The sequence below is a fragment of the Flavobacterium oncorhynchi genome (genome assembly GCF_002217355.1).
GTDB lineage: Bacteria > Bacteroidota > Bacteroidia > Flavobacteriales > Flavobacteriaceae > Flavobacterium > Flavobacterium oncorhynchi.
The window spans coordinates 131443-189113 of the sequence record NZ_MUHA01000006.1; the positions used below are offsets into that span (position 1 = coordinate 131443).

A 57671-nucleotide genomic window follows, 5' to 3' on the forward strand; every position below is an offset into this window, starting at 1 on the left:
TCTAAAATGAACTTATATGAATAAAAAAAAGCATGATAATTACATCATGCTTTTTGGTTGGTTATTATATTTGGTTGGTGTATTATCGAATTTCGTCAAATGTATTTCCCTGTTTAATATCGCCGGTTCTAAAACCTTTTTTAAACCAGTACATTCTTTGTTCTGATGTACCGTGTGTAAATGAATCAGGAACTACCTGACCTTGCATTTTGCTCTGTATTGCATCATCTCCAACAGCATTAGCGGCGCTTAAGGCTTCTTCGATATCTCCTTCGTCCAGCGTTTCCTGATTATCATGTGCCCATACTCCGGCATAAAAATCAGCTTGAAGTTCTAGGGCTACCGAAAGTTTATTGGCTTCGGCTTGACTTTTACCTTCTTGTGCCTGATGCATTTTTTCAGAGGTTCCTAGTAATGTTTGCACGTGATGGCCAATTTCATGCGCTATAACATACGCAATTGCAAAATCACCGCCCTCAGCACCAAATTTGGATTTTAGTTCTTCAAAGAAGCCTAAATCCATATATACTTTTTGATCGCCTGGACAATAAAATGGTCCGGATGCTGATGAAGCTCCGCCGCAAGCAGTATTTACAGAGCCTTTAAAAAGCACTAATTTTGGGTTTTTATAAGTCATACCATTTTCGGCAAATATTTTGCCCCAGGAATCTTCAGTTTTAGCCAAGACAGATCTAACAAAATGTCCCATTTCTTCATCTTCCTTACTTAATGGAGCGGCTGCTTCAGTTTGTGTCTGTTGTCCGCCTTGCATTTGTTCTAAAACCGGAGTGATAAACTGCGCATTTTCACCGCCAAAAACATTTACTAACAAAATAATGATACCGATAATTCCGCCTCCAACGGCTACCTTTCCGCCAGAAATTGATCTTCTGTCTTCAACGTTATCACTTTCTCTGCTTCCTTTCCATTTCATACTTTGCTGTTTTTTAAAAAGTTATGTTTGTTGTACGAATTTATATATTTTTTGGGAATTACATGTTATTGGAGGTAATTTACTTTTTTTATTTCAACCATTTTGCCAAAATTTCTTCTACAATACCTTTCATAATAGGCTTTGAGATATAGTCGTTCATTCCTGCTGTTATGCATTTATTTCGTTCTTCTTTTTCGGCGCCTGCCGTTACGGCAATTATGGGGGTATGCTCTCCCGTTATTGTGCTTCTTATAGCTTTGGTGGTTTCATATCCATTCATAATTGGCATTTGAATGTCCATAAAAACAAGTGTCGGATTAATGCTTTCGAATTGTTTTACAGCTTCGTAGCCATTTTCACATTCGTAAATAATAGAATTGCTGTATAAATTTGAAATGATGGTTTTTAGCAGCAGCATATTAACTTTGTTGTCCTCAACGATTAAAAATTTAATTTTCTCATTGTTTGAACTATTATTAATTTGGTCGTACTCTGAGTTTAAAGTTTTGAGTTTAGTGTTATTTTTTTCTGCCCCGCTTTGATTTCGGGTTTTTAGATTTAAATCGAAGAAAAAATTACTTCCTTCGCCAATTTTACTTTCCAGCTGCAGTCGGCTGTCCATTAAAGCTAATAGCTGATTGGATATCGTTAATCCCAATCCGGTTCCTCCAAATTTTCTAGTTGTGGAGCTGTCTGCTTGCGAAAAAGCTTTAAATATTTTTTTCTGATTTTTTTCAAGAATCCCAATTCCTGTATCTATAACAGAGAAACGCATAATACAATTGTTGTTCTTTGTTTTTTTAACAACAGAAACATTTAGTCTAATAGAGCCTTCATTGGTGAATTTTACGGCGTTTGAAAGCAGATTAATTAATATCTGTTTTAATCGGACAATATCTGTCCAGATGTATTTAGGAACTTCTGGATCGATATTTAATTCAAGTTGAAGATTCTTTTGATTAGATTCAAAAATAATTAAATCAAAAACTTGTCCCAATACTTTTTTAATGTCGTATAAGTCGATAAAAAGTTCAAGTTTTCCGGCTTCAATTTTAGAAAAATCTAGTATGTCGTTTATGATTTCTAATAAGGAATGGGCAGATTGATTAATAGTTGTGGTATATTTTTCTTGAATTCCTTCGAGTTCAGTTTGCATCAATAAATGCGTAAAACCAATTATACCATTTAGAGGTGTTCTGATTTCATGTGATATATTAGCAAGAAAATCTGATTTTGATTTGTTTGCAGCTTCAGCCAGTTGTTTTGCTTTTATGGCATCTTCAGTGACTTTTTTGTTTGTAATGTCAAAATAAATACCTCCTACAAATTCTATTTCGTCTCCTTTTTTTATTACATCACCAAATTCTTCGATCCAAATATATTCGCCGGTTTTTCTTTTAATTCGGTAAACATTATGAAGCGGAATTCCGTTTTGAAGATTGTGAATTTGATTTTTAATTACTTTTTCACGATCGTTGTGGTGAATAAGTGATAAAAAAGATAAGTTGTTTTCTATAAATTCAGCTTTAGAATAACCTGTTAAGTTTTTTATTTCGTCGTTTAGGAAGATTTTGGTAGATATTGCGTCAAATTTTGACAAGTAAACTGTTCCTGGAATATTGTTGGCAATTAACTTAAATTTCTCTTCGCTTTCTAGGATTTTGGCCTCATTTTGATTTCGCTCGAGAGCTGATGAAATATTATTAGCCAGAACTTGAAAGATGTAAATTTCTTCTTCAGACCATTTTCGTTCAGAAGTGCAGTCGTCAAAGCCTATAAAGCCAGTAAAAACATCATTAATATACAAGGGCAGAATCAGAATTGATTTTATTTGATTGTCAAGTAAAAGTTGTTTAAAAAAGGTTTTTTTGAGCTTACGTGTGTACGTTTTCAAAATACTTTTGTTAAGTACAGCTTTATGAATTTCTTTTAAATTGTCTTCTGTTAATTGTTTTAATGGTGTTATTTGATGTTCTACACCGTTTCTTGACCACTTGTATTTTTGAGTAAAAGTATTGGTCAGAAAATCTTTTTCATAATAAAACATATGATCTGCTTTTGAGGCTTTTCCTATTAGATCATATGTTTCCTGAAACATTTCTTCGGTAGATTTGCTAAGTAAAAATTTCTCTGTACAAAGAGAAAGTGCTGAAAGCAGCTGACTTTTGAATTCTAATTTACGCTCTGCATCTAATCTCATTTGCGATGAAATTGCAAGTGAAATTACATCTGAAATGGTTTTAGCGTAGTTAATGTCTTCATTGTCCCAATCTCTTTTTTCTTCTGTGCTTTCAAAACAAACTACACCAACCAGTTTTCCGTTCAAGAAAATAGGAACGTCCAGCATTGATTTGATGTTGTTTTTTGTAAAGTACAGTCTCTGAAATTCTGATGTTTCTAATTTATTAAAAACATCTGGAGCGTTTATGACAACTTTATTTTTTAGCGTTTCAAAATAGATTGGATAAGATTCCTGATCTAATATGTTTTTGTCACTTGGACTTTGATTGTCGCCGCTGAATAAGTTTTTGCAAGTAATTAAGTCTTTTCGGTATTTCCAGAAGCTGACTCTGTTTGATTTGCTTACTATCGATGCTTCTTTGATAATGTAGTCAAGAACTGTGTTTAAATTGTGGTATTTGCTAAAGTCAGCAGTTGATAGTTTTTTTGTAGAGTTATTGTATGCTTCAATTTTTTCGAGACGTCTTTTTTTCTCGTTTTCAGCATTTTTAGTTTCGGTAATATCTCTTGCAATTCCGGCATAACCAGTTGTTTGACCTAAATCATTTTTACGGATAATAATATTTTGAGAAATCCATATTTCTTGCCCGTTTTTCTTTAGAATAGGAATCTCGATTGTAGGGAATTTGTTTTCGTTGACTACAATATTTTCATAAAAATCTACGGCGGTTATTGAGTGGCTTTCGTGAATAAAATTTGAATAATGGTGTTTTAATATTTCATTTTCGGTGTAGCCTAGAAGTGTGTAAGCAAATTCATTTATGAATGTAAAATTACCGTCGGCATCAATTTCAAAAATAATATCTCTTGCTGTCTGAATTAGGTTTTTGTATTGGTCTTGTACGTTAAATTGTTCAGTAACGTCCTGTCCGATACTTATAATTAGATCTTCAGTAAATTTTTTATCTTTCCATTGAATGTGTTTGTATTCGCCGTTTTTACTTTTCAGCTTCCATGTATAAGTTTTGTTTTCTTCCCGATCAAGTATCGGTTCTTTTTCATTTTGCTGGTTTTCTTTTGCAAAGTGCCAAAAATTTAAGCCAATAACTTCTTCTGGCTGATATCCCAAAATAGAAGAAATGGTCTCGCTGCAAAATAGTATTTTGCCTTTTTGGTTTGTTGCAATTGTTAAAGAACTTCCTTTTTGAACAATTTCATTTGCAAATCTATAGTTGTCATCATTGTTTGATAAAACGGCATATTTTACATGATTAACAATGAAAATTAAAATGCAAAAATTAATTAATAGAACAGAAGATTTTATTGGAATTAAATGAAAAGAAACGGTCGCAAGAAGAAATATAAACGTTAGGCCTACAAAAAACCAATATATTTTTATTGGTTTTAAAATGTTGTACGAGAAGAAAAAGGAAATTAAAAAAACAATAACAGGAACAACATCGGTACTGAGGCGAACAATATTATAACATACATAGCTTATGTATATAAAAAAGCAAGTAATAAATATGTTTTGAATTTTGTCGCGCAGCCATTTTATTTTGTCTACCAGCAGATAAATGAATAAAACGAAGAATCCAATCGAAACATTTGTTACTAATAAGCTTTTCGGGCGGATTTTGAAAATCTCATTAATGATCTCGATTACAATAACCGCAATTCCAAAAAATAAAATGTAAAGCTGATATTCTTTTTTAGCTGTTTCGGCTTCTTTTGTTTTTTCAATAAAATACCCAATTTTAGTTTTAATTTTAAAAAACTGGTAGATTAATAATGCTAAAAAAGCAGCTAATGAAAGTCCGAGTATAATAAGTTTTGGACTATTGAAAAAAATAAGATCTAAACTGAGAGCGTATGATTTTGTCATGATTGATTTCAGAGAATTACCAAAAGTGGTAATTCCTGAAATCAGTACATTGAAAAAACTATAGCTTTCTGTCATAGATTTTGAGAGAGTTAGTTTTCGTAAACAACATTTTAAAAAATTCAAATAAAAAGACCTGTTTGAACTCTTTTTATTTGAATTTTTTGTTTTTTATTCGAAATCTGATTGTCCTATAGAATCAATTGAATCTTGCTCTTCTTCTTCGCTGAAAATTGAAAAATAAGTCGCATAGGTAATTGATGTATTAAAAACAGCTGTAAAAATAACACCAACACAACAAGCTACAAGACCTACTAATGATCCAAGAAATCCAATTATAAATAGGCAAAATATTATAACAGGGTTTTTAGTTACCAAGATTATACTTGATTTAATAGCATCTATGGCTTTTAAATTTCCAAAAATGATTAGTGGAATTGTAAAAAAGGTGAAAAAATTGATGAATAAAGAAACTCCTGTTCCTAAATATCCTAAGCCTAAGCTTTCTGTAGAGTAAGAGATTCCATTAGTAACAAGCCCTATAATAAAAGCAACTGCAAACAATTGAAGAAAATAAGGAGCTCTATAATAAGTGAAAATTGTTGAAACATTAAATTCTTCATCTTTATCTGCACAATCAGCCATTTTTAAGAATCCTGCGCCCAAAGGAGCAAATACAGCTGTAACTGCAGCAAGTGAAACAGCAGTTACTACTTGTTGAATGTAGCTTAAGTTTTGAATTTGAAAATTTTCTAAGAAATTCTCAGATAAGCTTTTAACGCCATAAAAAGTTACAGCTAATCCCATAATTACAATTACTACTACGACTGAAAATACTAGAATTATAAGCCCGGAATACAATGCAATTTTTTTGAAATTTTCAAGGGCATAGTTGAAAATAGTCGAAAAATCTATTGAATAGCCATTTTTTTTGATGTCTTCAATTTGGTCAAGTGTAGCTTTCATTTTAAGAGTAAAATTGTTAAATATAGTTTGTGTTTGGTACCATAATAGTCAATGGTAAATATAGTATATTTAATCAATTTCGTCTAAAAATCCTAAAATTGTTTTTGCTTCTTAAATCCAGCTTAATACCCTTTTTATTGAAGCTAATTTGTCTTTGTATGGAGCGTAGCGCATAGGTAAATCAAGCCAGTTTGCTTTTTTTACAATTGCTTTATGATGAGAGAAAGTATCAAAACTCATTTGACCATGATAAGCCCCGATGCCGCTGTGCCCGACACCGCCAAAAGGAAGTCTTTTGTTCGAAAAATGAATTACAGTGTCGTTGATGCATCCGCCTCCAAAAGAATAGCTTGTGATCATTTTTTTTGCAAAAGATTTATCGTCGCTAAAAACATAAAATGCGAGAGGTTTTTCGTAACGACTGATTACGTTATGAATGTCGTCTTCAGTCTCATAAACAAGAATTGGCAAAATTGGACCAAAAATTTCTTCGCTCATTACTGGGCTGTCTAAACTTGGTTCTTCAATTAGGGTAGGAGATATGTAAAGCTTGTCGGCATTAGTTTCACCTCCAAAAATTACTTTATCACGTTCAATCATTTGATCTAAGCGAACCCAGTTTTTTGTATTAATAATACGTGCAAAATCTGGAGATTTGTCCATTTTTTTACCGTAAGCTTTTATGATTTCTTCCATTAAGAAAGTAATGAAATTTACTTTCATGTTTTTTTGAATCAAAATATAATCTGGTGCAATACAAGTTTGTCCCGCATTAATGAATTTTCCCCAGACAATTCGCTTTGCTGCAAGTTTTAGATTGGCAGTTTCATCAATAATACAAGGGTTTTTCCCACCCAGTTCAAGAGTTACGGGAGTAAGATTTTCGGCTGCAGCCTTGGCAATAACTTTTCCAACAGTAACGCTGCCGGTAAAGAAAATATAATCCCAGCGTTTTGCTAGTAATTTATTAGAAACTTCTATACCGCCCTCAAAAACTTCGACATGATTAATATGGAAAGTCTTTTCAATAAGTTTTGCAATTATTGCAGAAGTATGCGGAGTAAGTTCTGATGGTTTTAAAACAACTCTGTTTCCTGCTGCAACGGCAGCAATAAGCGGACATAAAGCTAATTGAAAGGGATAATTCCAAGGAGCAATAACCAGTACATTTCCGTAAGGTTCTTTATAGATATAATCTGTAGAAGGAAAATTAAGCAGAGAAGGAAAAACTCGTTTTGGTTCTGCCCAAGTATTAATATTTTTGATCGTATCTTTTAGTTCTGAAATGACATAATTTGTCTCTGTCAGGACAGCTTCAAATTCCGGCTTTTTAAAGTCATCGTACAAAGCTTGTACAATTAAATCTTCGCTTTTTTGAATGTTATACAATAACTTTTTGAGCGTTTCTTTTCTGTACCCGATGTCGTTTTTATAGTCCATTTTATGATCAGCTTATTTTTCTCTATGCAAGTTAATCGATAAAATTTAAAAAATTAACAATTATATCATAAAAATCAAATGGCATTCCAAACCGTTTCGTCAGGTGTTGGCGCTATGATAGTTATGTTTTCTTTTGATACAGGATGAATAAAAACCAATTTTCTGGCATGAAGATGAATACCTCCGTCAGGATTACTTCGGTCAAAACCATATTTTAAATCACCTTTTATTGGAGATCCAATTGCGGATAATTGTGCACGAATTTGATGATGACGTCCTGTATGAAGATTAATTTCCAGCGCCGTATAATTTTGAAGTTCTTTGATTATTTTATAATCTAAACTAGCCAGTTTGCTGTCTGAAACTTCTTTTAAATGGGCTTTTGAAGTGTTATTTTTTTCGTTTCTTTTTAAATAATGAACCAATTTAGCAGACGCTTCTTGAGGTTTGTTTTTTACAACTGCCCAATACGTTTTTTGAGTTTCACGATTACTGAACAATTCGTTCATTCGAGACAATGCTTTACTGGTTCTCGCAAAAACAACAATACCAGTTGTGGGACGATCTAAACGATGAATCACACCCAAAAAAACATCTCCAGGTTTATTGTATTTGTCTTTTATGTATTCTTTTACAATATCAGATAATGGTTTATCTCCCGTTTTATCGCCTTGAACAATATCGCCTACGCGCTTATTAACTACAATAATGTGATTGTCTTCGTGAAGAACTTGGAGATTGTTTTTATCTGAAATAATTTTCATAATTAGACTGGCTTAGACTGCTTAGATTTTTAGACTGACTTAGATTTCTTAGACTTTAGATTGACTTGGACTTCTTAAATTTTAGTTTTTTTTACAATAAAGTTGCTCTAAACCTAGAAGTCATTTTAGTGATTTCTTCTAGCATATTAATTAGTTCTGTTGTGTTTTCTTCATTTAGAAAGCCTAAATCAGATGAAATCAAAAGTTGAGTTTCAACTTCATAAGCAGATCCAATTGCAATTTCTAAAAATCTAGCAAAATCTTTATTCGAATTTCTCGAAGAACCTTCAGCTATATTTGAAGGAATGGATACAGCTGCTCTTCTTAATTGATTAATTATTCCAAACTTTTCATCATTAGGAAAAGTTGATGTTATTGAATATATTTTAGAACAAAATAATCTACTTTTTTTCCAAATCAAAAGTTCTTTGAATTGATGCATAATTTTAGATTTATATATTTCTAGACTTCTTAGATTTTTAAAAGAATGAAAATTTCTAAGAAGTCTAGAATCTAAGAAGTCTAAGATAGTCTAGACTTAATATTGTTCATTAGAATTTGGGAAATCACTAGACTTAACATCGGCTGCATATTGACCAATAGCTGTTGTCATTTCTTCGTATAAATTTAAGTAACGACGTAAAAAGCGCGGACTAAATTCGTTGTTCATTCCTAACATATCGTGGATAACTAAAACTTGTCCGTCAACACCTCCTCCAGCACCAATTCCTATAACTGGAATTGAAATACTTTCAGCTACTTTTTTAGCTAAATCGGCTGGGATTTTCTCCAGAACAACTCCAAAACAACCAATTCTCTCCAGCATTTTAGCATCTTCAATTAATTTTTCTGCTTCAGCATCTTCTTTTGCGCGAACGCTGTAAGTTCCAAATTTATAAATTGACTGAGGAGTTAAACCCAAATGTCCCATAACTGGAATACCTGCGTTAAGTATTTTTTTAATTGATTCTTTAATTTCTTTTCCGCCTTCAAGTTTTACTGCATGTCCTCCGCTTTCTTTCATAATTCTGATAGAAGAACGTAAAGCTTCTTTTGGGTCAGATTGGTAGCTTCCAAAAGGTAAATCTACTACAACCAAAGCTCTTTCGACAGCACGAACTACAGACGAAGCATGATAGATCATTTGGTCTAAAGTAATTGGCAAAGTCGTTTCGTGACCCGCCATAACGTTTGATGCAGAATCACCCACTAAAATCACATCGACTCCTGCGGTATCAACAATTTTAGCCATTGTATAATCATAAGCAGTAAGCATAGAGATTTTTTCTCCGTTGCTTTTCATTTCTATTAACGACTTTGTTGTGATTCTTTTATAATCTTTTTTTGCTACTGACATTTTATTTTTTTTTGATGATGTAAAAGTATTGAATAATTGTAAATTGAGAATCAGCAATAAAAGAATATTTCGATGCTGTATAGTTTCCCGTCTTTAAATTCTATTCTAAATTGGCTGTCTTCCATTAGTATAGAATAGATATGAGGCCATTTTAGCGAAGCTTCAATATAAGTTCCATATTTTTCAATGAAAGCTTTTTCGGACATGGTATGGTCTAAAACCGAATTTGGGTTTATAATAAGTTTATTGTTTTCATTGATAAAAACCTTAACGATTTCGGCTTGATTTTGTTTTTCATCTACAGATGAGTGTAAGTCTGGGTAATAATAAAACAAGTCACTTAAATAAATACCGCATTCATCGCCTACGCTCGCTTTTTTTGCTGGTTCTCCAAATATTTTTAATAAGTCTTTTTGAGTTAAGAAAAGTGATTTTGTTTTGACTCCTTTCAATGAAAATTCGGCTTTTTTGACAAATGCACTAATTTGTTCTGGCAGCTTATGTTTGGTCAAGCCTTTTGCAAGTGCCATATTCAATTCGGTATCAGCGATTAATTTAGGATCATTTAACTGTTTGACAACTTCATAATAGCGTTGATAGGCTGGAGTTAATTTGTCATATTCACTATTCCAAGCTAATTCAACAAGTCGCTCGCTTATCGTTTTTCGTTCGGTTACAGCATTAACATCAAGTTTGTCGAAGTCTTTTAATAAAGTTTCAAAGTTTGGTCTTACACCAAGGAATTTTCTTAAGGTAAATTTTGCATATTCTTCGTCAAAATTACCATTAATGTTAACCCATTCTTCTGAATTTTTAGGAAGATAATTTACTGGTACCGGATCTCCTGTAAACAAAATTTCTCTGATTTTTGAATTTTTGTCAGGTAAAGCTCTGGCTTTTAAACCTGCCGCTAAAACAAATAAATGATTACCGCCATAATAAGCGTCGCCGCCTTCTAGAATTGGGTTTTCATTATCTTTAATCTTAACATCTCTGGCGTTTAAACTTTTTGCTACGAATTTATCAGGAACATAACCTTCGTTAAAATTATCGGCTTGTACTTTATACCAGCCATTTTTACTTTCTGATAATAATCGAACTTCGGCTCCATATTTAAAATAACCTAAAAACTCAGCAGCAGTATTCGTTGTAGTATAAAGTCTTGTATCTGAGTTAAGAAAATAGCGCTGTTGCGAATGCATTAAAACAGAGCAGAATAGGGCAATTATGAAGTTGAGCTTTTTCATGAAGTTTTTTTGTTTGCAACGAATTTCACCAATTTACACGAATTGTTTTTAACCAAGAAGGATAGAAATCAGTATAAATTGGTGAAATTCGCGGCAGACTTTATAAAATTTAACAATCAGCCATATTTACAGCAACAGCCAATCCACCTTCAGAGGTTTCTTTGTATTTTGAATTCATATCTTTTGCCGTCTGCCACATAGTATTAATAACTTTATCTAAAGGCACTTTTGCATTTTTAGAATCTGTTTCAAGTGCTAACTCGGCTGCATTTATAGCTTTTATGGCACCCATTGTATTTCTTTCAATACACGGAATTTGAACTAATCCGCCAATAGGATCACAGGTTAAACCTAAATGATGTTCCATAGCGATTTCAGCAGCCATTAAAACCTGAGCAGGGGTTCCGCCCATTAATTCGCATAATGCTGCCGCTGCCATTGATGACGAAACGCCAATTTCGGCTTGACAACCGCCCATTGCAGCAGAAATAGTAGAACCTTTTTTGAAAATACTTCCAATTTCGCCAGCAACCATCAAAAACTGCTTTATTTCTTTTTCGCCGGCTTTATGGTTTTCAATTACTAAATAGTACATCAAAACAGCTGGAATTACGCCGGCGCTTCCATTAGTTGGAGCTGTAACAACACGTCCCAACGACGCATTTACTTCATTTACAGCAAGTGCAAAACAGCTTACCCATTTTAAGATTTGACGAAATTTTACTTCCGTTTTTCTTATTTCTTCAAGCCACGATTGCGGATCGTTATAGTTGGATAAACCAATTAAATTTTGATGCATATCAAAAGCTCTTCGACGCACATGTAATCCGCCAGGAAGAATTCCTCCTGTATGACAGCCTATATACATACATTCAAGCATAGTATTCCAAATACGCATAAGTTCTGAGTGAATTTCATCTTCAGAACGCATGGATTTTTCGTTTTCATAAACAATCTCCGAGATTGATTTTTGCTCTGTAACAGTATAGTTTAAAAGCTCAACGGCATTTTGTATTGGAAACGGAAAGGCACATTTTATTACCTCTTTAATTTTGGCATTTTCGCGCTCTTCTTTTACAACAAAACCGCCGCCAATAGAGTAAAATGTAGATTCGTACTCAGAATCATCAGCTTTATAAGCTGTAAATTTCAGTCCATTTGCATGAAAAGGAAGAAACTCTTTATTGAAAACAATATCTTGAAGAAAATAAAAAGGAACTTTATATTGATCTGCGAGAATGATCTCGTTTGTATCTTCAATGTTTTTTATAATTCCAGCAATGTTTTCTACTGGAATATATTCAGGATCTTGACCGCTTAAACCCAGCATTACTGATAAATCAGTAGCGTGTCCTTTACCGGTTAAAGAAAGTGATCCATACAAATCGACTTTTACTCGAGTAACTTGATCTAAAAGCGATTCGTTTTTTAACTCTTCTAAGAAGCGTTCGGCGGCTCTCCAAGGCCCCAAAGTGTGTGAGCTCGAAGGGCCGACACCAATTTTAAGCATATCAAAAACAGAGATACATTCTTCCATTGTTCAATTTTTGTTATGACAAAGATAATTGAATAATGCAATGAAGTTTTACTTTCAATTAGAAATCTTGCGATTTTGTTAAAAAAGATATTAAATTTTAATAATTTGACAAGGAACTAAATTTAATTGGTTAATATAAGGCTTTAGTAAAGAGTTTAGTAATTTTTTTTAGGTATTTTTGTAATAGATGCAAGTGCAAAAACAATATGTTTAGACTTTCGCAAAAACAAATTTAATTATATCTTCAGATAAAAAATATTCTAATTTAAGACACCATTTTGAGAGAAAATTAAAATACCACAATGAAGATTAAAATTACACTATGATAGAATTTTTCAAGCATTTTTTACAAGAATTCGAATTACCGTTAAGCAACCCAGTATTGATTTTTTCGTTAATACTTTTTATTATCTTGTTGTCTCCCATTTTACTTAAAAAAATAAATATTCCAGGTATTATAGGTCTTATCATTTCTGGAGTAATCATTGGTCCGCATGGACTTAACATACTTGCCAAGAACTCAGCAATCGATTTGTTTTCGACCATAGGACTTTTGTATATAATGTTTATTGCGGGTTTAGAATTGGATATGAACGAGTTCAAAGCCAATCGTAATAAGAGTTTATTGTTTGGTTTTTTTACATTTATTCTGCCGCTCTCTGTTGGTTTTCCCGTTTGTTTTTATCTTTTAAAATATGATTTTAATGCGAGTTTTTTAACAGCGAGTATGTTTGCAACACACACTTTGGTGGCATATCCTATTGTGAGTAAACTTGGTATTGCAAAAAATCAAGCAGTTGCTATAACAGTAGGAGGAACAATTTTAACAGATACTGCCGTTTTGATTATTCTAGCGGTAATTATGGGAAGCGCTCAAGGAAGTCTAAATCAGGCTTTTTGGATAAAACTTGGAGTTTCACTTGCCATTTTTTCGGCTATTATGTTTTTAGTGATTCCAAGAATTGCAAAATGGTTTTTTAAAAAATTAGAAAGTGAAAAACACGCGCATTATATTTTTGTGCTGTCAGTAGTTTTCTTTGCGGCGTTTTTGGCAGAAGTAGCAGGAGTGGAGCCTATTATTGGTGCTTTCGTTGCGGGTTTGGCATTGAATCCTTTAATTCCGCATTCGTCAGCTTTAATGAATAGAATTGAGTTTATTGGAAACTCATTATTTATTCCGTTTTTCTTGATTTCTGTGGGAATGCTTGTTGATATAAGTGTAATTTTAAGCGGACCAACGGCTTTAATTGTAGCAGCAACTTTGAGTGTTGTGGCTATTTTTGGAAAATGGATTGCCGCCTTTTTTACTCAAATTGTTTTTAAATATACAAAGACTGAAAGACAACTTATTTTTGGCTTAAGCAGTGCACACGCTGCTGCAACTCTAGCTGTAATTTTAGTGGGTTTTAAAGCTAAAATTCTTGATGAAAATATTTTAAACGGAACTATTATTCTGATTCTGATTACTTGTATTGTGGCTTCATTTGCAACTGAAAAAGCAGCTAAAAAAATCGCCATTTGCGAAGAGGAAGTTTCTACTGAAGATGCAGATAAAGATCAAATATTAGACGAACATATTTTGATTCCGCTGGCTAAAACTTCGGCGACAGCCAGTTTATTAGATTTTGCACTTTTAATAAAAGACAAAAAATCAGCTAATCCGGTTACGCTTTTAACCATTGTGCCTAATAATGATCAAGCCGAAAAGAATATTTTAAAGTACCGAAAAGCAGTCGATAAATTTGTAATTCAAGGTTCAGCTTCTGAAGTTAAGATTAATACAATTGCCAGAATTGACCATAATCCTGCAAGCGGTATTGCAAGAACTTCTAAAGAAATCATGTCGGATATTGTGATTGTGGGCTGGCCGAGAAAAACAGGATTTTTAGATAAAATTTTTGGAGAAAATGTAGATTCGATTATTAATAATGTTGATAAAAGTTTATTCATTTGCCGTTTTCAAAAAACATTTATAGAAGATAAAAGACTGGTATTTATTTGTCCGCCATTTTCGGAAAGAGGCGTAGGTTTTCAGCTTTTACTGCAGAAAATTTCAAGATTATCACAAGAATTAAGTATTCCGATTGTAATTTATGCGGAGTATAAAACACATCAAACTATTCAGCAGATTGCCAATAGTTTGAAGCTAAATGCTAAATTCGGCTTTAAAAGCATTTTAGATTGGGATAACTTTGAAGCTATTTCAGATGAAATAAAACCAAATGATTTAATTGTTTTTAATTTATCTAGAAAAGGTTCTGTGTCTTATCAATCTATTTTTGAGAGACTTCCTCAGAAATTCGAGAAATTCTTCGGAGACAATAACATTATTTTAGTTTATCCGCAAGATGATCGAAAAGAAAGTTCTATGGATGCTTACGAAGATTTTACGGCAACGCCGCTAACCAAAAGTTTAGAAGCAATTGAGCAGATTGGACGTGGTTTGGGAAGTATTTTGAAGAAAGGTTAGGCAATTTTTAAAGTTATAAACCGCATAGATGACACGAAATTTTCTATTAATTATAATGATATGTTTTACTTACACGTTAAGTGCACAGAACAAAATGAAAAAAGCAGAAGAACTTATAGATAAAGCTGATCCGGGATGGCCGGTTGTTGAAGATTGGATTAAAACGGCAAAAAATAAGGTTGAGGTTTTACCTGTTGATGCGGTAAAAGCTAAAGAAGTCTTATATAAAACTCAGGTAACTACACGTTCAACTATGGGAGCGGTTGTTTTTATGACCGGCGGTATTTTAGTCGACAATGGCTGGATTCGAATTTTGGGTTCTGGAAATTCAAGATTTAATAGAACTTTACCTGATTGGAATAAAGGAAAATCGTTTAATGAGTTTGGCGAAACACCTTCTTTTTTATTAATTGCTGATGATGCAATTGGCGGTTTTTATTTATTGAATGGCGGCGGATTAGGAAATGATTTAGGGAAGATTTACTATTTTTCGCCTGATAATTTAGAATATGAACCGCTTGATATTACTTATTCTGAGTTTCTAGGTTTTTGTTTTAATAATGATTTGGATAAGTTCTATGAAGGAAACAGATGGAATGGATGGCGTGATGAGGTTTCGAAATTAAAAGGCGACGAGGTCTTTAATTTTTATCCTTTTCTTTGGACGGCTGAAGGAAGTGATATTAATAAAAGCACACGAAAAATTATTCCAATTCAAGAACAATACAGCTTGAATTTAGAATTGAGAAAACAGCTGGGTTTTCAGTAGTTAAAAACGTTATAAGTCAAAGTTTTTCAAATGAATTGTATTTTCTTTCCTTTGATACCAGTCATTAAAGACTAGTTCTAATTTATCCACTTTAAAAAATCCAAAATTGTAATCACGAAACTCTTCTGTAATTTCAATTAGTTTCTCGGCGGGATTTACAAGTTTTTCTGTAAAACGCATTACTGTTGAATGCGCTGTAGAAATGGAATATCGGCTGTCGATACTTTGCTCTAAAGCTGAATTTTTGAAGTTTTCTCGAAGCTTATTTCTTAAGTTATTCAAAGATTCATCTGTGGGGAAGCCTTGAATCATTATCGCTGAATTTGAGGCAGTAACACCTCGAAATTCGATCGTGATTTCGTCTAGATCTATTAAGCTTTTCTGAATCGTATTTATATATTCTTCAACAGCAATTTTATCTAAGTTAAAACCTTGGTAACATGAAATAATAGAGAGTACGGTAATATGAATATCTGAGTTTGGATAATAATACTGAGACGGTTCAACGGCTTTTAATTTCTCTAAAAACAGCTGAATTTCGGTATTAGCTTTTTCGTTTGGACGAGCAAGAAGTGTAATTCCAAATCTAGAATCTGAACTATCATTAATATAAGGATCTAAATTATATTTTTCGTTTAAAATAGCTTCAGAAGCACTTTTGTAAAGTTGATTATAATGTTCTGTTAAATTCATTTAGACTTATTTCTTTTTCGCTTTTTCCAGGTTTTCTTTTACTCTAAATTTTACAATTTTAGTAATCAAGTCGTAGGGGATTTTTTCTTTTAAAGGAAACTGAACAGAACCTTTTCCGGATTTATATTTTGAGAGTTCCTCAGCAAAAGCTTCGTGACCGCTTGGCAAAGCATACAAACCTATATGATTTTTAAAAGCAGCAAAATAAACCACGATTCCATTTTGTTCAAAAGCAGGCATCGAATAACTAATTCTTTCTTTGGCTTCTGGCGCAGCTCGCTGAATTGTCATTCGAACTTTCTCTAAAATTTCTTGAATGTCATTTGGAAATGCGCCAATATATTCGTCGATATTTTCTGGTTTTTTTGTTTCCATTGAAATGAAATTAATTTAAAGTTGTTTTCTTTTTAATCTCGCAATCCCAATAGTTATCGGGAGCGAAGCCGCAAATATTTTCTCATTTTATGTCATTTCGACTGAAAGGAGAAATCACACAAGAAATTCCGTTCCAAATATTCACCAATCGTTGTCGAGTTTCGAGTGTGATTTCTCCTTTCAGTCGAAATGACATAACTGGACGTTATTTTTTTCGTTTATAAATTTTGCCTAAACCTTTGCGTGCTTTGTGGTAAAAATAAAGTTTTATGCCAATCCTTTCGGAAAACGATCTAAAACTAAATTCAATTGTAAATTATGCTCTAAATACGCTTTTGCTCCTGCTAAAACCAAAGTAAAACCTTCGGTTGAATTGCGAACTTGATCGATTATTTTATCAGTATCTCCCTTAAAACCTGAATTTGTAATACTCACAAAAGTTTCATTTTCATTTAATGGTGCAAAAATCCATTCAACTAAAGTTGTTTCTCCTGTATTTCCCCACTCAATAACGATTTTTTTATTCTCTTGTAAAACAATGGTTGTAACCGAAAGTGTAAAACCATACATTTCCCAAGTCCATTCTGTTTTTTGGTTTTCTTCTAATTTTCCTGACCCTTTTGTAAACCAAAATTTACTTGTTATTTGAGGATCAATAAAAGCTTGAAAAACTTCTGAAACAGGTTTTCGAATCAGCATTTCGGCTTTTGCAAATTTGTTGTTTTCCGTTTTCATTTTTTCTCGAAGTTATATGTTGTTTGTTAGAAGCAGGATTGATTCGTAAATGTAACTCTAATTTTTTACTTGTAACTCCAAATATCTAACTCATAATTCTTTTTTATCAATCCATTTTCCTACAGTTGGAGCGACATAATTTTTCATTTGATAAAGTAAATCATCAATAGTATCACTAACCAAAAGCATTTTTTGATTGACTTCTTTCAGTAATCCTTTTTCTGTCATTGTTTGCAGTAATGCTATCAGTGCATCATAAAAACCATTTACGTTTAAAATGGCAATTGGTTTTTTATGTAATCCTAATTGTGCCCAAGTCAGCATTTCGAACAATTCTTCCAGAGTTCCAAAACCACCCGGAAGTGCAATTACACCATCGCATAAATCATTCATTTTTGTTTTTCGCTCATGCATGCTTTCTACCAAAATTAATTCGGTTAAACCTAAATGAGCGATTTCTTTAGACCTTAAAAAATTAGGAAGCACACCAATTACTTTTCCTCCTGCGTTTAAAGCTCCATCTGCAACAGCGCCCATTAAACCTGCATTTGCGCCGCCATAAACTAATTCTATATTTTGTTCGGCTAAAGTTTTTCCTAAAGCAATTGCTTGTTCTTCGTAAATTTTTTCGATGCCAAAACTTGAAGCGCAGAAAACAGTTATTCTTTTCATTGTTTTTTTTTGATGTGAGTCTTAAAGATGCAGGAAGCAAAATAAAAGACTGCCATTTTGTAATTTACTTTTTCTTCAATTCATATTCAAAATACGGCACTTCAATACCATTAATGTTAAATATGATATCATTTATTTTTTCTGACCCTAATTTTAAAACCGCTTTTTGAGAACGAAAATTTTCTGCTCCAACATGAAAAAGGATCGAATTAACGTGTTGAAAAGCATAATCTATCAGTAATTTTTTAATTGAACTATTGTAAGGACCACCCCAGTATTTTCTTGTAATAAAAGTGTAGCCAATTCCAACGTTGGATTTTTCGGGATTGAAATCATAGAAACTTGTGGTTCCCATTATTTCATTGGTTTTTTTATCTAGAATTAAGAACGGATTTTTTGTACTTATGATTTCAAAATAGGTTTTAAAACCTTCTCTTTCATGTCGGTTTTTTACAGGATTCTGCTCCCAAATCAGCGGGTCAGATGCTGCTTGAAATAATGCTTCAAAATGATTTTCTTCTAGCGGAATCAATTTTGTGATCTCATTTTCTAAGAAATCGGGTTGTAAATTAAAATTTGATGTTGTCATTTTTAGTGTTTTTTTGCAACAAATTAATTAAGTTGGATTATAGGTAATCTAAAGCCAAATACAGCCAATTCTCCCTGCATAAAATCTAGATCTTCAGATCTTTTAAAGCCAATGTTTTCATACATCTTCCAAGCCGTTTTCATGGCTACAGTAGAATGAATTATAAGCTGTTTTCGGTTGTTTTCGGCTGCTTTTCTAATGCATTCCTGTGTCAACAATTTTCCAATTCCTTTTCCGCGTGCCTTATTGTCAACGCCTAATAAACGAAATCCTGCCGAGTTTTGTTCTTTAGTAGCAATTCCGCCAGAGCCGTAATATTGCATATCATTAAAGTAAACAACAGCTCCTAGAATTGTATTTTTTTCATCAACAGCCACAAGAAGTTCCGTTTCTGGGTGTTTTGTAAAATCGCCAATATTTGCCAGCATTTTATAATAATTGGGCTGTTCATTTTCTTTCGGAAAACCTTCTAGTTGTGAATAAACCTGAATTAATAGTTGTCCAATTTTTTCAAATTCTAAAGGAAGAGCGTTTCGAATTATATAGTTTGAGGTATTCATGTTTTTTTTAAGTAATACTAATTTAATTTATTCCGTTCCACCATTGTTTAAATTCTTGTTTTTCGTTTTTTAATTCCACTATTTCTCCAATTAAAGGCGTAATTAATGGAAGTGGTTTTTCATGTAAACGATTCAATTCGGTTACTTTTTTCAAAGGCTCGTCCCAAGCGTGAAGTGCCAATGCAAATTTTGAAGAATGAACAGGGAAAACTCTTTTTGCTTTTAAATCGTGCATTGCTTTTATAACATCTTCGGGCATATTATGAATGTATTTCCAGTTTTTATTGTATTGACCGTTGTCGATTAAAGCAATGTCAAAAGGACCAAATTTTTGACCAATTTCAGCAAAATGAGAATCGTAACCACTGTCGCCGCCCAGATATATTTTGAAATCGTTGGTTTCAAGAACAAAAGAAGTCCAAAGAGTATTGCAGCGTGTAAAACTTCGACCAGAAAAATGTCGAGATGGCGTGGTGTGAAGTATTAAGTTCTCATCAAGTTCTATTTTTTCATACCAGTCTTTCTCAATAATATTTTCTTTCTCAAATCCCCAAAATTCAAAATGCGAACCTACGCCAAGTGCTGTAATTACTTTTCTTGTTTTTGCTTTTAATTTTAGAATGGTTTCGTAGTCTAAATGATCGTAATGATCGTGCGTAATCAATAAATAATCAATTTCCGGCAGATCGTCAACAGTATAAACATCTGTTCCTTTAAAAGCTTTTGTTGTGCCCGAAATAGGAGAGGCGTTTCCGCTGAAAACGGGATCTATTAAAAAACGTTTTCCTTCTAATTGAATAAAATAGGAGGAATGTCCAAACCATGCTAATACATCTTGATTAACTGGAATTTCGTGCAAATTAGTCTTAATAGAAGGAATTAAATCAGCAGGGATTTTTCGTTCTACTTTTTTGAAGAAGAATTCATAAGAAACTGAAAAGTAATTTGCTCCTTCGGCTAGATCCGGCGTAAAGTTTTGATTTTCGAATTTTCCATTTTTATATTGTGGAGATTTCTGTATTAAAGCCAGTCTTTCGCCCGAAGGCTTTTTTCCAAATTTTGGATGCCGTAAAAAATTATAGGCTATAAGTACTAGTACGAAAAGTAAAATTAGGAATGTAACCATTTTTTAAGAATTGTGGTATTTGTTGGTTAGGAAATAAATTTATGATAGAATCTTCATTATATAGTTAAAAACTAAGGTTATGGCAATAATAAATACTAACAATAAACTTGAATAAAGTCTGATATTTGGAAAACCATTATAATCTTTCGATTCCTTGAGATGCAGGTATATTTTTTTTCGTCTATAAAAACAATAAACAAAAGTTATAATAATAAATACAAAAACGATACTCTCAAATACAAAACGATCATTGAGATGCTGCGAGCTATTTTCGGGTAAAACGGGACTCATTTTTTATTTTGCTGGATATAAATTCTGTACTTCTTTAATCGAAAGTAAAATTATTTTTTTTAAGATTTCAACATCAATATCACTTAGTTTTTTGATGTAAATACAAGCTTTTGATGATTTATGTTTTCCTAGTTTTGCAAGTTCCTTTTCGGTGCTTTCAGATAAATAGAAGTAAACTGTGGTTGCAGCTTTTCTTGGAGAAAAAGCAGCCAAAGGAGCATCGCCTTCATGTCCGCTCGCATATTTATAATGATATGATCCAAACCCAATTATACTTGGTCCCCACATTTTAGGTTCAAAACCGGTTATTTCCTTCATTATTTTAATAAGCTCAAAAGCATCATTTCTTTTTGCTTCATCTTCGACCGTGTTTATAAAATCAGTAACGCTGCTTTGAGTTTCTGTAGTTTTATTTTTTGCCATTGTTTTTTTTTTTGAATTCTATTTTCAGTATCAGTTTAATGATTTACTTAAAACTGCAACTGTAAGCGAGTTAAAACATTCCATTTTCGTTAATTGTTTCTGTGGGAATTGATTGACCTAAATCCCATAATTCTATAATTTTATCAGCTTTGAATTTTAAAATATGAACTACTGCGAAACCTATGTCTATTGGGGTTTGTTTTAAATGTGAATGTACTGCAACTAACTTTTCGTCTTCTAAAATATGATGAATTTTAAAAATTTTGTTAGGGTTTGTCCTTGCCGATTCTTCCATTGCCAGCATTAAAGTGTCGGCATCACCTTTGAAATAAGCATTGTGATGTTTAAATTTTTTGCCCACATAAAGCCGAAATGCTTCGTGTGAGTGACCGCCAGCCGCAAGTTTTAAAAAATTTTGCGCAATTTCTTTCCTAGTCATGATATTGTGATTAACAGCTAACTAAGTTATGAAATTTAGAAGGATTTAAAGAAAATAGAAACGGAATTTAGAGAGTGTACTATAATTTTTCAGGTTTTATCTGGCTGAGGTCGATGTCTAGTTTTGTAAATTCGGTTAAGCCCAAATCTGTAATATAGAAATGTTTATCAGCTGGATTCTTTTTTGCAATCCAGCCTTTTTCTGCAAAAGTTACGGCAAGCAGCTGACCAAGTTTTCCGCCAATATGTTCGTAGCACATTTTGGCGGGTTTTGTTTGAGTTGATTTCTCATCCATTTTTTTCAAATTTAGGATTTCTTTGCAACTAACTTTAATGCCAAATAGGTCATTGGGATATAAGCAAAAACTAAATCGACAATTGTAAACCATATTGGAGACGGTAAAGAACAAACGCTTACAATTCCTCCTAATAAAAAGAAACCTCCTATAACTAAGGCTAGTTTTGTTTTATGATTCGCAGCGATTAAGGCTGTTGTTAATGCACCGGCAAACGTTCCGAGAGCGTGCGCCAGGAAAGGAAATAGAAAATGTTTGGGTTCAAATAAATGCATGGTGGCTTGCAAACCTTCCATTGTTGTATTGTCTGCTCCATTTGGAGGCGGAATTATGGAACCGCTGACTAAAATAATACTCATATTAACAACACTTCCAACAAAAAGGCCGGCAATAACGGCAAGTATATTTCTTAAGATAGGATTCATAGATTCTGGTTTTGTATCACGAATTTATGAAATTTATTTAGATGATAGTTTCTTTTCGTTTTCGGTTTGTGGTTTTCCAGCTGCATTGGGTTCGCCTTTGCCTGTTATGATTAACTTTTTTAAGCTGTTTTGTATATAATTTGTCCAAGCATCTTGGCAGATTTCAAAACATTCGTATTCTGGAACTAAACCAAAATGGGTAAAACGGAGTTCTGTTTTTCCATTTTTTTCTGAAATTTCAAAAGTAGGTTTTGTGTTTGTCCATTCCGTTTTATCTTCTGTGAATTTAAAGTAGTTTTTCTCAATCAGCCAAACTATTTTTTGATTTGGAATAACTTCAATTAATTTTACTTTGCAGCGATGAATATCTTCAAAATGATAATCAAATTCATCATTTAATTGTGCTGTGTTTCCTTCAATTTCCTGCGACCACCAATTGCGAACGTTGGTAACGGCATTAAAAACTTCTTCTGGAGATTGATCGACTGCTATTGTTGTGGTAAAATCTGCTGCACTCATAATTATTAATTTTTAAAAAGTTGAACATCAAAGTTATTGTTTAAAAATCAATATGTTAGGGTGTTTAAAAGACATTTTTAAGGGGTGTTTCAGACAGAGAGGATCTCGATTTTAGATTTTGGTGTTTTAGATTTTTGAAAGTATTTCTGTTTGCTTTTTTCTAATCAGCCCAATTAATAAGTTGATAATGTATATGGGTATTCCAATAAAAGTAATTACTAATAATTCCAGAACTAAAGTCGAGTTTATTAATTGATAATCACTCAAGAATGTAGGGAATTCAGATTTTTGCAGAAAGATCATACTATAAATTAAAGCAAGCCAGTAAATTACAAAACTCCCAATAAAAATTAGGGAATGAAGTATAGTTAAAGATTTTACAAGCTGTTTTTTAAATACTTTTTGAACAAGCCAATAGCCAAATCCCATTGTAAAGTAGCAAATAAATAAAAAGATAGTACTGTCAAAATTACGTACTACGTAATAAGTATCGTGAATATTGATATCTAGATTAGCCGTTGGATCATCGTTATTCTGAATGAATCCGATAATTAAAATGAGCAGTGCAACGATCCAAAATATATGATAGACTTTTATTTTATTGAGATTCATGGTTCTTGGTTGATAGTTTTTTGCTAATATTTTGTTGTTAATGATTTATTTAACTCAAATAAAATATAAGTTCCGTTTTCAGATTGTCCCTTTCTTTTTTCGATGAAGCCTTTTCTTTTATAAAAGTCAACGGCTTTTAGATTATTTTCTAAACACTTTAAAGCGAGCGGGAAATTGGTTTTGGAAACTGCGGCTTCTAATAGTTTAGTGGCGATACCTTTATTTTGATATTTATGGTGAATGTATAAATGATGCACAAAATTAGTAGGTGTCCAGATTGAAATAAAACCAATGGGAATATCTTCCTGCAGAGCCGTTAAAATTAATTCGCCTTGTGTATATTTTTCGAAATCGTCTAATTGAAAATCCGATGTGTTAAGCCATGTGAACGTTAGTTTTCTTTCTTCTAAAAATAGAATTTTTAATGCTTTATAATCTTTATTTCGAGCTTCTATTATTTTCATTCAATTATAAAATTATGCTTTTACCTCAAAACTTTAGATTCATTTTCGAGCATTTTTTCGATATTAAAATAGATGCCGTCAACTTGATATTTGCCTTTCTCGAAGCTTAAATAATCACAATGATCTACTAAAGATTGTGATTTACTTTCTAGTTCGAAAACATTAAGCAGTACATATTCATGCTCAACAAGAAGAACATGAAATCCTGTCTCACATTGTTTTCCGTCGCCCGAAGATAAAATAGCATTCATAATATTGTGAAATTTAAAAGAAGCGATTTTTGAATTTACTTCATCGCCTTTTAAGTGATAAGTATAAGCTAGAAGATTGAGCTGTCTGAGATCAAATGGAAATTCGCTTAAACTATTGTTGATTAGTTTGATAATTTCATCGTAATCTTTGTTTTCCAGTTTTTCTTTACCATAAATTTCATTTAGTTTTTTTTCATTTGGCGATTTCCAAAAAGCATTGTATTTGGGCTGAAAAACGTAACCAAAATACAAATGGTTGAAATCGTCGTGTGTTAGTAAAGTATCGTTTTTTACTAATCGCTCTATTAATTGAGGATAATAAAATGTTGATTTTTTATCTTGAATTTCTTTTTCAATTGTCTTGTAATCTGGAATTTTGAAACCTTGATCTTGAGCAGCAGCTTTTGTTCCTAATACTAAAACGGCAAATAAAATTAATTTTTTTATCATGATTTGAGATTTAGATTTCATTATTTAATTTGATCTTTTCAAGGTTGAGTATAGATTGCGTGTTTTGGTTTTTTATTTCAATGCTTTTTATAAAAATAAATAGATTTGGAAGGCAATTCTTAAAAATCAAATAAAAGAAAAAAACGGTAGATAAGCCGAATATATCCTAAAAAAATCTGATCTGTTTACACGGATCAGATTTTGACCTTAGAATATTTTAGTTTTCGTTATTTAACTTTTTCTAAATCAGTTAATTTCCAGCTTTGATCACCTAAGGCAGGTGTTGGGCCGTAAAAACGTGCTAATATTTCGAACTTGCCTTTAGGATCTGTTGGCACCCAATTTGATTCACCGCTTGCAGGCGGAGCTGGACCAAAGTATAAATCGACAGAACCGTCACTATTCGTTTTTAATCCTGGACTTTGCGACGAACGTCCTGCACGTTTTTGGTTTCGAATAAAGGTGTGCGTGTCTCTATTATAAACTGTCATTGACCAGTATTGTTTTACAGGAACATTGGCAGGAACATTTACTTTGTAAGTGCTATTGCCATCAAGTGGATTGCCATCTTTGTCTACAATCTGCATTAAGTAAAATTGTGATTCACCAAGATGTTTAGCGCTAAAAAAAGCGATCATGTAACAAACGGCTCTATTGTCGATAGGATAAATTTCTGAGATTGAGTATTGGCTTTTTACGCTTTTAATATTGTCTTCATCTGCAGGAAAAAACCAATGTGTGTCTTTGTAAAAAGGAGGCGTTATTTCGTAATTATATAAAAGCCATTCTTTAGCTGTTTTTACGGCTTGTGTTAGAATTTCTTTAGTGCGGGCGTCAGGAGCAAAAGATTTCCCTCTTTGAATACCTAATGTTTTTAAAGGATCAATCATTACACGATCTCTTGTAAGCCAAGGTTCTGTTTGTACAATTGAATTTAATGTTTCATAAAAAGTATGGTCATACCGAATGTTTGAGTCGTACACATTATTACTCGCATCGATAAAAACAGTTGTTGGATTTTTTGAAGCTTCGCTGAGCGGATAAACTTTAATGCGTTTGGAGTAAGCTACTGCCGCAGCAACATCGGCAGCACTGCCGCTTTTTAATACAGAGCGCAAAAGGGCATAGCCTCTGTAAGTATCAGATTGCAAAGGGATATAACCTGCTGGTATTTTGCTTTTATCATAACCAGGAGGTAAAAATAGATATTTTCCGCCCTTTCCTTTATCAACTCCTCCGGGACCAACATCTTCAATTGCATTTTGCCAGTAGGTCATTACGCTGCCATTAAAAACGCCATTGTCTGCTGGTGGAATTTCTAATACAACAGGACCTACTTTTTCTGTATTGAAAAAAGGCATTAAATAAATTACATCAGGATTTGGGGTAAGAGTTTGATTTTTCCAATCTAACAGTTTTGGCCAAATAGCAACTTGATTGTAATTACCGTTTATCTTTGCAAGAGCATCGTACATCAATTGAAAATTAACTGCCGGCATTCCCCATACTGCAGCTTCAACTGCGCGTTGATACAAAATTTGTTCTTTAATATTTGCAGGTTTAAATTCAGTTCCAGCTGTATTTGAATTGTCGCTTTTATCTGCATTATTGGTTTGATTATTATTGCAGGCTGTCAGGAGAAATACTGACAAAAAAGAAAGAAGGATTTTTTTCATAACATTAATTTATTTAGTGGATATAAATTTTATTATTTTAATTTTTCAACATCCTGTAGATTATTCTTTGCCAAAACCGACTCTAAAAAAACTTAGAAGTTGAAAATAATCTTTCTGCTTAATATTTATAAGAAATCTATATTTCTTATGAAAGGGTAATTTATTAATCTAATGAGCGCATTATTTGTTTCGAGGCTTTTTTGAATTAAATTTAGTGTTAAAATTATGAAAAAAAAGTATAGATAAGTGATTTTCTTAAATAATGATGCTAAAAATCAACTGTTTATGTTTGAGGGCTGCTGCTGAGTAGTGATTGTAAGCAGATCTAGTTTCTAATAAAAAATCCGATTGGTTTATACCAATCGGATTTTAGATGTTTTTTATTATAATAAAGGAATTAAATGTTCCCAGTTCAGTTGTTTTGCAAAATCAAGCGGGGTTTTGCCGTTGTTGGTTTTGGCTGTAGTATCTGCTCCAGATTTTAGCAAAACTTCAACTGAGGTTTTATTTCCTGCAATTGTTTCGAGATGAAGAAAAGTATAACCTAATTCATCCTTTGAGGTAAGTTCTTTGGGATTGTTTTTTAGAAAATCAACAAGACTGTCTTTCATGTTTTTGCTCATCGGATGTTCTATAAGATTTTCGGGTTTTTCTTTTTGATCTGAAACAACTTGAATATCGTCGAAATCTCCAAATTCTAAGCCCCAAGCTTTGTCGTGTTCTTTTCTTTCTTCTTCATCCATTTCTGAACGCATTGCGTGTATCGTAAAGGCTCCGTAGGTTTTACCTTGAATAGCAAATAACCAATCGCTTATTTGATTGACTGGTATTTGTACTTCGTCTCCGTTGTTTACATTAGTTAACTCATCAGGTTGATTTACTAAAACGCCATAAATAGTATCGCCGTCAAAATTGATATCGTTAATCCACATATGTTCGACTAGAATTTCACCATCTATTTCCTGAGTAAAAGCCAATTTTACACAAGCAACATCAAGTCCGGGAACTATTCGACGGTATTCCCACGATAATTCTCTCCAGAAATATTTAAACGTTTCTTGTGCTTTTTTGTGTGCTTCGATCATTCTTGGATTTTCTCCGTCGGCAAAGAATATTGGTGTATTTTCCATTCTGTATTATTTTAATTTTAATTGCAGGCTGTATTTATATTTTAACTCCAAGATAAAAAAAATCTTATAAACGGCTTAAATTTTAACAATAAAAAAATCCGATTTGCTTTCACAAACCGGACTTTTTTAAATTGAAAATAATATGTAACCGAAGAGATGCAAATGCGTCTCTGGTTATTGTTACAAGTGAATTACTTCGCCGTATGCATCAGCAACAGCTTCCATAACTGCCTCGCTCATTGTTGGGTGAGGGTGGATAGATTTAAGGATTTCATGACCTGTAGTTTCTAGTTTACGAGCTACAACTGCCTCAGCAATCATATCAGTAACACCAGCACCAATCATGTGACATCCTAACCATTCTCCGTATTTAGCATCAAAGATTACTTTTACGAATCCGTCAGCAGCACCAGCAGCTTTTGCTTTTCCTGAAGCTGAGAATGGGAATTTACCAATTTTTAATTCGTAACCTTTTTCTTTTGCTTGTTTTTCGGTTAAACCTACAGAAGCGATTTCTGGAGTTGCATAAGTACAACCAGGAACGTTTCCGTAATCGATTGGATCTACATGTAAACCTGCGATTTTTTCCACACAGTTAATTCCTTCAGCAGAAGCTACGTGAGCTAACGCCTGCCCAGGAGTAACGTCTCCAATCGCATAGTAACCAGGAATGTTAGTTGCGTTGTAAGCGTTTACTAAGATTTTATCTCTGTCAACAGCGATTCCAACTTCTTCTAAACCAATATTTTCGATGTTTGTTTTAATTCCAACTGCCGAAAGTACGATGTCAGCTTCAAGAATTTCTTCTCCTTTTGCTGTTTTTACAGTTGCTTTAACTCCATTTCCTGTAGTATCAATTTTTTCTACAGAAGAGTTAGTCATAATTTTTACACCTGCTTTTTTCATAGAACGTTCCATTTGTTTAGAAACATCTTCGTCTTCAACAGGAACAATGTTTGGCATAAATTCTACGATCGTAACTTCAGTTCCCATAGAGTTATAGAAGTGAGCGAACTCAACTCCAATTGCTCCAGAACCTACGATAATCATAGATTTTGGCTGAGTTGGCAACGTCATTGCTTGACGGTATCCAATTACTTTTACACCATCTTGAGGTAAGTTTGGAAGCTCACGAGAACGAGCTCCAGTTGCGATGATAATATGATCAGCGCTGTATTCAGTAACTTTATTGTCTTTATCTGTAACGTCAAGTTTTTTTCCTGGTTTTAGTTTTCCAAAACCTTCGATAACGTCAATTTTGTTTTTCTTCATTAAGAATTGAACTCCTTTGCTCATTCCTTCAGCAACACCACGGCTTCTTTGAACAACAGCAGGGAAATCTTTATCAAATTCAGAAACTTTCAATCCGTAATCAGAAGCGTGCTTTAAGTAATCAAAAACCTGAGCTGATTTCAATAATGCTTTAGTTGGGATACATCCCCAGTTTAAACATACACCACCAAGATTTTCTTTTTCAACTACAGCTACTTTAAAGCCTAATTGTGATGCTCTAATTGCTGTAACATATCCGCCAGGACCACTTCCTAAAACAATAACGTCGTATTTCATTTTTTTGGTTTTTAGTATTTATTATCGAAAAGGAGGTTTATAATTCCGAAACTCACTTGCCGATTTTTTCTTTTGTTATTTGTGATTGCGAATTTAAGGAATTATTTTAAAAAACGCTTGAAATTTTATTTTTACCCCTGCTGATTTTGACCTTTTCACAGAAATTGAATGAATTGTGAATTGTAAATTGTGAATTATGAATTGAAAATTCAGATTTAGAAGTTTAAATCGAAATTACACCCTTTACCAATAATAAGCAAAGTCGAAGTCCTTTCTTGTAGAAATGGGCTTCGACTTCGCTCAGAGTGACATCAGTGCTGAATTAATAATTTACAATTTATAATTATACTTTGACGTGTCCCCAATTTTCACCGCTTGCAATTCTACGTATCTGCATTTCGCTTACGCCAAATTGTTTGGCGATCATTTTTAGACGTGTTTTTTGTTCTGGTCTTGCTAATATTTTCTTGATTAACATGACTTTTGTTGTAGTCAATTTTCTTCCGTCGGCTTTTAAGTTGTGCTCGATCAGGTTTTTCTTGGCTTGAATTACTTTCGGACTTTTACGGCTGTGCGCCATCATTTCGGCTTTTGTTGCCCAGCATAAATTGCGTACATCATCATTGCTTCGATTGTAGTCTAAGTGAAGTACATAAGTTTGTTCTTCTGATTCTTTAGGAATAAAATAATGGGCAACTAATTTGTATAAAAAAAGGTATTTGTTAACGATTTGATCGTCTTTTTTTACCTTAAATCTAAAAGTAGGATATCCATCGCTTAAACCGCCTTTTAAAAGACGTCCGTTTTCAATTTCATCAGTGAAGCTTATTAATCGGCCTCTGTTTGAAATGGCGTATTTAAGTTGTAATGAGGCATTTATTTCTATTTCTTTGAATTTTTCGTCAGGGTAAAATCTGTGTTGTGGCATTTTCGTTTACATTTGATTTTTGAATCTCAAAGATAAAGAATTGATCAAAAATGATCGCTATCGTGCTGGTTATGAAGCATCAGTTTTATGATTCTTATAACGCTAATTTAACGTTTTCTAAATTTTTTTGGCAATTTGTAAAGTCCTTCTCTATCAAAAAATGCGAATGATACACTTTTTTGATTTTTGATATTCTAATAAAACCACATTTTAGAACTCAAAAAAGGATCTGAATTTTATTGATCGAGCCAGTTTTTGAAATTATTGATTTCTTTTTTGCTTATGATTATTGGGTCATTTTCAACAGAAGGAACAGTAAGAATCAATTCGATTTTTTGATTAGAGTGTTTCAAGACTTCTTTTATAGTACTTCGATTTACAATGTATTTACGATTTATTTTAAAAAATGTAAATGGATCGAGGTTGTTAATAATATCGGTCAAGGTGCTATTGTATAAAAAACTGTTTCCAGAATTGACATATATAAACAAATGTTTTCCAGATGCGGCAAAATAGGTAATTTCGGCTTCGTTTATAGAGATAAGCTTATAACCGTGGTTTACTAAAAAATGACGCTGTATTTTGCTTGTTTCGGGGTTTTCGATTGCAACTAATGATTGCAGTGTTGCATCGCTGTTAAAAGTTTCTTTTATTTTTTTGAATTTGATTAGGGCTTCAAATAATTCTTGTTCTTCAAAAGGTTTTAAAAGATAATCAATTGTAAAGTGTTTAAAAACTGAAATGGCGTAGGAATCGTAAGCGGTAACAAAAATGACAGGGCAGGAGATCGTTGTTTTTTCAAAAATTTCAAGACTTTTTCCGTCGCCTAAATGAATATCCATAAAAGCCAAGTCGACATTGTTTTCAGAAAAAAAGGCCACAGCTTCTTTTACAGATTTTAAAACTGCAATTTCGGCTATTTGCAAAATGTCCTGCTGTTCTAAAATAGATTTTAGATAGCTTGAAGCAAGATATTCGTCTTCAACAATGGCAATTTTCATTTTTAAAGCTTCATTTATAGAACCAGAATTCTAAAGTTGATTTTGCAAAGATAGTTGACTCTGTTTTTAAATGCAAAAAGGCCCAGTTTTTTGAACTGGACCTTTTTTCTGATTTTGAACGAACTTATAAATTCGGATTATTTAATCTTGCGTCTGCTGGATAAATAATAGTGTAACGCGGATCGTTTTGTAGTAAAGTGTACTCTATGTTCATGAATTTATGAACAATTTGTTTTTGAGTACTTCTTCTTAAATCGAACCAGCGGTGTCCTTCTACAGGAAATTCTCTGCGTCTTTCTTCAAAAATGAAGTTGGTTAGATCAGTCGCATTCATTGTATTGATACTGCTTGCAAGCTGATCGTATCCTGCTGGTGTGTATCTGTTTTTAATAAAAGTTAAAACAGTTGCTTTTGCATCGTTAATATTATCCAACTTCAACAAAGTTTCGGCTTTTGTTAAATACAGTTCTGAAGATCTGAATGATGATTTTTGATCGTCGTTTCCACCTTTTAAAATTCTAAAACGGCTTCCGCTTGCTGCAAAATAAAGCGGGAAACGCAAGTCAGTTGTTTTATTGTAAGCCGCAATTAAGTCTGCAGATGCATAAGAAGCTCTTTTTAGACCAACGATATAACCATCTTCAAGCGCTAAAATAGATTCTTTTCCATCATATTTTGTAGCCAAAACCGGCGTTGCTTTTAAATCAATTAAAGTGTTTTTTAATTCTAAAGCTTTATTGGCAGCATCAAGTGATTTTTGCCATTGCTGTTGATACAAATACAAACGGCTTTCTAAACTGTATAGCGCCACTTTTGAGAAACGGTAATTTAAACCTTTTGGCTGCGTACTTAATTTAATTAATTTTTCAGCTTCTTTAGTATCAGAAATAACTTGATTGTAAATAACGTCTACGCTCTGCGGAATAAATACTTGCTCCAAATCAATCTCTAAAGCTAATGGAACTCCTTTGTCTGAAGCTGCAGTTGCAGGATTATAAGGTTTTCCAAAAAGATTTATTAAATCAAAATTTGCCATTGCTCTCAAAGCATAAGCTTCTCCAATTAATTGATCTCTTTCTTCAGATGCTGCTACTTTATTAGACGCTTCGTTGATAATTACGTTTGTATAAAAAATTACAGTATATAAATCTTGATAATGAAAATTTAGTGTATTTCGATCCGGATTTAGATCTTTCCAGATATGTACATCTTTGTAAATAGCAGTTTCACTGTTATCTTCATTCAGTATTAGTTCGTCTGTACGAGCGGCGCTCAATGATTTGTGTTCTGGGTAAACTGAATATGCTGTTGTTAAAACCGCACGAAACTCATTTAGTGATTCTGGAATTACTTTTCCCACTGGAGTAATATCCAAATAGTCATCGCAGCTGCTAAGTGCAATAGCAGCGACGAAAAGTGTTATATATTTTGAGAATTTTTTCATCTTTTTTAATTTTTAGAAAGTTACATTAAATCCTAAAGTCAACGATCTAGGAACTGGCTGTGCGTAAATGTTTCCGAAAGTTTCTGGGTCAAAATAACCTTTGTAATCTGAGCTGATTACGAACAAGTTTCTTGCTTCAATATTTACTCTAATACTTTGAATGTCGATTTTGTCTAGGAACGTTTTTGGGAAAGTATATCCAAAACGAACACTGCTTAATCTCATATAACTCATTTCGCTGACCCATGTGTCTAAATAGTTGTAAGTAATAATTGGGTTACCGCCAGAGAACCAATTGTAAGCCATCCAAGAATCTCCCGTACCAGAATCTTTACTTGTAATTCCTGGTAAGTTTGATGAAGTATTAGTTGGCGACCAAGCATTTAAAATATCAGTCGTATAGTTTTGTCCTCTATCTACAAGTGTTCCGTTGTATGGAGGAGTTCTTGTAACGGTTTGTTTGATGTTAAATGACGCTGCTATGGTAAGATCAAAGTTACTTACTTTAAAAGTATTGATTAAACCTCCTGTAAATTTTGGATCTCTATCTCCCAAATAAGTAAATAAGTCTCTAAACTCTGCCGCACTTAAATCTGATTGCGAGAACATACCTGGAAAAACACCAGCAAGCGGATCATATAAACCAAAGAAAGTTTGTGCATTTACAGTTTCTCCTTGTTTATTAACAAATAACGGGTAACCGTTTTCGTCAATTCCGTTTGTTTTTAAACCAAATACTGCATTTACAGCATGTCCTTCTTGGTTTGGTAAATAACTGTTGTCTCTTATTTCTAAACGATCAATATTACTTTTGTTATGTGCAAAGTTAAAATTGGTGTTCCATTTAAAATTAGGGCGGTCGATGTTTTTTGTAGATAAAGCGATTTCAAAACCTTTGTTGCTTACCTGTGCCCAGTTCATGTTTGTAAATTCAAAACCATTTTCTAATGGTATTGCTTTTAAACCAATTAAATCGGTACTTTTTCTTCCGTAAATATCTGTTACAAGAGTAATACGGTTGTTAAGTACACCAAGGTCAAAACCAAAGTTTGTGTTTTGAGTTTTTTCCCAACGCAATTTGCTGTTTGGCGGACTCAATACCACAATTGTAGATTCTGATTGTCCAGGAAGGATAGTTGTTGTTTGGTTATCTCCAACTACGTAAGGTGAAGTGTTTTTATCAATATTTCCTTGTAAACCGTAAGAAGCACGAAGTCTTAAGTTAGAAATTGCTTTACTGTTTTTTAAGAAATTTTCTTGAGAAACTAACCAAGATCCAGATGCTGACCAAAGTGGTAAGTATTTGTATTTAGGATCTACACCAAATAAATCTGAACCATCATAACGAACACTTCCGTAAAAACTGTATTTTTTGTTATACGTATAAGATGCTGTTGCGAAGAAAGAAACAAAAGCATTTTCGTTTTCCTTTTTTACATATGTTTTGTAAAATGCCTCTTTGGCAAAAGTTGAATTTGGGAAAATAATTTGCTGTGTAGTCAAGGTATTTTCGTCAAAACCAAAACCTTTAGTTGCTATAGAAGTCGTTTTGTTTCTTCTTAATTCATTACCAGCCATTACTTCAATTTCGTGATTTTCTCCTAAAGTTTTAGAATAGTTCACCATTGTTTTTAAGTTGTACTGAAAAAAGTCTGTATTTGTGTTTTGAATAATTCCACCATCAGGTAAAAAGTATTTTTGCGTATTATCAGCAAAATAACTTGATCTTTCTCTTTGTCTTCTAGTATAAAAAGTTTCCTGACCAGCATATTTTTCACTAGAAGAATTGTCAAGTTGTAAACCTAACTGACTTGTTACTCTTAAATCTTTTGTGATTTTATATTCAGCATCAAACAATGCTTTTATTGCTCTCGTTTTTAAATCGTACGAAGTATTGTTTCTTTCTTCTAAGAAATTAAATGGAAGTTTAATATCAGAATAAGAAGCAATATCCGGGTCATATTTATAGCTTCCGTCTGCATTGTACGGAGTTAAATAAGGATTTACGTTTCTTGAATAATTTGCTGGATTTGTAAATCCATCAAGATCTGTTAAGTAAGATGTCGTTTTATTTTCGGCACCAAAAATTCCAATACCAACTTTAAATTTATCAGTAATCTCGTAGTTGTTTTTCAATGTCAAGTTGTAACGCTTGAAACCTGTACCAACAGTAGCTCCGTTTTCGTCATAATATCCTAAAGAGAAGTAGTAATCCGATTTTTCGCCACCGCCGGATAAACTTAAACCATGCTGTGTATTAATTGCATCTTGATACAATAAGTTACCCCAATTTGTATTTTGATTTCTTAAGTTATTGATTGATTGCTGTGTTCCTGCACTTAAAGAAGAGAAACCACCGGTTCTGAAGGCATCTAATTCATTCGCTCCGTTTAAGATACGAGCAACTTCACCACCGGTGTCTCTATATGTCAAATCTGCGCGACTTGCCATGTTAAGTTCTAAATCTACTTTTTGATTTGAATTTAATAAGTTCAATTTGTCAAAATCAGGTCTTCTTGTAATAAAGGTGTTTGTATTGAAGTTTACAACCATTTTACCTCTGCGTCCTTTTTTTGTAGTTACTACAATTACACCATTTGCGGCACGAGCACCATAAATCGCAGTTGCTGCAGCATCTTTTAATATTGTAATATCTTTAATATCATCTGGGTTTAAACCAGCGATAGAGTAATTTGCAAGTTGATCGATATTTTCCTTGTCATAGTTTTTAGGAACATCATTATTTTCTAATGGTAATCCGTCAAGTACCCATAAAGGATCTTGCGTACCATTAAGAGATGCGGTACCTCTAATTCTAATTTTGGCTGGCGCTCCCGGCGCTCCAGACGGAGTTGTAACGGCAACACCCGCAACTTGTCCCATTAATAATTGATCGACACCAGAAACTCCTGATTGCTGAATCGAAGCCATATCAACTTTAGTAATAGCTGAAGTCAGTTTTCTTTTTTCGATTTTTTGGTATCCAGTTAAAACCACTTCTTGAAGCTGAGCAACATCAGATTTTAAACGGATTGTATATTCTTTTTGAGAAGTTATTTCAAGAGTATATGGCTTGTATCCCATAAACGTAACTCTCAATGAAGTAACATTTTTGCTGATTTTTAATTGAAATTTACCATCAAAATCAGTTGTAGTTCCGATTGCTTCACTGTGTATAACTCCTGCTAGAGAAGTTTTGTTCGAGATAGAATTGTTCTCTACAAAAACTGATGCACCAGGTATTGGAGATTGATCAGCTTCATCAAGAATGATTCCCGTAATGGTTCTATTATCCTGTGAGTATCCTGCGATGGCTAGGAACAGCAGTAAGATATTTAGAAAATTTTTCATGTTTTTGTTTTGTATATTAATTGATTGTGTTGTTTAGCGCTTTTTCGATCCTTTGAATTAAATCGGTATAATGATTTTGAGTCGATTGATCTCCAGTATTCTTTTTCAGTTTTAGTAATTTTAAAACCGTATTCAATTCTCCTTTTTTATCAGAGGTAACTTCTGTAACTCTTTTTAAAGAAGTCTGATTGATATTCCGAACCATTTTCGAATCGTCTAAATAATTGCATAAATGCGGCATATTTAATGTTTCCTGAATGTCGATTATTTTTTTACCATCTGTTTTTTCAAATATTTTATTTGTAGAAACAATCAAAACATCTACATAGTTCTTTTGCGTCATGCGCTCTAGAATTGTCAGCGATTTACCTTGTATTGTTCCTGCAAATACACTTTGATGTATCTTTTTAAATAAATCATTTACGGTAAATACCTTCTCAGTGGTTTTATTTCGTTGGTACAATTCGTTTTCTGTTATTCGAAGTAAACGATCATCACTAAACAAATCGTATAAAATACCGTACTGCAATTCTCTTGATAAAGTATAAGGCGTGTATTCGTAAGGTCCTACAGGAGAATCTTTAAGCGGATTTGTTTTGTCTAAAATATCGTTAAAGAATAACCATTGCGGAATTGTAAGTACGTTTTTGATCAAATAATCGGCTGCTCTTTTTTGCATTACTGCCGAAACAGGAATGTAACTTTGTTTGTTGTCTCCGTGAACAGTTTCGTTTAAATAAACTCCGCCAATATTATTCAATACATGGCGATTGTACAATTGCCATTGTCCAATAGTTCCTATATATAGTTTACCAGTTTCGTAATACGTACGATCTTTATCGTAAGTCCAGTTTAAGATGTTATCTACAACACGTTTTAGATTTTTTAAACCATATTCGCTCGCTTTTACAGCGTCGTTTCCTAAATCTTCAGATTGTGAACGCGGATCGATTATATTTTCTTGCTGTTCGCCATAAAAATAAATCGGATCGTTTTGATGTTTGGCAATTAACTCGTTTAATTTTAAAGTTTCATTTTCATTTACATTATACCATCTGTAACCCCATTCGATCGCATATTTATCATATTCTCCAATTTTTGGAGTAATTACAGTAACATTATCTTCTGGCTGCGCCACATAATTGTAACGAGCATAATCCATAATAGATGGTGCAGTACCGCCCATTTTTGCAGTAAAATCTTTAGAACGCAAAGATTCAACATCATAAGCAAAAGAAGATCCCATATTATGTTTAAGTCCAAAAGTATGACCAACTTCATGTGATGATACAAATCTAATAGCTTCTCCCATAAGTTCATCGCTAAATTTGTTTGCTCTGGCTTTTGGGTCAATTGGACCTGTTTGTATACGCATCCAGCTTTGTAAAGAAGTCATTACATTATGCCACCAGATGATATCGGCTTCTAGAATTTCACCGCTTCTAGGATCAACAACAGATGGTCCCATTGCATTTGATTTTGGTGATGCAGCATATGTAATTACAGAATAACGTACATCATCTATATCAAAATCTAAATCTTTTTCAGTAGGTTCTTTAGCAATAATGGCATTTTTGAATCCCGCTTTTTCAAAAGCAATCTGCCAATCGTGAACACCGTCAATAATGTAGTTTCTCCATTGTTTTGGAGTCGAAGGATCAATATAATAAACAATTTGTTTTTTAGGTTCAACCAGTTCGCCTTTTAAATAGCGTTCTTCATCTTCTTTTTTAGGTTCCAAACGCCAGCGTGTAATAAGCTCTTTTTCGAGCATTGCCTGCTGCGCATCAGCAAAGTACCAATGTTTTTCAGTGAAATAACCAATTCGTCTATCAGAAAAACGCGGTTTCATAGGTGTTTTATCAAGTAAAACAATATTACTTGTTACACCAAGAGTTACGGACAAAGCTGGTCCGCCTTCGCTTACAGAAGTCGTTAACTGTGATTTTACAACAATGTTTTTAGGAAATGATTTTAAACTTTCAATATAAGATAAGTCAGATTTTACAGAACCTCCAAAACCAATATTGCTCAAAACATCATTGAAGCTTTTTTGCTTCCCGTCAAAAATCTTGTTTACTTTAATTACAACAGCAGTCGAATCGTTGTTTTTAGTCTCAATATCAAAAACTTCAATAATAGATTCAGAGAAATTGTCGATTACTGATGCTGTAATAGCGTCTTCTTTAGGAGAAGAAACTTTTGGAACATATGACTTTACCCAAACTTTCTTTGCAATTGTATCTTTATAAAAAGTAATTATTTTGTTTTCATAATTCATCCCTTTGTTTAATCCAGCTTCATTAACCTGAAATGGAACTTGAGATAATTTGTTTACAACTAGAAATTCTCTTTTAAATAAACTATCCTGAATTTCAAAATAAACATCAGTTTTAACCTGAATGATATTAAAAAGCCCTTTTTTAAGTGTTCCCTTTTTTATAAGGTCACCGTATTTCTTTGTTTTTTTAGAATCAGTAGAATCTTTTGCAATTTCGGTATCCGTTTCTTTTTTCTTTTTCTTCTGAGCAAGAACAGTAACTGGAACAAATAAGAGCAGAACTAGTAAGCAGAATAATTTTAAATTATGCAGGAATGCCTTTTCCTTCATTTTGATGTTAAGTTTAAGTTAATTTTCCGCCGAAGCTATTTGATTTTAGCTCGAAAAAAAAACAAAAGGGAGTGAGTGGCTTTATTTTAGGAGTGAATGGGTATTAAAGGCAGGATACAAACAAAATTGCCCTCTTTTTCTGAGGTTTCAAAATTGGTTTTCGAGTAAAATTGATAAATACTGTTTAAATAATTCAGCCCAAACTTAGTGCTCGGCTCGCTGTCAGCCTTTTTTTGGAGATTGTTCGTAATAATTACTTGATCTTTCTGAATCAGAATTTGAGTTCTCAACGGAGTTTCCTGCGTTGCTTTATTATGCTTAATCGCATTCTCAATCACAACTTGAAGAGCCAGATACGGAATAAATTTTTCTAAGGCTTCTTGGTCTTCGATTTGAATCGAAAAGAACAATTCTTCCTTAAAACGAGTTTGCTGTAAAAAGATATATTTTTCGATAAATAACAATTCCTGCTTTAGCGGGACAATGTTTTTTTCTGGCGGATCTATTAAATAGCGATAAATGCGCGATAAGTTGAGTGTAAACTTTTGCGCGGTTTTAACATCGTTGTCAATTAACATATAGAGTGAATTGAGCGAGTTGAATAAAAAATGCGGATTTATCTGTTCCTTTAATTGTTGTAACTGAATAAGCGCTTTTTCTTTTATGATTTTTTCATTCTCGACAAGAAGTTTGTTTTTTTCATTCTCAACCATTTCTTTTTCTCTAAAGGCACGTCTATTTGCATAAGAGAAGATAGAAAAGATCAATAGTAATGTTATCGTTGTAATCGAATAAATCCAAGTCGAGTATTTTTTGATTAGTGACACATTTTCGACTTCAAAAATTTTAGGTGAATTGACAGATACAAACCATCGAGAACCTTTAATGTCTAGTTTTTTGGTAAATCGTATTACATCAAGTTTTAAAAACTCAGACATTGTAATTCTTTTTACGAAATCTTTTTTCTTACTGAAAATAGTATCTGAAGGTTTAACAGAAGAAACGTCAAATATATTTTTTCCAACAAATTTTAGGTCTGGGTGAAAAATACAGGCGCCGGTTTTATCAAATACAAAAGCATAATTAGAAACCGTTTTGTCAATTGTAGACAAGTAGGCGTGTAGGCTCTTTAAATTAATGTCATATCCATAACGAACAATGGTATTTTTTGAAGTCAATTTGAAATAAATTCTCCAAAGCCATTGTTTATTTTGAAATATAACAGTGCTTACATGATTGGCATCTTTGTGTTTAAGAATAAAATCAGCAGCCTCCTTTTTCCTTAAATCAGAAGGGAAAGTAATTCCAAATTGAATTTTGTCATCATTAATTTGAAACCAGTTGTTCGTAATCATTGCATTTGTGGCTTGCAATGAAGACAAAACTTTTAAGTTTGTCGATAAATTACTGGAATTACTAATGTTTAGAATATGTTTTATCTGGTTTTCTTGTTCTAGGAATTTTGAAAATTCCTGCGACATGAATTCCTGCTTTTTATAAAAGCTGCGCTGCGCCATATCTTCACTTGCTTGTTCCGTAAGATCTGTAATTAATTTACTAAGTATGTAAACAGAAGTAACGGTAATTAGTATAGAGATAATTACATAAATTAAAAAGGCACGACGGGAGGTGGTATTGTATTTAAATTTCAAAAAAGTATTGTATTGTTTAAAACCTAATTTGCAACTGCAAATTGTGAGTCATATAAGTTTTTATAATAGCCATCGGTTTTAGTGAGTAATTCTTGATGTGTTCCTTGTTCTACGATTAATCCTTTATCCATAACGACAATTTTATCAGCATTAACAATTGTTGCCAATCGGTGTGCGATAATAATTGAAGTTCTTCCTTTCGTAATCGTTTCTGTAGCGCGCTGAATTAATTCTTCTGAATAAGTGTCTATTGATGAAGTTGCTTCATCTAAAATCAAAATACTCGGATTACTTACATATGAACGTAAAAAAGCAATAAGTTGTCTTTGTCCAGACGAAAGCATTACACCTCTTTCTTTAACATCAAAATCATAATTATCAGGCAGACTCATAATAAAGTCATGAACGCCAATTTTTTTTGCTGCTTCCAAAACTTGTTCACGAGTGATTTCTGGATTATGCAGTGTAATATTATTGTAAATTGTATCGGCAAACAAAAAAACATCCTGCAGTACCACCGCAATTTGTTTTCGTAACGAAGCCAAAGTATAATTTTCGATATTGTGACCGTCAATATAAATGCTGCCGCTGTTAATTTCATAAAAGCGATTCAGTAAATTAATAATAGTCGATTTTCCTGCGCCAGTAGAACCTACAATAGCAATTGTTTGTCCTGCATTAACAGATAAATCAATTCCTTTAATAACTTCTTCTTCTGGAATGTAACTAAAACGAACCTGTTTGAATTCGATGCTTCCTTCAAATACTGGAGCTTCAATAGTTCCGGTATCCTGAATATGGTCTTGAGTGTCGATGATATCAAAAACACGATTGGCAGCGATCATTCCTAATTGCATCTCATTAAATTTATCAGCAATCTGTCTTAACGGATTAAACAACATTCCGATAAACATAGTATAAGAAAATAAATCTCCAAACGTAGTGAAATGATCTCCGTTTAAAATTTTAAAACCGCCGTAAACTACCACTAAACCTAAAGTAATTGATGAAATAATATCGGCAATTGGGAAAAATATCGAGTTGTATAAAATAGTTTTAATCCAAGCAACTCTATGTTTATTGTTGATTTCTTTGAAATTTTCGGCTTCTATTTTTTCACGATTAAAAAGCTGTACGATTTTCATTCCCGTAACACGTTCCTGTACAAAAGAGTTCATGTTTGCAATTTGCGTGCGCACTTCCTCAAAAGCAACCTGCATTTTACGCTGAAAAATTCTAGTGATGTAAACAAGAATTGGCATTGCTACCACAACAATCCAAGTTAGCTTCCAGTTCATATAAAACATAAAAATCAAAACCACCAGCATTTTCATCAAATCGCTTATAATCATAAACAAACCTTGACTGAAAATTCGAGCAATCGATTCAATGTCTGAAACAGATCTGGTAACCAATTGTCCTACTGGTACCAAATCAAAATACTTCATTCTAAAACTCAAAATGTGTTTGAAAAGTTTTGTACGAATGTCTTTTACAATATCCTGTCCAAGCCAGTTGGCCCAATATACAAAGTAAAACTGAGAGAAAACTTCCATCAGTAAAACCACTCCCATTAAAATAATATATAACAGTAAACCTTGTTTGTCATGAGTCGCGATATAGCCGTCGACCGTTTGTTTTAGTAAATAAGGTCGCAGTGCTGCAAAAATGGATAGCGAAATGGCAAAAATAATAACGCCGTAATAGCGCCATTTATAAGGCTTGGTATATTTTAAAATTCGTTTGAATAATCCGGTATCAAATGCTTTTGCTTTCATTTATGTTTTTCAATGCTTTATGCTGTAAGCTTTAGGCAATAGGCTTAAATCCAACAGTTATAAATAGTCGTAATAAATTTTGGTTAAATATAAACCATGTGCAGGAACTGAAAAACCTGCTTTTTCTCTGTTTTTACTGGCAATAATATTTTCAAGATCTGCCAGTGTAATTTTATGTAAACCAATATTGACTAAAGTTCCCACGATTGCGCGAACCATATTCCGTAAAAAACGATTAGCCGATATTGTAAAAATTAATTTGCTGTTTTCAACTTTCCAATACGCCTCAAAAATCGTGCAATCAAAGGTATTTACATCTGTATGTACTTTCGAAAAGCATTGAAAATCGGTGTGCTGTAATAAAATTTTCGCTGCCTTATTCATCAAAGCTACATCTAATTTTTGATTAAAGTACCAGCTCAACTCCTGTAAAAATGGATTTTTAACAGTGTTTATATGGTATTCATAAGTTCTTTTTATAGCGTCAAATCTACAATGCGCATCATCGTGAACTTTAATCAGATTAAAAATAGCAATGTCTTTTGGTAAATACGAATTAAGTTTATGAACCAGAATTTTGCTGTCAATATCAGAATCGTAATCGAAATGCGCATACATTTCCTCAGCATGAACACCAGTATCAGTTCGTCCTGCGCCCATTAAAATGATGCGCGAATTTAGTAAAACTGAAAGCGCTTTATTTAAAGTTTCCTGAACAGATGAGGCGTTGGGCTGAATTTGCCAGCCATGATAATGTGTTCCGTTATAAGCAAATTGAATAAAATATCTCATTTTAAGGTGCAGAGGTTCTGAGGCGCAAAGGTACGAAAAAAAGTGGCTAAGGTGTTAAGGTGCTCTCCCGATAGCTATCGGGACTAAGTTTTTTTAGAAGTAGTTAAGGTTCAGAGGTTCAAAGAAGCAAAGGGTTTTTATATGCCGATTTTGTAAAGGCATATCGCAGCATGTCTATATAGCGATTGTCACAATAGATTTTGCATGATGTAAGATACACTGCTGTTCGCTTCTACAGAAAACCTTTGAATCTTTGTTTCTTTGTCACTTTGAACCTGTTAAAAAACATTAAATCCTAAAATACCAATCATAGTTTGTTTGGTGAAAAATCGTGTCAGAAATTGACAATTCCAACGATTTAAAAAAGTCTTTTTTTACGAGTTTTTTAGATGAAATAACTAAATGTTAATTTTTGAAAATATTTCATTTTAACAGGAAATATTTCTGTTATGTTTGTAGTCTAAATATCAAAAAACTATGAATGAAATTACTTCTTATTGGTGGATAATTTTAATCTTATTCGCCATTGTATTTTACAAATTTATTTTACGCGTTTTCTTCGGAATGGTGATCGTTCCAGAGGATAAAATTGGTTTAGTAACCAAAAAATTTGTTTTGTTTGGCGCAGACAAATCATTGCCAGACGGCCGAATCATTGCAACAAAAGGAGAGGCTGGTTATCAGGCACAAACATTAGCTCCAGGTTTGTATTGGGGAATGTGGATTTGGCAATATTCAATCGATATGACTGGGTTTACAATTATTCCCGAAGGAAAAATTGGTTTGGTTTTAAGTAAAGATGGAAAAGAAATTCCAACCGGAAGAATCTTAGCCAGAAAAGTTGAAAGTGACAATTTTCAGGACGCAACAGCATTTTTGAATAATGGCGGGCAAAAAGGGCGCCAGACAGCTTTTATTACAACGGGATCGTATCGTATAAATACTTTTTTGTTCGAAATTATTATCGCTGATCAAATCAAGATTTACGAAAACATGATTGGTATTGTAACGGCGCTTGATGGAGAGCCGATTCCGCAAGGACAAATTGCTGGTAAGTTTGTCAACGATCATAATAATTTTCAGGATTTTGATAAGTTTTTAGAGCACGGCGGAAATCGTGGTTTGCAGCCTCAGGTTATGCTTGCTGGGTCGTATTATATTAATACGTGGGGAATCTTGATAGAACAAAACCCAATGACTGATGTGCCAATTGGATATGTTGGAGTTGTGATTTCTTATATTGGAGAAGACGGACAGGATGTTACAGGGGATACTTTTAAACATGGAAACATTGTTTCAAAAGGACAAAGAGGTGTTTGGATGGAACCTTTTGGACCAGGTAAATATGCATTGAACAAATACACGACCAAATTAGAGCCAGTTCCAACAACGAATTTAGTATTAAACTGGGCTAACGCACGCAGTGAATCGCATGACTTAGATAAAAATCTTTCGACGATTACAGTTCGCTCAAAAGATGGTTTCCCTTTCAATTTGGATGTAGCGCAAATCATTCACGTTCCCGCTGCCGAAGCGCCAAAAGTAATTGCAAGATTTGGAAGTATGAACAATTTAGTTTCTCAGGTTTTAGAACCTACAATTGGTAACTACTTCAGAAACTCTGCTCAGGACAGTGATGTGATTTCGTTTTTAACAACTAGAAAAGAGCGTCAGGAATCGGCAAAAAATCATATTAAATTGGTGCTTGACGAATACAACGTAAATGCGGTTGATACTTTGATTGGAGATATTGTTCCGCCAGATTCATTAATGAAGACTTTAACAGATCGAAAACTGGCAGAGGAAGAGCAAAAAACATATCAAACCCAAAGAATGGCGCAAGAACAACGTCAGGGAATGGAAAAAGAAACTGCAATTGCTGATATGCAGAAAGAAATTGTTAGAGCGTCGCAAAGTGTTGAAATCGCACAGCGTACTGCCGATGCAACGGTAAAAAAAGCAGAAGGTGATGCAACCAGTTTGAAATTGAATGTAAATGCTGAAGCAGAAGCTACAAAAATGCGTGCAAATGCTGAAGCGGAAGCAACCAAAGCGAGAGCAGGAGCACAGGCCGAAGCAACTAAGTTGAACGCAAGTGCAGAAGCGGAACGAATTTCAAAAACGGGTCTTGCTGAAGCAGAAAAAATCATGGCAATTGGTAAATCGACTGCAGAATCTTATCAACTACAAGTTACTGCGATGGGTGGTGATAATTTTACCCGCTACAAGGTAACAGAGGAAATTGGAAAAGGAAACATTAAAGTGATTCCAGATGTTTTAATTTCAGGAAATGCTGGTTCTGATGGATCTATTAGTGGTTTATTAGGAATGAAGCTTATGGAAATGATGGATACGAAAGAGGCAAAGGATGTGAAAAATCAAACCTCTAAAAAATAGTAATGAATAAATACCTGACAGGTTTTAAAAACCTGTCAAAATATAAATCCGATTGGCTTTAGCTAATCGGATTTTTTATTTTAAAATTATAAGAAAAATTTTCGAACCTGATAAAGAAAATCCTCAGAACCTTAGCCCCTCAGAACCTTAGTCCCTTAAAAAAAACCTTTGTACCTTTGCACCTCAGAACCTTTGTACCTCCTTAAAAAAGAATGAAAAAAATCCTCCTGCTTTCAGATACTCACAGTCATATTGATGAAACAATTTTAAAATATGTGTCTCAGGCTGACGAAGTGTGGCACGCTGGAGATATTGGAGATTTGAATGTGACTGATACTATAAAAAAGTTGAAACCTCTTCGTTGTGTATATGGCAATATTGATGATGCAAAAGCAAGATTAGAATTCCCGCTTCATAATCGGTTTTTGTGTGAAAATGTTTCTGTTTGGATAACTCATATTGGGGGTTATCCCGGAAAATACAATCCAAGTATTAGAGAAGAAATGGTTTCGAATCCTCCAAAATTATTTATTTGCGGGCATTCTCATATTTTAAAAGTAATGTTTGATAAGAAAAACAATTTACTGCACATGAACCCTGGTGCTGCAGGTAAAAGTGGATTTCATCAAATGAGAACAATGCTTCGTTTTGTAATTGATGACGACAAAATAAAGGATCTTGAGATTATAGAAATTGGTAAAAAGTAAAAAAATTAATGAGGTAATGGAATTTGTATTTTAATTGTTGTTCCATTGTTTTCCTTTGAAGAGATAGAGAAGCTTCCTTTGTATTTTTTGATTCTAGCTCGAATACGGTTTAATCCAAAACCTTCAATTTGTTTTAATTTAAGTGTTTTAAAGCCTTTACCGTTATCATAAATAATGATTACAAAGTGCTCGTTTTTTTCTTGCAATGTGATTCTAGCTTTTTGAGCGCCGCTGTGTTTTATAATATTATTGAACAGTTCAGTTACAATAAAATAAAGTTTCATTTCAAATTTCTCTGGATATCTTCTTTCTGTAGGAACATAACTAGAAAACTCAAAACGTATATTTGAAGTGCTGTTTTTTTCGCATAAATCTTCTAAAGCATAGATTAACCCAAATCGGACTAAAAGAGTAGGGACAAGGTCATGAGACATATCACGCAATAAATCGTGCGCTTCTGCCAAAATCGTTTTTGATTTACTGATTTCTTCTGATGTTACATTGTATTTTGTGGTATAAACGTTTAAATGCAATGAAGCTGAAGTTAATAGTGAGTTGATGTTATCGTGCAAAAACGATGCGATTTTTTTTTGTTCGTTTTCCTGGCTGTCAATTCCAGCATTAATAACATTTAAGAGTATTTTCTGTTTGATGTCTTTTCTCCTAATTTTTTGCTTGAGTTTATTGTTTTGATAAACAAAGTAAAATAAGAGTGAAATAATTATAATAAGTACAACAAATAAGCTGACTACTTTTTTGTTTCTTAACTGTTCGCGTTTGGCCTGTGGAGAAATAGTGTTTTTGCTGGAATCATTTAGTAATGCAGGATTCGTTGTTTCAGAAGGATTATTTTGCTGACTGTAGACTTTGTCTCCATTGGAAATAAAGAATAATATCAATATTAAAATTCTAATAAACACCATAAAATTTCTGATAGTTACTTATTTGTATTTTCTGAACTACGAATTAATTAAATTATTTTTTAATGCATATTTTACCAGTCCAATTGTGTTTTTTATCTGCAGTTTTTTCATGATATTCTTGCGATGTGTTTCAACAGTATTTGTACTGATAAAAAGCTGTTCGCTTATTTCTTTTCCGCTGTATTCCAAGCATATCAGCGTGATTATTTCAATTTCACGCGGACTTAAAATAGGATTTTCGATATAAACATCTTTGTTTACTTTTGGATTATTTTGAAAAAAGATGTTGAATATTTTCTCTCTTACAGCATCACAAAAATATTCTTGTTCTTGATAAACAGCTTCAATTGCTTCGATGATATTCTGGCCGGCACATTTTTTTGTCAAATAGCCTTTTGCACCTAATTTCATTACTTCTTTTATGATTTTTAAATCATCATAACTGGATAAAATAATCACTTTTGCAGGAAATCCTTTTTGACTGAATTCTTTTAAAACTTCAACACCGTCTTTTCCTGGCATACTGATGTCAAGAATTAATATATCTGGTTTGTCGAGCAAGATATCTTCATAAATCGTACTGCCATTCAATGAGCTTCCTACAACTTCAAAATTAGAAACAGTCTGAAGTAAATTAGTGAGCCCATCAATCAGTACTTGATGATCGTCGGCAAGATGAATCCTTATTTTATTTGTCATAATGGTTTTTGGAACAGAAATACAAATTTATGAAAAAAATATCTTACAACTTTGTTTTTAGTCTTCGTTTTAGAATTATCAGTTTAGGTGTAAATTAAAAGCACAAAAAAACCCGAAATAAAATTTCGGGTTCTCTTCGCACATAAAAATTAAGTTTATAGGTTTATCTCAAACGATCTACAGATTTTACAAGATCTTCGTCCTTTTTGATGGCTTTATTAGCTAAAACTAATAACACGATAGCAACAATAGGAAGAAACATCCCAATACCTTTCTCAGAAACAGCATTTACTGTCTCTCCAGATAAATTTAGAGAACGATATACAAATAATCCTAATAAAATTAAATTTAATATTATGTTCAATCTGCCCATTACAAATTGATTTTGTCTTTTCTTGTATGAAATGATACTAACGATGCTAAGCATTGTACTTAATCCTAGTAAAACAGTGTAAAGCTGATCTTGCATAAAGTAAAAAGCTTTACCAGTATTTAAGGTCCAAAGCGGCGTAAAAAACATTAAAACCCCTGTTACTAAAAAGGTAAGAATTAAATATACGGTTTGAATTCGTTGTATCATGATCTAAAATTGTTTTACAAAAATATATTTTCTTTTTTTAAAATACTATTGTATGATTAAATTTTATTCGTATTATTGCATCATAATACCGTAAGCACTTCATACTGCGGTCAATTGAATTAAATATATCTACCTATTCTTTTACAGTTTTTCCTTTAAAATAATTAAATTCATAGAACATTCATGTTTGATATTTCTGCATTAAAAGAAATGAAGCTTTCTGAGCTTCAAGAAATAGCTAAGTTAGCTAAAACAATAAAGTTTAATGGCGTTAAAAAAGATACTCTGATTACTCAGATATTAGCGCACCAAGAGGCGGCTTCAGCGGCGCCGGAACCAACTATTGTTGAAAAGGAAATAACTGATGATAAACCAAAAAGAGCTAGAATTGCTCCGGCAAAGAAAATTGTCAGTAAAAATGCTCCAGTTTTAGAATTTGATAAGATTGAAGAAACTCCAAAGGAAATTGAAACTCCTGCGGCGTTAGAAAAAAAGGAAACTGTACAAGTTCAAGAAAAAGCAGAAAATAAAACGGCAGAGAATAAAGCAGCAGAAAAGAAAGCACCGAAAATAGTTAAGTTTAATAAATCAGCTTACGAAAAAAAGGTAGCACTGCAAAAAGAAAAAGAAGCAGCAAAAGAAATAGTTTCAAACGAAGAAACATCTGAAACACCTGAAACACCAGCAATTGTTGCAAATACAGAGAAATCTGAAACTCCTGCCCCAGCAAAAAAGATTGTTCCTAATCAGAATAAAAATCAAAATCCCAACCCAAATCAAAATCCAGCTCAAAACCCAAACCAAAGCGGGAATGGAAACGGGAATAACGGAAACCAAAATCCAAACCAAAATCATAAAAATAAAAAGAATAATTTCAGAGATTCAGATTTTGAATTTGATGGAATTATAGAAAGTGAAGGTGTTCTTGAAATGATGCCTGACGGTTATGGATTTTTGCGTTCATCAGATTATAATTATTTAGCGTCTCCTGATGATATTTATTTATCGACTTCACAAATTAGATTGTTTGGTTTAAAAACTGGAGATACTGTAAAAGGTGTGGTTCGCCCTCCAAAAGAAGGAGAAAAGTTTTTTCCTTTAGTTCGTGTTCTTAAAATCAATGGTCACGATCCGCAAGTTGTTCGCGATAGAGTTTCTTTTGAACATTTGACGCCGGTTTTCCCTTCAGAAAAATTCAAATTAGCCGAAAAAGGAAGTTCAGTTTCTACTCGTATTATTGATTTGTTTTCTCCAATAGGAAAAGGTCAACGTGGTATGATAGTCGCACAACCGAAAACGGGTAAAACAATGTTATTAAAAGACATTGCAAATGCAATTGCAGCTAACCATCCTGAGGTTTATTTAATTGTTCTTTTAATTGATGAGCGTCCTGAAGAGGTTACAGATATGCAGCGCAGTGTTCGTGGTGAAGTTATTGCTTCGACTTTTGACAGAGAGCCGCAAGAACACGTAAAAATTGCTAATATCGTACTAGAAAAAGCAAAACGTTTAGTAGAATGTGGTCACGATGTAGTGATTTTACTAGATTCGATTACACGTTTAGCAAGAGCTTATAATACAGTTCAGCCGGCATCTGGAAAAGTGTTAAGTGGAGGTGTGGATGCAAATGCATTACAAAAACCAAAACGTTTCTTTGGAGCGGCTAGAAATGTAGAAAATGGCGGTTCGTTAAGTATCATCGCAACTGCATTGACAGAAACAGGTTCTAAAATGGATGAGGTTATCTTTGAAGAGTTCAAAGGAACTGGTAACATGGAGCTTCAATTGGATCGTAAAATTGCTAACAAACGTATTTTCCCTGCAATTGATCTTACTTCGTCAAGCACACGTCGTGATGATTTATTATTGGATGAGAAAACGTTGCAAAGAATGTGGATTATGCGTAAATATCTTTCAGATATGAACCCAGTAGAATCTATGGATTTTGTAAACGATCGTTTCAAAAAAACTAGAAATAACGAAGAGTTTTTGATTTCTATGAATGACTAGAGGAAAGGTGCTGAGGGACTAAGGTCCTGAGTAGCTAAGGTTTTTCTTTTAGTATTCTGTATTTATTATACAAAAAAGGGATGAGTTAAAAACTCATCCCTTTTTTTGTGAACCTCAGAACCTCAGAACCTTATTTCTTATCAACTACAGGTCTATTTTCTCTATTGGCTAAATCCCAGGCAACAACAAAAGCTAGTTTTGTTCTTTTGGTTAAAGCATCGTATTCAATTTTTTCAGGATTGTCATCTTTTCCGTGATAATCTTCGTGAACTCCGTTGAAGAAGAAAACAGAAGGAATACCATGTTTAGCAAAGTTATAATGGTCAGAACGCTCGTAAAAATGATTTGGATCTTTTGGATCATTGAATTTAAAATCTAAATCTACTTTAGTGTATTTTTCATTTTGAGATACCACAGCATTGTGTAAATCGGATGATAGTCGATCAGCACCAATTACATAAACATAATTGTTTGTTTTAGTGTGTTCTACGTCACGACGGCCAATCATATCAATATTGATATCGGCAACAGTATTGGCAAGTGGAAATAAAGGATTTTCAGAGTAATAACGTGAACCGTGTAAACCATGTTCTTCGCCAGTTACGTGAAGGAATAAAATTGAACGTTTTGGTCCATGTCCTTGTTTTTTTGCTTTTGCAAATGCTTTAGCCATTTCAATAACCGCAACGGTTCCAGAACCGTCATCATCGGCACCGTTGTATATGTCTTCGCCTTTAACGCCTACGTGGTCATAATGTGCTGAAATTACTAAAACTTCATTTGGTTTTTCAGATCCTTCAATATATGCCCAAATGTTTTCAGAGTCTGGTAAGTTTTCGTTACGTCTTGCATTTAGGAAAGATGCAGGGATATGTTGATAATAATCTTTTGCTCCTTTTGGGAATGAAACACCACTTTTTTTGTATTGCTCAATCATATACAATCCAGCCTTTTTTTGTCCGGGAGAACCCGTTTCGCGGCCTTGCATTTCATCTGATGCAACAACATACAGCATTTTTTTTAGGTCTTTTTCAGAAATCGAGTTTAAGTATTTCGTTGGATCTGAGTTGTCTTTTGATGCAGCGGACTGGGTGTTTTTACACGAAAACGCTGAGGCAATTAATAATAAAACTACAATTTTTTTCATTTGGTATTAGTGTAAATTGATAAATGTGTAAAAAGCAAAAGCAATTAGTAAAAATAGAATAAAAAATGAGTTTATGAAAAATAATACTACACTTTTAGTAAAGGATACAATTCTTGATTCTCCGTAAAATCTATGATGCGCTGGGAAAAAATAATAAAATGCCCACACGACTCCTGCAAATGTGAAACAGTCAATTACGATAGAAAGTAGTGAATTGTTTATTGCGTTTCCTATTTTTCCAACGGAGAAAAGTACTAGAAAAATCAGCAGTAAAAACGAAAAATAATGCAGCGTAAATATGCCATGGTCAAAATAATACCAACGCTTTTTACTATGAAAAATCCATAAAAAGAAAGCAAAGAAAGGCATGATGATAAACAAAACTTTAGGTAAGTTGTGTATAAAAGACTCTATGAATTTATTGAAAAGTTCTTGATTGGTATTTTTATCTTTTATGATTTGTATTTTTCTATTTATCCAATAACTAAAATCAGAAAGTTTCTCAGCTTTTGAACCATATTTTTGAATGGAGTCAATTTGTTTAACAGATTTATATCCTAAATTTATTAGACTATTGTCACTTGATTTTGGATTATCTAACATATTCTGAATCGCCTTTTTGTCTTCTGGTGATACCGAATCAGAGCTTAATAAGGCTTTTACGTTTTCATTTTCTTTTAATGAATTTGTCTGCTTTGAAATTTCTTTTTGAACCTTTTCTGTTTTTACAGATTCGTTTGTGTCTTCTTCTACATGAATAGGAAACATAGCTATTAATAAAAAGGTTATAAAACTTATAAAAATATATAGCCTAACCGGAGCCAAATAAGATAATCGTCTTCCTGAAAGATATTCTTTAGTTAAAGTTGAAGGTTTTAAAAGAAGGTTTTTTATGGTTTTCCAAAATGCATTTTCATAGTGTGTTAGATCTTCAATGAAATGAATAAATAAATGATGAAAAGTTTTACGGGAATCACTGTTTTCTTGTCCGCAGTTTGGACAGAACTTTTGTTCAACAACATGTCTGCAGTTCAAGCAGGTTTTGTCTTCTCTAATTTTGTTGTGTGACATTGGTGTATTAATTGTTTTGATTTTGGTTTTTTGATTGGTATTTTAAGATTTACTTTTTAAGCACTTCATTTAGAAAAAGCTGTAAATGCTCAAAAGCTCTTTTTGCTGCAATGGGATTATAGGCAGCACCTTTTGAATTGTCATTTCCAGCCTCAGGATTTGTAAACGAGTGTACTGCATTTGCGTAATAAATCATCTGCCAATCGGCCTTAGAATCGCGCATTTCCTGCTGAAATGATGCCACTTCATCTTTTGATACAAACGGATCATCAGCACCATGACAAATAAGAACTTTTGTAGTAATAGGTTCGGTTTTTCTAGAAGTATCTTTTCCTAAACCTCCATGAAACGAAGCAACACCTTTAAGTTTTAAACCTCCGCGAGCGGCTTCTAAAACTCCTGTTCCTCCAAAACAATACCCAATAGCGGCAATATTGTCTTGGTTTGCGCCTAATTTTATTAATTCATAAAGTGCAATATCAATTCTTTTTTGATAGGCGTTATAATTTGTTTTATAATAACCGGCTTGTTTTCCAGCTTCAGAAGTGTTTTTAGGAACATTTCCTTCGCCATAAATATCAGCTATAAAAACATTATAACCCAGTTTTGCTAAATTTTCGGCAATTCCTTTAGAAGCATTATCAATTCCAAGCCATGCTGGAAGCATTAAGATACTTGGATTTTCGGAGCTTTTTTCAGCAGCTTTTATATATAAGCCATTCAAAACCTGCTTGCCGTCAGAATATTTTATTGGTTTCAATTGTGCATTCATTAGGGTAGTATTTAGTAAAATTCCTAAAACAAATAGCTGTATGATTTTCATAAAATGATATTTTTAAGACAAATATGAGGAATATTACAATAAAAAAAAACCTCAAAAGACATTTCTTCTGAGGTTTGTTTATTTAAAGCAGGCTTTAGAGATTATTCTCCTGGATGATAAGTGCGCTCAGCATTTTTTTCGACATCGTCCTTATAAAATAAAACATCTTTAAATTGCCCATTTTGATACATTTGGGCTTGATCAAAAAAGTGTTTTGAGTTTATGTCTCCGCTATTTCCTCCTGCTAATACTGATTTCGCTTTTATCTTTGATCCAAATTCGACAACACAGACAAAACTATTACCATTGTAACCGTAACGTTTTTTGGAACCATTTTGGTAACTGCTTTTAAAAGAAGGAAGACTTCCCCAAGAACCAGGGCCATAAGCAATTGGTAAACTTGGTTTCGAATCGTCATACTTTAAATTAATATCACCATTAGAACGTTGAAAACGATTGATTTCTCCCCACGGAATCTGCCATGTTCCCCATTTAGCTTTTAAATCTTTTACTACTGCCTGCAGTTGTGGAACCAATTGTTCTGCAGTTGCATTTTTAGCAAATTTTTTAGTGTTTTCTACTTGATCAGTTTCTCCTTCGTTAACATAAGCTTTTTGAATGATAGGATCTAGTTTGTATGCCCATTCGACCGCTAGAGTTGTTGCTATAGAATTTTCTTTGGCATAATAATCCCAGTTTTTTAAAATAGAGATTGGTTCAGCAAGTTCAATATAGGCGGCATCTGTAGGTTTTATGTTTTTTTCGAAAACTTCTGTCAAAGCGGGAATCAAGATTTCAAAAATAGATAGTTTAGAATCGTAACCGTCAGTAATAACTTCATCTAAAGTATATTTTTTGTCTTTACTAAAAATACGAACAGCGTTTATACCTCTAAAATTTTCTCCATCAGGAGACATATATGCAGGATAGTCTTCTTTCTTTGGACTATTAGTTCCCGCTGCGGTGTATGGTGTTGAATTACAGTTTTGCAGCCATCCGTTTGTTGGATTATACAAATGAACCGTTTCATTTACGTCGTGGAGTCCTTTCCATTGCGTTGCAGAAATCGATCCGTCAACGACTTTTGACCAATTGAGATTTTTATCTCTTACCGGAATAAAGTTTCCGTGCCAATAAGCAATATTCCCATTACTATCCGCATAAACAGTATTGTTGGAAGTATTGGCTTTCAGATCCATTGCCTTTTTATAGTCGTCAAAATCTTTTGATTTCGTTCTAACCCAGCTTTGAATTAAACTATTCATTGAGCGATTATTAGATTTTAAGCTTATCCATTTCCCGTCTCGTTTAGCCATTATTGGACCATTATTGGTAAAGTAAGTTTTAAGTGTTTTAGGGACTAGTTTTCCATTCTCTAAATACTTAATGGTGATTTCTTTCTCAATTACAGGAATTAATTTTTTGTCGTATTCGTAGAACAGTTTATTTTTTTTCAAAACAATTTTTTCAGCGTACATATCGGCAACATCAACATTTGAAGAAGTGTGCATCCAGCCGCAGTTTTCATTAAATCCTTGATAGATAAAAAATTGTCCCCAGGTCACGGCGCCATAAGCATTTAAACCTTCTTCACTTGAAACTTGAACCTCTGGTCTGAAATAAAAAGTAGTATGCGGATTAATATAAAGAATAGCATTTCCAGAAGTCGTTTTTGAAGGAGCAAAGGCGAATCCATTTGAACCCGTCTGTACATTTTTTTCTCTTTCTACGTAGGCTGTTTTTTCATTGCTGCCCGAGTAAAAAGCTTTTAATTCTCCTACTGAAAGATCGGCTGTACTAATTGCGCCAATACTTCCGTCTGTCCAAAGTAAAGGAAACCAAGGCTCGAAATGAGTTAGTAAAAAAGGTTTTACTTCAGGATGTTTGTACAAGTAAAAATTGATTCCATCAGCATAACTATCCAATAGCTTTTTTAGCCAGGGCGCTGCATTTTTATAATCGGTTTTAGCTTCGTTGATATCTATTAAAAGTTTTATTTCTAAATCATTATATAGAACAGATTGTCCTTTTATTTCAGAAAGACGACCTAGTTTTTCTATATAATTCATCTCAACACGTTTAAAATCATCTTCGCATTGTGCATACATTAAACCAAAAACAGCCGCAGCATCCGTTTTTCCATAAATATGAGGAATTCCCCAGTTATCACGAATTATGGTTACTTTTTGTGCTGTTTCTTCCAATTTCGCAATTTCTTTTTTACTTAGATTTTGAGAAAAAGCAAACATAGAAATGCAGCAAAAAAGAAGTGTTGTATGTAATAATTTAGCAGAATAAATCATATTTATTTTTTTACAAGGATACATTTCGTTTAAAGGCACATCCTAATTCAACCATCGAATCTGTTTTTGCAATTCCGGGTATATTATCGATTTTTTCGTATAATATTTTTCGCATGTGCTCGTGGTTTTTTGCCGTAATCTTAAGGTAAAGTGTAAAAGATCCAGTTACAAAATAACATTCTGTAATTTCTGGAATTGCTTTTAAAGCTTCAATAATTCTTTCGGAGTCAGAATCTTTATTGAGCGTAATTCCGGTAAAAGAAGCCCAGTCATAGCCAATTTGCTTTTCATTTAAAATAGGTTTGATGCCTGCAATTATGCCTTGTTCAAATAAACGATTAATACGTTGATGCACCATTGTATTCGAAATCTTCAAATTAGAAGCAATTGTCGAATAAGCTATTCTGCCATCTTTTTCTAATTCTTTGATAATTTTTACGTCAAACTCATCTAAAATATCCATGCGAAAATTTTTATTTTCTGTAAAGATAAAAATAAGTCTGATTTGTCTGGGTGATTACAAAAACAAAATGACTTAATATGTGTTTCAAAATTGATGTTTTGGTTTTTTAAAAGCTATTTATGAGTTAAATTGTCTTGTTTTTGGTTTAAAATAAATAATTTTTATACTTTTGCAGAAGTAAAAAAGAAATTATCATGGCAAATACTCAAGAAATACTTTCGGCAAAATCTGAGATTTTAATCGAGAAAGAGAATAAATACGGAGCTCACAATTACCATCCGCTTCCTGTGGTTTTAGAAAAAGGAGAAGGCGTTTATGTATGGGATGTTGATGGGAAAAAGTATTATGATTTTTTATCAGCATATTCAGCAGTAAATCAAGGGCATTGTCATCCTAAAATTGTGAAAGCAATGGTTGATCAAGCTCAAAAATTGACGCTTACTTCACGTGCTTTTTACAATGATAAATTAGGAAACTACGAAGAATTTGTAACGAAGTATTTTGGTTTTGATAAAGTTTTACCAATGAATACTGGCGCTGAAGCTGTTGAAACAGCTCTTAAAGTGTGTCGTAAATGGGCTTATGAAGTAAAAGGTATTCCAGAAAATCAAGCGCAGATCATTGTTTGTGAGAATAATTTTCACGGAAGAACAACTACAATTATTTCGTTTTCTAATGATGAATCGGCTCGTAAAAACTTTGGACCGTTTACTGATGGATTTATAAAAATTGAATATGATAATCTTGAAGCACTTGAAAAAGCTTTAGAATCATCAAAAACTATTGCAGGATTTCTAGTAGAGCCAATTCAAGGTGAAGCCGGTGTTTATGTACCGTCTGAAGGATATTTAGCAAAAGCAAAAGCATTATGTGAGAAACATAATGTTTTATTTATAGCCGATGAGGTTCAAACTGGAATTGCGCGTACTGGAAAATTACTAGCGGTTCATCATGAAAATGTACAGCCGGATATTTTAATTTTAGGTAAAGCCATTTCGGGCGGAGTTTATCCAGTTTCGGCTGTTTTATGTAATGACGAAATTATGAACGTTATTAAACCAGGTCAGCACGGATCTACTTTTGGAGGAAATCCTGTCGCGGCTGCTGTTGCAATTGCAGCTTTGGAAGTTGTAAAAGAAGAAAATCTTGCTGAAAATGCAGAGCGTTTAGGTGTTGTTTTAAGAAAGGGATTGAACGAAATCGCTGAAAGAAATAATTTAATTACACTGGTTCGCGGTAAAGGACTTTTGAATGCTATTGTTATTAACTGTGATGAAGATTCTGATTTAGCTTGGCAGATTTGCTTAAAATTTAGAGATAACGGACTGCTTGCAAAACCAACTCATGGCAATAAAATTAGATTAGCACCGCCTTTGGTAATGACAGAAACTCAAATTCAGGAATGTCTGGTTATAATCGAAAAATCATTGAATGAATTTAAGTAATTAATTCAGCTTACTTTATTATAAAAAAAGGCGATTGTATTGAAACAGTCGCCTTTTGTTTATAATTACTTAAAATATCAAAAAAAGTAATTATCTCTTTGAATAGATGCGTGAGACATTTACTCTTAATTATATTAAAATCTTACTTTTTTTAGTTCCCACAATGTCTTGATAAAAGTATCAACATCTTGTGTGGTATTGTAAAAAGCCAATGAAGGGCGAACTGTTGTTTCAACTCCCATTCGTCGCAAAATAGGCTGTGCACAATGATGACCGGTTCGTACTGCAACACCTTCTTTATTCAAAGCCTGTCCAACTTGATCGTTGCTGTAACCTTGTAAATTAAAAGAGAGCACACTCGCTTTGTCTTTTGCAGTTCCAATCAATCGCACGCCCGGAATTTCTTTTAAAAGATTTGTTGCGTATTCCAGCAAATAATGCTCGTATTGTCCAATTGTATCGATACCTAATTTGGTAACATAATCGATTGCTGCGCCAAGACCAATAGCATCTGCAATATTTCCTGTTCCAGCTTCAAAACGATTAGGAGCTTTGTGGTATTTTATTTCCTCAAAAGTTACATCCTGAATCATGTTTCCGCCAGATTGATACGGAGGCATTTCATTTAATAAATCTTCTTTACCATACAAAGCGCCAATTCCGGTTGGACCAAAAAGCTTATGTCCAGAAAACACCAGCCAATCT

50 protein-coding genes (1 of these 50 running past the window's edge) are annotated in these 57671 nt (G+C 33.1%); 6 read left to right on the forward strand and 44 right to left on the reverse strand.

Going from position 1 to position 57671, the window contains the following annotated elements; all coding sequences use genetic code 11:
• Positions 1 to 82: 82 nt before the first annotated feature.
• The 9 genes from ypfJ to B0A75_RS05135 all read right to left on the reverse strand — a co-directional run bounded on the left by ypfJ (position 83) and on the right by B0A75_RS05135 (position 12308).
• A complete protein-coding gene (gene ypfJ / locus B0A75_RS05095) occupies positions 83 to 934 on the reverse strand; it encodes a KPN_02809 family neutral zinc metallopeptidase (RefSeq protein ID WP_089053211.1) in 852 nt (283 codons plus the stop codon).
• Positions 935 to 1022: 88 nt separating this feature from the next.
• Positions 1023 to 5075 (reverse strand): PAS domain S-box protein, encoded by a 4053-nt coding sequence (locus B0A75_RS05100; protein WP_089053212.1) that lies wholly within the window; start codon positions 5073 to 5075, stop codon positions 1023 to 1025.
• Positions 5076 to 5168: 93 nt separating this feature from the next.
• Positions 5169 to 5963, reverse strand: a complete 795-nt coding sequence (locus B0A75_RS05105; RefSeq protein ID WP_089053213.1) for a hypothetical protein — start codon at positions 5961 to 5963, stop codon at positions 5169 to 5171.
• 111 nt (positions 5964 to 6074) lie between these two features.
• Positions 6075 to 7403, reverse strand: a complete 1329-nt coding sequence (locus B0A75_RS05110; protein WP_089053214.1) for an aldehyde dehydrogenase — start codon at positions 7401 to 7403, stop codon at positions 6075 to 6077.
• Between the two features lie 74 nt (positions 7404 to 7477).
• A complete protein-coding gene (locus B0A75_RS05115; protein ID WP_089053215.1) occupies positions 7478 to 8167 on the reverse strand; it encodes an RluA family pseudouridine synthase in 690 nt (229 codons plus the stop codon).
• Between the two features lie 91 nt (positions 8168 to 8258).
• Entirely contained in the window at positions 8259 to 8609 is a 351-nt protein-coding gene (locus tag B0A75_RS05120) for a four helix bundle protein (RefSeq protein ID WP_089053216.1), read from the reverse strand.
• Positions 8610 to 8705: 96 nt separating this feature from the next.
• Positions 8706 to 9524, reverse strand: coding sequence for a 3-methyl-2-oxobutanoate hydroxymethyltransferase (panB, locus tag B0A75_RS05125; RefSeq protein WP_089053217.1), 819 nt, complete (start codon positions 9522 to 9524; stop codon positions 8706 to 8708).
• Between the two features lie 50 nt (positions 9525 to 9574).
• Entirely contained in the window at positions 9575 to 10771 is a 1197-nt protein-coding gene (locus B0A75_RS05130) for an SH3 domain-containing protein (RefSeq protein ID WP_089053218.1), read from the reverse strand.
• A gap of 109 nt (positions 10772 to 10880) precedes the next feature.
• Entirely contained in the window at positions 10881 to 12308 is a 1428-nt protein-coding gene (locus B0A75_RS05135) for an L-serine ammonia-lyase (RefSeq protein ID WP_089053219.1), read from the reverse strand.
• 322 nt (positions 12309 to 12630) lie between these two features.
• Here B0A75_RS05135 and B0A75_RS05140 point away from each other — a divergent pair, with 322 nt between their 5' ends.
• Together B0A75_RS05140 and B0A75_RS05145 are read left to right on the forward strand one after the other, a co-directional pair.
• Complete coding sequence (locus B0A75_RS05140; RefSeq protein ID WP_089053220.1) at positions 12631 to 14778, forward strand: cation:proton antiporter; 2148 nt, start codon at positions 12631 to 12633, stop codon at positions 14776 to 14778.
• A 28-nt stretch (positions 14779 to 14806) separates the two neighbouring features.
• Entirely contained in the window at positions 14807 to 15547 is a 741-nt protein-coding gene (locus B0A75_RS05145; protein WP_208861257.1) for a DUF2625 domain-containing protein, read from the forward strand.
• A gap of 9 nt (positions 15548 to 15556) precedes the next feature.
• On the opposite strand, the gene B0A75_RS05150 is transcribed toward B0A75_RS05145, so the two are convergent.
• The 26 genes from B0A75_RS05150 to truA all read right to left on the reverse strand — a co-directional run bounded on the left by B0A75_RS05150 (position 15557) and on the right by truA (position 42398).
• Entirely contained in the window at positions 15557 to 16240 is a 684-nt protein-coding gene (locus B0A75_RS05150; RefSeq protein ID WP_089053222.1) for a mutarotase, read from the reverse strand.
• A gap of 6 nt (positions 16241 to 16246) precedes the next feature.
• Complete coding sequence (locus B0A75_RS05155; protein ID WP_089053223.1) at positions 16247 to 16615, reverse strand: iron chaperone; 369 nt, start codon at positions 16613 to 16615, stop codon at positions 16247 to 16249.
• 267 nt (positions 16616 to 16882) lie between these two features.
• A complete protein-coding gene (locus B0A75_RS05160; RefSeq protein WP_089053224.1) occupies positions 16883 to 17350 on the reverse strand; it encodes an SRPBCC family protein in 468 nt (155 codons plus the stop codon).
• Between the two features lie 90 nt (positions 17351 to 17440).
• Entirely contained in the window at positions 17441 to 18022 is a 582-nt protein-coding gene (locus B0A75_RS05165; RefSeq protein ID WP_089053225.1) for an LOG family protein, read from the reverse strand.
• Between the two features lie 64 nt (positions 18023 to 18086).
• Positions 18087 to 18611: a GNAT family N-acetyltransferase gene (locus B0A75_RS05170; RefSeq protein WP_089053226.1), complete on the reverse strand. Its 525-nt coding sequence runs from the start codon at positions 18609 to 18611 to the stop codon at positions 18087 to 18089.
• 23 nt (positions 18612 to 18634) lie between these two features.
• A complete protein-coding gene (locus tag B0A75_RS05175) occupies positions 18635 to 19171 on the reverse strand; it encodes a GNAT family N-acetyltransferase (protein ID WP_089053227.1) in 537 nt (178 codons plus the stop codon).
• 22 nt (positions 19172 to 19193) lie between these two features.
• Entirely contained in the window at positions 19194 to 20297 is a 1104-nt protein-coding gene (locus B0A75_RS05180) for an MBL fold metallo-hydrolase (protein ID WP_089053228.1), read from the reverse strand.
• A 294-nt stretch (positions 20298 to 20591) separates the two neighbouring features.
• A complete protein-coding gene (locus tag B0A75_RS05185) occupies positions 20592 to 21011 on the reverse strand; it encodes a DUF1801 domain-containing protein (RefSeq protein WP_089053229.1) in 420 nt (139 codons plus the stop codon).
• Between the two features lie 70 nt (positions 21012 to 21081).
• Positions 21082 to 21450, reverse strand: a complete 369-nt coding sequence (locus B0A75_RS05190; RefSeq protein WP_089053230.1) for a nuclear transport factor 2 family protein — start codon at positions 21448 to 21450, stop codon at positions 21082 to 21084.
• Positions 21451 to 21529: 79 nt separating this feature from the next.
• On the reverse strand, positions 21530 to 21745 hold the full coding sequence (locus B0A75_RS05195) for an ArsR family transcriptional regulator (RefSeq protein WP_089053231.1): 216 nt from the start codon (positions 21743 to 21745) through the stop codon (positions 21530 to 21532).
• A gap of 11 nt (positions 21746 to 21756) precedes the next feature.
• Positions 21757 to 22170, reverse strand: coding sequence for a hypothetical protein (locus B0A75_RS05200; RefSeq protein WP_089053232.1), 414 nt, complete (start codon positions 22168 to 22170; stop codon positions 21757 to 21759).
• A 33-nt stretch (positions 22171 to 22203) separates the two neighbouring features.
• Positions 22204 to 22689, reverse strand: a complete 486-nt coding sequence (locus B0A75_RS05205) for an SRPBCC family protein (protein WP_089053233.1) — start codon at positions 22687 to 22689, stop codon at positions 22204 to 22206.
• A gap of 126 nt (positions 22690 to 22815) precedes the next feature.
• Positions 22816 to 23301 carry a heme-copper oxidase family protein gene (locus B0A75_RS05210; protein WP_089053234.1) on the reverse strand — a complete coding sequence of 162 codons (486 nt, stop codon included), beginning with the start codon at positions 23299 to 23301 and terminating at the stop codon, positions 22816 to 22818.
• 23 nt (positions 23302 to 23324) lie between these two features.
• On the reverse strand, positions 23325 to 23765 hold the full coding sequence (locus tag B0A75_RS05215; protein WP_089053235.1) for a GNAT family N-acetyltransferase: 441 nt from the start codon (positions 23763 to 23765) through the stop codon (positions 23325 to 23327).
• Between the two features lie 20 nt (positions 23766 to 23785).
• The gene (locus B0A75_RS05220; RefSeq protein WP_244284347.1) at positions 23786 to 24466 is read right to left on the reverse strand and encodes a DUF4919 domain-containing protein; all 681 of its coding nucleotides are present in this window, start codon (positions 24464 to 24466) and stop codon (positions 23786 to 23788) included.
• A 227-nt stretch (positions 24467 to 24693) separates the two neighbouring features.
• Positions 24694 to 26142 carry a DUF1214 domain-containing protein gene (locus B0A75_RS05225; RefSeq protein ID WP_089053236.1) on the reverse strand — a complete coding sequence of 483 codons (1449 nt, stop codon included), beginning with the start codon at positions 26140 to 26142 and terminating at the stop codon, positions 24694 to 24696.
• 383 nt (positions 26143 to 26525) lie between these two features.
• Positions 26526 to 27272: a DUF2314 domain-containing protein gene (locus B0A75_RS05230; protein ID WP_089053237.1), complete on the reverse strand. Its 747-nt coding sequence runs from the start codon at positions 27270 to 27272 to the stop codon at positions 26526 to 26528.
• 180 nt (positions 27273 to 27452) lie between these two features.
• Positions 27453 to 28841 carry a dihydrolipoyl dehydrogenase gene (gene lpdA, locus B0A75_RS05235; RefSeq protein ID WP_089053238.1) on the reverse strand — a complete coding sequence of 463 codons (1389 nt, stop codon included), beginning with the start codon at positions 28839 to 28841 and terminating at the stop codon, positions 27453 to 27455.
• Between the two features lie 343 nt (positions 28842 to 29184).
• On the reverse strand, positions 29185 to 29769 hold the full coding sequence (locus B0A75_RS05240; protein ID WP_089053239.1) for an NUMOD4 domain-containing protein: 585 nt from the start codon (positions 29767 to 29769) through the stop codon (positions 29185 to 29187).
• A 236-nt stretch (positions 29770 to 30005) separates the two neighbouring features.
• Positions 30006 to 30770 (reverse strand): LytR/AlgR family response regulator transcription factor, encoded by a 765-nt coding sequence (locus tag B0A75_RS05245; protein ID WP_089053240.1) that lies wholly within the window; start codon positions 30768 to 30770, stop codon positions 30006 to 30008.
• Between the two features lie 124 nt (positions 30771 to 30894).
• Positions 30895 to 32214, reverse strand: a complete 1320-nt coding sequence (locus tag B0A75_RS05250) for a RagB/SusD family nutrient uptake outer membrane protein (protein ID WP_089053241.1) — start codon at positions 32212 to 32214, stop codon at positions 30895 to 30897.
• Positions 32215 to 32226: 12 nt separating this feature from the next.
• Complete coding sequence (locus B0A75_RS05255; RefSeq protein ID WP_089053242.1) at positions 32227 to 35565, reverse strand: SusC/RagA family TonB-linked outer membrane protein; 3339 nt, start codon at positions 35563 to 35565, stop codon at positions 32227 to 32229.
• Between the two features lie 16 nt (positions 35566 to 35581).
• Entirely contained in the window at positions 35582 to 38176 is a 2595-nt protein-coding gene (locus B0A75_RS05260) for a zinc-dependent metalloprotease (RefSeq protein WP_089053243.1), read from the reverse strand.
• Positions 38177 to 38262: 86 nt separating this feature from the next.
• Complete coding sequence (locus B0A75_RS05265; protein ID WP_089053244.1) at positions 38263 to 39828, reverse strand: sensor histidine kinase; 1566 nt, start codon at positions 39826 to 39828, stop codon at positions 38263 to 38265.
• 23 nt (positions 39829 to 39851) lie between these two features.
• Entirely contained in the window at positions 39852 to 41606 is a 1755-nt protein-coding gene (locus B0A75_RS05270; RefSeq protein WP_089053245.1) for an ABC transporter ATP-binding protein, read from the reverse strand.
• Between the two features lie 57 nt (positions 41607 to 41663).
• A complete protein-coding gene (gene truA, locus B0A75_RS05275) occupies positions 41664 to 42398 on the reverse strand; it encodes a tRNA pseudouridine(38-40) synthase TruA (RefSeq protein ID WP_089053246.1) in 735 nt (244 codons plus the stop codon).
• Between the two features lie 477 nt (positions 42399 to 42875).
• On the opposite strand from truA, the gene B0A75_RS05280 reads away from it, so the two are divergent.
• Positions 42876 to 44795: an SPFH domain-containing protein gene (locus B0A75_RS05280; RefSeq protein ID WP_089053247.1), complete on the forward strand. Its 1920-nt coding sequence runs from the start codon at positions 42876 to 42878 to the stop codon at positions 44793 to 44795.
• Positions 44796 to 45007: 212 nt separating this feature from the next.
• Positions 45008 to 45502: a metallophosphoesterase family protein gene (locus tag B0A75_RS05285; RefSeq protein ID WP_089053248.1), complete on the forward strand. Its 495-nt coding sequence runs from the start codon at positions 45008 to 45010 to the stop codon at positions 45500 to 45502.
• A gap of 5 nt (positions 45503 to 45507) precedes the next feature.
• Here B0A75_RS05285 and B0A75_RS05290 read toward each other — a convergent pair whose 3' ends face one another.
• The 3 genes from B0A75_RS05290 to B0A75_RS05300 all read right to left on the reverse strand — a co-directional run bounded on the left by B0A75_RS05290 (position 45508) and on the right by B0A75_RS05300 (position 47704).
• Positions 45508 to 46401, reverse strand: a complete 894-nt coding sequence (locus B0A75_RS05290) for a sensor histidine kinase (protein WP_244284348.1) — start codon at positions 46399 to 46401, stop codon at positions 45508 to 45510.
• A gap of 60 nt (positions 46402 to 46461) precedes the next feature.
• Positions 46462 to 47124: a response regulator gene (locus B0A75_RS05295; protein ID WP_089053250.1), complete on the reverse strand. Its 663-nt coding sequence runs from the start codon at positions 47122 to 47124 to the stop codon at positions 46462 to 46464.
• Positions 47125 to 47287: 163 nt separating this feature from the next.
• Entirely contained in the window at positions 47288 to 47704 is a 417-nt protein-coding gene (locus B0A75_RS05300) for a DUF4293 domain-containing protein (RefSeq protein WP_089053251.1), read from the reverse strand.
• Positions 47705 to 47887: 183 nt separating this feature from the next.
• On the opposite strand from B0A75_RS05300, the gene rho reads away from it, so the two are divergent.
• Positions 47888 to 49714 carry a transcription termination factor Rho gene (gene rho, locus B0A75_RS05305; RefSeq protein WP_089053252.1) on the forward strand — a complete coding sequence of 609 codons (1827 nt, stop codon included), beginning with the start codon at positions 47888 to 47890 and terminating at the stop codon, positions 49712 to 49714.
• Positions 49715 to 49844: 130 nt separating this feature from the next.
• Here rho and B0A75_RS05310 read toward each other — a convergent pair whose 3' ends face one another.
• The 5 genes from B0A75_RS05310 to B0A75_RS05330 all read right to left on the reverse strand — a co-directional run bounded on the left by B0A75_RS05310 (position 49845) and on the right by B0A75_RS05330 (position 55521).
• A complete protein-coding gene (locus tag B0A75_RS05310; RefSeq protein ID WP_089053253.1) occupies positions 49845 to 50861 on the reverse strand; it encodes a M28 family peptidase in 1017 nt (338 codons plus the stop codon).
• Between the two features lie 6 nt (positions 50862 to 50867).
• Positions 50868 to 51932, reverse strand: coding sequence for a DUF3667 domain-containing protein (locus B0A75_RS05315; protein ID WP_089053254.1), 1065 nt, complete (start codon positions 51930 to 51932; stop codon positions 50868 to 50870).
• Positions 51933 to 51981: 49 nt separating this feature from the next.
• Positions 51982 to 52755, reverse strand: a complete 774-nt coding sequence (locus B0A75_RS05320) for a dienelactone hydrolase family protein (protein WP_089053255.1) — start codon at positions 52753 to 52755, stop codon at positions 51982 to 51984.
• A 101-nt stretch (positions 52756 to 52856) separates the two neighbouring features.
• On the reverse strand, positions 52857 to 55058 hold the full coding sequence (locus tag B0A75_RS05325; protein WP_244284349.1) for a penicillin acylase family protein: 2202 nt from the start codon (positions 55056 to 55058) through the stop codon (positions 52857 to 52859).
• 10 nt (positions 55059 to 55068) lie between these two features.
• Positions 55069 to 55521: an Lrp/AsnC family transcriptional regulator gene (locus B0A75_RS05330; RefSeq protein ID WP_089053257.1), complete on the reverse strand. Its 453-nt coding sequence runs from the start codon at positions 55519 to 55521 to the stop codon at positions 55069 to 55071.
• A 194-nt stretch (positions 55522 to 55715) separates the two neighbouring features.
• Between B0A75_RS05330 and rocD the strand changes: the two genes are divergently transcribed.
• Entirely contained in the window at positions 55716 to 56966 is a 1251-nt protein-coding gene (rocD, locus tag B0A75_RS05335) for an ornithine--oxo-acid transaminase (RefSeq protein WP_089053258.1), read from the forward strand.
• Between the two features lie 134 nt (positions 56967 to 57100).
• Here rocD and B0A75_RS05340 read toward each other — a convergent pair whose 3' ends face one another.
• Positions 57101 to 57671: the end of a family 2A encapsulin nanocompartment cargo protein cysteine desulfurase gene (locus B0A75_RS05340; protein WP_089053259.1), read on the reverse strand. It continues 1364 nt past the right edge of the window; only the last 571 of its 1935 coding nucleotides appear in the window; its start codon lies beyond the right edge, outside the window; its stop codon occupies positions 57101 to 57103.

Excerpts from the sequence above, each read along its gene's own strand:
- B0A75_RS05155 (WP_089053223.1), bottom strand. The coding sequence starts at position 16,615 with ATGGAAACAAAAAAACCAGAAAATATCGACGAATATATTGGCGCATTT.
- B0A75_RS05115 (WP_089053215.1), bottom strand. The coding sequence starts at position 8,167 with ATGAAAATTATTTCAGATAAAAACAATCTCCAAGTTCTTCACGAAGAC.
- B0A75_RS05295 (WP_089053250.1), bottom strand. The coding sequence starts at position 47,124 with ATGACAAATAAAATAAGGATTCATCTTGCCGACGATCATCAAGTACTG.
- B0A75_RS05225 (WP_089053236.1), bottom strand. The coding sequence starts at position 26,142 with ATGAAAAAAATCCTTCTTTCTTTTTTGTCAGTATTTCTCCTGACAGCC.
- B0A75_RS05315 (WP_089053254.1), bottom strand. The coding sequence starts at position 51,932 with ATGTCACACAACAAAATTAGAGAAGACAAAACCTGCTTGAACTGCAGA.
- B0A75_RS05190 (WP_089053230.1), bottom strand. The coding sequence starts at position 21,450 with ATGACTAGGAAAGAAATTGCGCAAAATTTTTTAAAACTTGCGGCTGGC.
- B0A75_RS05105 (WP_089053213.1), bottom strand. The coding sequence starts at position 5,963 with ATGAAAGCTACACTTGACCAAATTGAAGACATCAAAAAAAATGGCTAT.
- B0A75_RS05215 (WP_089053235.1), bottom strand. The coding sequence starts at position 23,765 with ATGAAAATAATAGAAGCTCGAAATAAAGATTATAAAGCATTAAAAATT.
- B0A75_RS05325 (WP_244284349.1), bottom strand. The coding sequence starts at position 55,058 with ATGATTTATTCTGCTAAATTATTACATACAACACTTCTTTTTTGCTGC.
- B0A75_RS05285 (WP_089053248.1), top strand. The coding sequence starts at position 45,008 with ATGAAAAAAATCCTCCTGCTTTCAGATACTCACAGTCATATTGATGAA.
- B0A75_RS05330 (WP_089053257.1), bottom strand. The coding sequence starts at position 55,521 with ATGGATATTTTAGATGAGTTTGACGTAAAAATTATCAAAGAATTAGAA.
- B0A75_RS05205 (WP_089053233.1), bottom strand. The coding sequence starts at position 22,689 with ATGAGTGCAGCAGATTTTACCACAACAATAGCAGTCGATCAATCTCCA.
- panB (WP_089053217.1), bottom strand. The coding sequence starts at position 9,524 with ATGTCAGTAGCAAAAAAAGATTATAAAAGAATCACAACAAAGTCGTTA.
- B0A75_RS05150 (WP_089053222.1), bottom strand. The coding sequence starts at position 16,240 with ATGAATTTAACAGAACATTATAATCAACTTTACAAAAGTGCTTCTGAA.
- B0A75_RS05210 (WP_089053234.1), bottom strand. The coding sequence starts at position 23,301 with ATGAATCTCAATAAAATAAAAGTCTATCATATATTTTGGATCGTTGCA.
- B0A75_RS05135 (WP_089053219.1), bottom strand. The coding sequence starts at position 12,308 with ATGGAAGAATGTATCTCTGTTTTTGATATGCTTAAAATTGGTGTCGGC.
- B0A75_RS05195 (WP_089053231.1), bottom strand. The coding sequence starts at position 21,745 with ATGGATGAGAAATCAACTCAAACAAAACCCGCCAAAATGTGCTACGAA.
- B0A75_RS05130 (WP_089053218.1), bottom strand. The coding sequence starts at position 10,771 with ATGAAAAAGCTCAACTTCATAATTGCCCTATTCTGCTCTGTTTTAATG.
- B0A75_RS05245 (WP_089053240.1), bottom strand. The coding sequence starts at position 30,770 with ATGAAAATTGCCATTGTTGAAGACGAATATCTTGCTTCAAGCTATCTA.
- B0A75_RS05220 (WP_244284347.1), bottom strand. The coding sequence starts at position 24,466 with ATGATAAAAAAATTAATTTTATTTGCCGTTTTAGTATTAGGAACAAAA.
- rho (WP_089053252.1), top strand. The coding sequence starts at position 47,888 with ATGTTTGATATTTCTGCATTAAAAGAAATGAAGCTTTCTGAGCTTCAA.
- lpdA (WP_089053238.1), bottom strand. The coding sequence starts at position 28,841 with ATGAAATACGACGTTATTGTTTTAGGAAGTGGTCCTGGCGGATATGTT.
- B0A75_RS05255 (WP_089053242.1), bottom strand. The coding sequence starts at position 35,565 with ATGAAAAATTTTCTAAATATCTTACTGCTGTTCCTAGCCATCGCAGGA.
- rocD (WP_089053258.1), top strand. The coding sequence starts at position 55,716 with ATGGCAAATACTCAAGAAATACTTTCGGCAAAATCTGAGATTTTAATC.
- truA (WP_089053246.1), bottom strand. The coding sequence starts at position 42,398 with ATGAGATATTTTATTCAATTTGCTTATAACGGAACACATTATCATGGC.
- B0A75_RS05250 (WP_089053241.1), bottom strand. The coding sequence starts at position 32,214 with ATGAAAAAATTCTCAAAATATATAACACTTTTCGTCGCTGCTATTGCA.
- B0A75_RS05300 (WP_089053251.1), bottom strand. The coding sequence starts at position 47,704 with ATGATACAACGAATTCAAACCGTATATTTAATTCTTACCTTTTTAGTA.
- B0A75_RS05160 (WP_089053224.1), bottom strand. The coding sequence starts at position 17,350 with ATGAAAACGGAAAACAACAAATTTGCAAAAGCCGAAATGCTGATTCGA.
- B0A75_RS05260 (WP_089053243.1), bottom strand. The coding sequence starts at position 38,176 with ATGAAGGAAAAGGCATTCCTGCATAATTTAAAATTATTCTGCTTACTA.
- B0A75_RS05270 (WP_089053245.1), bottom strand. The coding sequence starts at position 41,606 with ATGAAAGCAAAAGCATTTGATACCGGATTATTCAAACGAATTTTAAAA.
- B0A75_RS05185 (WP_089053229.1), bottom strand. The coding sequence starts at position 21,011 with ATGGCAAAAAATAAAACTACAGAAACTCAAAGCAGCGTTACTGATTTT.
- B0A75_RS05110 (WP_089053214.1), bottom strand. The coding sequence starts at position 7,403 with ATGGACTATAAAAACGACATCGGGTACAGAAAAGAAACGCTCAAAAAG.
- B0A75_RS05170 (WP_089053226.1), bottom strand. The coding sequence starts at position 18,611 with ATGACAACATCAAATTTTAATTTACAACCCGATTTCTTAGAAAATGAG.
- ypfJ (WP_089053211.1), bottom strand. The coding sequence starts at position 934 with ATGAAATGGAAAGGAAGCAGAGAAAGTGATAACGTTGAAGACAGAAGA.
- B0A75_RS05280 (WP_089053247.1), top strand. The coding sequence starts at position 42,876 with ATGAATGAAATTACTTCTTATTGGTGGATAATTTTAATCTTATTCGCC.
- B0A75_RS05310 (WP_089053253.1), bottom strand. The coding sequence starts at position 50,861 with ATGAAAAAAATTGTAGTTTTATTATTAATTGCCTCAGCGTTTTCGTGT.
- B0A75_RS05200 (WP_089053232.1), bottom strand. The coding sequence starts at position 22,170 with ATGAATCCTATCTTAAGAAATATACTTGCCGTTATTGCCGGCCTTTTT.
- B0A75_RS05320 (WP_089053255.1), bottom strand. The coding sequence starts at position 52,755 with ATGAAAATCATACAGCTATTTGTTTTAGGAATTTTACTAAATACTACC.
- B0A75_RS05145 (WP_208861257.1), top strand. The coding sequence starts at position 14,807 with ATGACACGAAATTTTCTATTAATTATAATGATATGTTTTACTTACACG.
- B0A75_RS05175 (WP_089053227.1), bottom strand. The coding sequence starts at position 19,171 with ATGAATACCTCAAACTATATAATTCGAAACGCTCTTCCTTTAGAATTT.
- B0A75_RS05100 (WP_089053212.1), bottom strand. The coding sequence starts at position 5,075 with ATGACAGAAAGCTATAGTTTTTTCAATGTACTGATTTCAGGAATTACC.
- B0A75_RS05165 (WP_089053225.1), bottom strand. The coding sequence starts at position 18,022 with ATGAAAAGAATAACTGTTTTCTGCGCTTCAAGTTTTGGCATCGAAAAA.
- B0A75_RS05180 (WP_089053228.1), bottom strand. The coding sequence starts at position 20,297 with ATGGTTACATTCCTAATTTTACTTTTCGTACTAGTACTTATAGCCTAT.
- B0A75_RS05240 (WP_089053239.1), bottom strand. The coding sequence starts at position 29,769 with ATGCCACAACACAGATTTTACCCTGACGAAAAATTCAAAGAAATAGAA.
- B0A75_RS05140 (WP_089053220.1), top strand. The coding sequence starts at position 12,631 with ATGATAGAATTTTTCAAGCATTTTTTACAAGAATTCGAATTACCGTTA.
- B0A75_RS05230 (WP_089053237.1), bottom strand. The coding sequence starts at position 27,272 with ATGGAAAATACACCAATATTCTTTGCCGACGGAGAAAATCCAAGAATG.
- B0A75_RS05120 (WP_089053216.1), bottom strand. The coding sequence starts at position 8,609 with ATGCATCAATTCAAAGAACTTTTGATTTGGAAAAAAAGTAGATTATTT.